Genomic DNA, 56,591 nt, shown 5'->3' with positions numbered 1-56,591 from the left:
GGTCCACGTCCGACGCCCGGATCGCGGATTCCACGTCGCTACGAAGGATCAGCCCGTCCCGGCCGGTCCCGACGACCTGTCCGAGGTCGAGACCGTGCTGACGGGCAAGTCTGCGGACGAGGGGCGAGATGACCGCGACAGGGCCCTGCACAGCCACCGCCACGCGCACCGGGGCGAGTGACGCCGGAGTCGCGGAGGGCTGGAGAGCGGGAGCAGCAGGGACGGGCGCCGACTCGGGCCGGAGCCTGCGCCTCCGCGCGGCCGGGGCTGCCGTGCCGTAGCCGACCAGCACATTGCCGGACGCCCCGTCCTCCTCGACAGCCGTGGAACTTCCGGAAGTCGCCCGGCCTGACGCAGGGTCCACCGATCCGACCGCTACCGTCAGCAAAGGCGCTCCGACCGGGAGTTCCGTGCCCTCCTCGCCGAACCGTGCGGTCACCACGCCCTTGTAGGGGCACGGAACCTCCACCATGGCCTTGGCCGTCTCGACCTCGACGACGGGCTGGTCGACAGCGACGACGTCGCCGACCTCCACCAGCCAGCGCACGATTTCCGCTTCGGTCAGTCCTTCGCCCAGGTCAGGCAGCTTGAATTCGAGCACCTGCGCCATCAGCTCTCGGCCTCCCACTGAAGACGGGCGACCGCGTCGAGCACCCGGTCCACGCCCGGCAGATGATGCCGCTCCTGCATGGGCGGCGGGTATGGGATGTCGAACCCGGCGACACGCAGGACCGGGGCCTCCAGATGGTGGAAACACCGCTCGGTCACCCGCGCCGCGATCTCGCCCCCCGGACCGCCGAAGCCGGACGACTCGTGGACGACCACCGCCCGTCCGGTGCGCCGGACCGACGCGGCGACCGTTTCGTCGTCGAACGGCACCAGCGAACGCAGGTCGACGACCTCCAGATCCCACCCCTCGGCAGTAGCGGCCTCCGCGGCCTCCATACACACCGGCAGAGAGGGCCCGTAAGTGATCAGGGTCGCGCTTCGCCCGGGTCTGCGGACCACGGCCCGCCCGATCGGTTCCACCGGCGCCGGCTCTTCCGGCGACCAGTCCGACTTGGACCAGTAGAGCCGCTTCGGCTCCAGGAAGACCACCGGGTCGTCGGAAGCGATCGACTCCCTCAGCAGCCCGTAGGCATCCTCCACCGTGGCCGGCATGACGACGTGCAGGCCGGGGGTCGCCATGTAGTACGCCTCCGAGGAGTCACTGTGGTGCTCGACCCCACCGATGCCTCCGCCGTAAGGCACCCTCACCGTGATCGGCAGCGGCATGGCGCCACCGGTTCGGTTCCTCATCTTGGCCACATGGCTGACCAGTTGCTCGAAAGCCGGATAGGCGAAGGCGTCGAACTGCATCTCGACCACAGGCCTCAGCCCGTACATCGCCATTCCCACCGCGGCTCCGAGGATTCCCGCCTCGGCCAGCGGCGTGTCCGTGCAGCGTGCGTCCCCGAACTCCTTCGCCAGCCCGTCGGTGACGCGGAAAACGCCGCCGAGGGTGCCGACGTCCTCGCCCAGGACGTGCACCGTCGGATCCTCCGCCATCGAGTCCCGCATGGCCCGTCCCAGGGCCTGCGCCATCGTCGACGGCTTCGCCCTGCCGGTCCGTTCACCGGCCGCCGCCGCAACGATGCTCATCGTCCTCCCTCCGCGCCGCTCTCGCCGTCCGTGCCGTGCTCCGCCTCGAGCTCGTCCCGAAGCCGGGCAGCCTGCTCCCGCAGCTGGCCGGTCTGCCTCCCGTAGACATGGTCGAAGAGGTCCATGGGATCGAGGACGGGGTCCGTGTTCATCCGCTCCCTCAGCGCTTCGGCCATCCGCTCCGCCTTGTCCCGGACTGTTCCGATGCCGTCCTCGTCCAGCAGACCCCGCGCGGTGAGCTCGCGCTCGATCAGACGGATCGGGTCGTGCGCGCGCCAGGCCTCGACCTCGCTCTCACCGCGGTAGCGGGTCGCGTCATCGGCGTTCGTATGGGCTTCCATCCGGTAGGTCACCGCTTCCACCAGCGTCGGCCCCTCCCCTCGCCTCGCCCGAGCCACGGCCTCGCTCAGCACCTGGTGCGTCGCGACCGCGTCGTTGCCGTCGACCAGCCGTCCCGGCATCCCGTAGCCCACGGCCTTGTGGGCCAGCGAGGGGGCCGCAGTCTGCTTGGCCAGTGGTACGGAGATGGCGAAGCCGTTGTTCTGCACCAGGAAGACGACCGGTGCCTGCCACACGGCCGCGAAGTTCAGTGCCTCGTGGAAATCGCCCTCGCTCGTCCCTCCGTCGCCCACCATGGCCAGGGCCACCACGTCGTCACCCTGAAGACGCGCGGCGTGCGCCAGGCCCACCGCGTGCGGGAGCTGGGTGGCCAAGGGAGTGCACAACGGGGCGATGCGGTGCTCACGCGGGTCGTACCCGGTGTGCCGGTCCCCCCGTAGAAGAGTCAGCGCCTCGACCGGATCCAGTCCGCGCGCCACGGCTGCCAGCGTGTCCCGGTAGCTGGGAAAGAGCCAGTCCCGGTCCTCCAGCACCAGCGCGGCCGAGATCTCGCAGGCTTCCTGGCCGGTGCTCGACGGATACACCGCGAGCCTGCCCTGCTTCGTCAGCGCGGTCGCCTGGGCGTTGTACCGGCGGCCACGCACCAACTCCTCGTAGAGCCTCAGCAGCAGCTCGGGATCGGCACCGGCTGCGGCTTCCGTACCGAGCACACGAAACGGCTCAGGGTCCGGGAGCAACGGCGCGGGGTCGGTGAGCGGCTTCCAGGCCGGGGGCGGGGTGGGCCTGTAGGCGGCTGCGCCGGGCAGCTCCTGGACCGTCATGACAAGCACCTCCTGGCATCGAGAGGGATCGAGGGGTGTCGAGATCCCCAGGAATGTGGAGCACGGTTGAGGCTCCGCTGTGGCGTGCCTCACCTACCGATTGTTCGGTCGCGGGCGCATTTTGGCTACAGGCACCTCCAGCCTGTGGACAAACGGTTCTCCACAGCCTGGGATAGGGGCAGGTCGTCCACAACAGGGAGGCGCGGGCAGATGGCAGCTGAACAAATGGCCGACGGACCCGGCGCGCCCGGCCGCACCCCTCCCGCACGGCCTCTGGACGCCATCGACCGGTCCATCCTGCGCATCCTCCAGACGGATGGCCGCGCCTCGATACGGGCCGTGGCGGAACGCGTCCACGTCTCACGCGCCAACGCGTACGCGCGGATCAACCGGCTCGTCGAGGACGGAGTCATACGGGGCTTCAGCGCGCGCGTGAACCACGAACGCGCCGGACAGACCGCCTCCGCCTACATCACCCTCAAGATCGTCCAGAACTCGTGGCGCACCGTGCGTGAACAGCTCCAGGCTCTCCCAGGCGCCACGCACATCGCACTGGTCAGCGGCGACTTCGACGTGCTGCTGCTGGTTCACACCCCGGACAACCAGGCGCTCCGTGAGCTTGTGCTGACCAGGATCCAGGCCATACCGGAGGTCCTGTCGACCCGCACCCTGCTGGTGTTCGAGGAGACCGACCTGGGCCCGCACCCGGACCGCCCGCCGGAGCTCGTCTGACCCGCGGCAGGCCCCACCGGTGGAGTCAGCCGGCGCGCATGCCGTCGAAAGCGAGCCCCACGACCGTGTCCGCGAGCTGCTCCGCGTCCGGAGCGCCCCCCGGCTGCGGGCGGTACCACTCGACCAGGGAGTTCACCATGCCGAAGAGCAGGCGGGTCACCAGGCGTATGTCGACGTCGGCACGCAGATCACCCTCCGCCACCGCCGCCTTGAGGAGATCCGACACCCTCTGATCGAACTCACGCCGTCGCTCGAGCGCCCAGCGCTCCGTCCCCGTGTTGCCACGCACCCGCAGCAGCAGAGTGACGTACGGCAACTCCGCGATGAGGACCTCGACCGTGCGGCGTGTGACGTACTCGACCCGGGCGATCGCCCGCCCCTGGGTCGCACCGGCCTCGTCGAGGATGCCGAACAGCCCGTCGAGGGCCCGGCTCACCGCCCGCCGCAGGAGCTCCTCCTTGCCCGCGACATGGTGGTAGATGGAGGACTTTGAGATGCCCGCCGCCTTGGAGAGATGCTCCATGGACGTGCCGTCGTAGCCGCGCTCGTTGAAGACGCGGACGGCGACGCCGAGGAGTGTCTCCGGGGTGTACGTGTCCCGCTTGGCCGTGGTCATGTCCGCGATCCTCCCCCATGAGTTGTCCACAGGAGCCTCGGGGCCCCTTGTCCCGACCGATCGTTCGGTTACTCTAACTCCGTCCGCGCATTCCTGCCCGGCTCGACGAGGAGTTGGTGCCCATGACCGCCGCGCTTTCCCCCGAGAAGCTGTCCGAGACCCACCGCCCGACGCTCGACCGGGCTCTCGAAACGATCCGCTCCCGCGCCTACTGGTCCCCCCACCCCGAACACCCGAAGGCCTACGGTGCCGAGGGCCTCCCCGGCAGCCTCGGTGCGGCGGAGGGCAAGGCCGCGTTCGACGCCGTCCTCGGCACTCGGCTGGAGCTCGGCCAGCCCGGCACCGACGGCTGGGCCGGAGGCGAGATCTCGCCCTACGGTCCTGAGCTCGGCGTCGAGTACCCCCACGCCGACCCCGACGTCCTGCTCCCCGCCATGAAGGCCGCGATGGGCTCCTGGCGAGCGGCGGGCCCCGAGACCAGGGCCATGGTCTGCCTGGAGGTCCTCTCCCGGATCAGCGCGCGGACGCACGAACTGGCCCACGCCGTGATGCACACCAGCGGCCAGGCGTTCGTCATGGCCTTCCAGGCCGGAGGCCCGCATGCCCAGGACCGCGGGCTGGAGGCCGTCGCCTACGCCTACGAGGAGCAGGTACGCACCCCGCAGGGCGCGGACTGGTCGAAACCGCAGGGGAAGCGCGACCCGCTGCGGCTCCACAAGTCGTACACGGCGGTGGGGCGCGGCATCTCGCTGCTCATCGGGTGCAACACCTTCCCCACGTGGAACGGCTACCCGGGGCTCTTCGCCTCGCTGGCGACCGGCAACCCCGTCCTGGTCAAGCCGCACCCTCGGGCCGTCCTCCCGCTGGCGCTCACGGTCCAGCTGGCCAGGGAGGTGCTCGCCGAGGCGGGCTTCGACCCGAATCTCGTCGCGTTGGCGACCGAGCGGCCGGGGGAGGCCATCGCCAAGACCCTGGCCCTCCGACCCGAGATCAAGATCATCGATTACACGGGCTCCAGCGTGTTCGGCGAATGGCTGGAGACCAACGCCCGGCAGGCCCAGGTCTACACGGAGAAGGCCGGCGTGAACACCGTCGTGCTCGACTCCACCGACGACTACCGGGGCATGCTCGGCAATCTGGCCTTCTCGCTCTCCCTCTACAGCGGCCAGATGTGCACCACCCCGCAGAACCTGCTCATCCCACGTGACGGCATCACGACCGACGCGGGCGCGAAGTCCTACGAGGAGGTGGTCGGCGACATCGCCGGGGCGGTGTCCGGACTGCTCGACGACGACGCCCGGGCCAACGGTCTGCTCGGCGCCCTGGTGAACGAGGACGTGAAGAACAGGCTGGAGGGGGCCGCGGCGCTCGGCGACGTCGCGCTCCGGTCACGCACGGTGGTCAACCCCGAATTCCCCGAGGCCGTCGTGCGGACACCTGCCCTGGTGAAGGTCGACGGCGCCAGCCGCGACGACGGGGCGGCCTTCCTCTCGGAGTGCTTCGGCCCGGTCTCCTTCGCGGTCGCCGTCGACTCGACCGAGGACGCGCTCGCGCTGCTGCGCCGGACGATCCGCGAGCAGGGAGCCATGACCGTCGGCGCCTACACCACCTCCCCGGAGGTGGAACGAGCGGTCGAGGAGGTCTGCTTCGACGAATCGGCGCAGCTCTCGCTGAATCTCACCGGCGGCGTGTACGTCAACCAGACGGCGGCCTTCTCCGACTTCCACGGTTCGGGTGGCAACCCGGCCGCCAACGCGGCCCTCTGCGACGGAGCGTTCGTCTCCAACCGGTTCCGGATGGTAGAGGTTCGCCGCCAGGCCTGAGCGGGAGCCTGCCGACGGCTCCCGCCCGACCGGTGGAGCGGCGCCGCTCCACCGGTCACGCCTCGCCCGGGTCCGGGATGTCCGCGTAACGCTGGACCCAGGCGTGCATGGCGATGGCCGCCGCCGCACCCGCGTTGATCGACCGCGTCGAGCCGAACTGCGCGATCGAGCACACCATCGATGCGTGCTTTCGGGCCTCCTCCGTCAGGCCGGGGCCCTCCTGACCGAAGAGCAGTACGCACCGGCGCGGGAGCTCCGTCCGTTCGATGGGCACGGCCCCGGGCAGATTGTCGATCCCGATGATCGGCAGGTCCTCGCTCTCGGCCCACGCGGTCAGATCAGCGGTGTCGGGGTGATGGCGGACGTGCTGGTAGCGGTCGGTGACCATCGCTCCCCTGCGGTTCCAGCGGCGCCGACCGACGATGTGGATCTCCTTGGCGAGGAACGCGTTGGCGGTGCGCACCACCGAGCCGATGTTGAAGTCGTGGCCCCAGTTCTCCACGGCCACATGGAAGTCGTGGCGCCGTAGATCCAGGTCGGCGACGATCGCCTCCCTCGTCCAGTACCGGTAGCCGTCGCCCACGTTGCGCCGGTCCCCACCAGCGAGGAGCTCGGGGTCGTATCGCTCGTCCTCCGGCCAGGGCAGCGGGTGCGGCCCGACGCCGATCTCCACCCCGTATCCGTCGTCGTACTGGACGGGTTCGGCCGACGGGTCGGGTACCGCATCCGCCGTGGGCTCTTCTGCACTGCCGGTCTCGCTGGTCACCGCACGAGCGTATGGCCATCGCCGCCGGCAGCGCGCGCGGCCTCCGCTCCGACCGTCTCCGACCTGCGCTGACCGGGCAGGGAGAGCTTCCCCTCGGTCCGGGAGAAGAGCCGCCGACGGGCCCGCGTCACACGGTTCCCCAGCCAGACGAGGAAGACCGTCGGGAGAAAGACGGCATCTGCCGCGATCATCGCCATGGAGAAGAAGGGAAGCCCGAGCAGTACAGCGATCCCCGCGTGCTCACCGATCATGAGGACCAGGAGGACGTTCTTCACCCGCCTGTTGAAGAGCGTGAAGGGGAAGGCGACCTGCACGATCACAGTCACGTACGTCAGCGCCATGACGATGAGCGCGCTGGAGGCCATGATGTCCGAGAGCCCGGGCCACGGGGCGAAGTACTCCAGCTTGAGCGGGTAGTAGAGCGCGGTGCCGTCCTGCCAGCGGGAGCCCTGGATCTTGTACCAGCCGGCCGTGGCGTAGATCAGACACACCTCGGCCATGATCACGAAGAGTGCCGCGTTGTGGGCGAGGTTGGCCACGACGTCCAGGAGGGTGCGGAGCTCATGGCCCCGCGCATACCGGTCAAGTGCCCACCGGACACCACCGCCCAGCCAGAGCATCCACAGCAGCGAGGGAAGCCACCATGTACCGCCTAGTCCGCCCATGACGGTGGCAGGCAGGAGGAAGCCGCCGAGCACGGCCCACAGGACCGGCCCCACGGCGTCAACCGCCGGCCGCTCCCCGCTCGCGGCCCGTGTGGCGTCCCGGGCGGTCCGGCGTGCGTCCAGCGACCAGACACGGGCGCAGCGGGTCAGGACCAGGTACAGCGCCATCAGGTGGATGACGTTGTCGCCACCGTCCCCCATGAAGATGCTGCGGTTCTGAAGGGAGAGCACACCCACCATGAACAGCACCGAGGTGCACCGGGTGCGCCAACCGACCATCAGCAGCGCGGCCGAGACCAGCGTCAGTGCGTACACGGCCTCGAACCAGGTCGCGCTGTCCGACCACATCAGGACGGTGAAGGCGCCGTTGTTCGCGATGAGCCGGTCCGCCATGTCCCAGCTCCACGGCCCGTCGGGGCCGTACAGCTCATGACGGTGGGGCAGCTCGCGCAGCAGGAACAACAGGAAGGTGGCGGCGACACCGATCCGGACGACCGCGCTCTGGTAGGCGCCGAGGGGAGAGGCGGTGACTCGCTGTACGGCGCGGGCGAGCCCGGAGGCGGCGGCCGTGAAACCGTCAGGGCCCCGAGCCGGTGGAGTGACCGCGGGCCGGACCGGGGCGCTCATCGCTCCGCCTTCCGGACGGCGGATGCCTGATCCAGGCCCGTCCCGGACAGGTCGGACTCGGTGACCGTCCACCACGGGAGCACCCGGTACTCCGCCGTGGTGCTGATCTTCTCGTCGCTCCACGGCGGCGCTCCGACGGAACGCGATGCCGACCTCACCTGGAAGCGCTCGACCATGCCGCCGTATCCGTGCCCGTCGAGTCGGAGCATCACGATGCGGCGGATGTAGCGCTCCGACAGTTCGCCCCGCAGGCCGTTGGCGCGGTTCTCGCTGTCGTGGGACCCGTTGAAGAAGTCCCAGGCACGGCGCAGCTCGTTCTGCTCGACATGACTGGGAAGCGGGTTCCCGCGTATCGCCTCGCCGTCGTCACGCGAGAGATCGATCCAACGGGTGATCCGGCTCCCGTCGGCACCGTTGCCGGCCAGTTCCGCACGCACCTGAACGGAGATGTTCTGCTGGAGGGGATTGGGGGCGAAGAGCTTCCAGTTCTGCTCGAACTCCGGGTAGACCCAGCGGTCGACGGCCTGTCCGTGTTGTTTCGTCAGCGTGTTGGACGGCGCGACGTGCAGGAAGACCATGGCTATGTGCGCGCAGGACCACAGCCCCACGACGGAGAGGGCCAGCGCGGCGACGATCTGGTACGGCAAGGAGAGCGAGGCGATCCCGCCCGCCGGACGGCGCCCGTCGGACATCTGCGCGGGCGCGGTGACGGTGTCCGTCGGCAGTGCCGCGGTGGCGGGGCCATGCGCCGGATCCGCCGCCGCCGATTCCGGACGGAGGGCCGCGCCGTCGGTCCGGCCTTCAGGCGGAGGGCTCGTCACACCGGGCCAGGAAGGCTTCTTCTCGTCTTCGGTTGGCCCACCGTGGTCCGCGTCCATGCCGCCCCGATCACCGCTCCGTCATCCACAGGGTTGACACCCTACGGGCCTCAGACTCACCATTGAAGCCAAGGAACCGAACGATCGGTCGGTAGGGAGCCTGGGATGACGGCAGTGACTGCGGACCACACCGCGCAGGGGAAGGCAGGCGCTGGGGACGTGCCGCCTGCCGAGCGTCTGGCGGAGTTCGACCGCACGCTCGCGGCCGACGAGCGGATCGAGCCCCGCGACTGGATGCCCGACGCCTACCGCGCCTCCTTGATCCGCCAGATGGCTCAGCACGCCCACTCCGAAATCATCGGGATGCAGCCGGAGGCGAACTGGATCTCCCGCGCACCGTCCCTGCGGCGCAAGGCGATCCTCATGGCGAAGGTGCAGGACGAGGCGGGCCACGGCCTCTACCTGTACAGCGCCGCGGAGACGCTGGGCATGAGCCGCGAGGAGATGCTCGACAAGCTGCACGCCGGTCGCCAGCGATACTCATCGATCTTCAACTACCCCACCCTGACCTGGGCCGACGTCGGAGCGATCGGGTGGCTGGTGGACGGCGCAGCGATCACCAACCAGGTGCCGCTCTGCCGCTGCTCATACGGACCCTACGCACGCGCGATGGTCCGTATCTGCAAGGAGGAGTCCTTCCACCAGCGCCAGGGTTACGAACTGCTCCTCGCGCTCAGCCGGGGCACACCCGCCCAGCACGAGATGGCCCAGGACGCGGTGAACCGCTGGTGGTGGCCCTCCCTGATGATGTTCGGTCCCCCCGACGATTCCTCGGCCCACTCGGAACAGTCGATGGCGTGGAAGATCAAGCGGCACTCCAACGACGAACTGCGTCGGCGGTTCGTGGACATCTGCGTCCCCCAGGCAGAGGCGCTCGGGCTGGAACTGCCCGATCCCGACATCCGGTGGAACGAAGAGCTGGGCCGCCACGAGTTCGGAGCGATCGACTGGACGGAGTTCCAGGAGGTCCTCAGAGGAAACGGCCCTTGCAACGAACAACGGCTGGCCCAACGGCGCACGGCTCACGAAGAGGGCGCCTGGGTCCGCGCCGCCGCGGCGGCCTACGCAGACAAGCAAGCCGCCCGGCCCGAAGAAGCCGGAGCGGCCGCCCAGCCCATGGAGGCGACCGCATGAGCAGTTCGACCGAATGGCCTCTGTGGGAGGTGTTCGTGCGTTCCCGGCGCGGACTCTCGCACACCCACGCGGGCAGCCTGCACGCGCCGGACGCCGAAATGGCACTGCGCAACGCCCGCGATCTGTACACCCGCCGCTCGGAAGGCGTCTCCCTCTGGGTGGTGCCCTCCGCGTCGATCACCGCCTCCTCACCCGACGAGAAGGACTCCTTCTTCGAGCCCGCCGGGGACAAGCCCTACCGGCACCCCACGTTCTACGAGATCCCTGAAGGGGTGAAGCACCTGTGACCGCGGCCCTCGCCCTCGGCGACGACGCGCTGGTGCTCTCGCACCGCCTGGGGGAGTGGGCCGGCCACGCCCCTGTCCTCGAGGAGGAGGTCGCTCTCGCCAATATCGCGCTGGACCTCCTCGGCCAGGCTCGGATACTGCTCTCGTTCGTGGGGGACGAGGACCAGCTGGCGTACCTCCGCGAGGAGCGTGCCTTCCGCAACCTCCAGCTCGTGGAACAGCCGAACGGCGACTTCGCCCACACCATCGCCCGCCAGCTGTACTTCTCGGTGCACCAGCACCTGCTGTACGAGCAACTGGCCGCCGGCGAGTCCGAATTCGCCGATCTCGCGGCCAAGGCCGTCAAAGAGGTGGCGTACCACCGTGACCACGCGGAGCAGTGGGTTCTGCGGCTCGGGGACGGCACCCCGGAGAGCCACGAGCGCATGCAGCGCGCGCTGGACGCGCTGTGGCGGTTCACCGGCGAGCTGTTCGAGCCCGTCGAAGGCATCGAAGTCGACGTACAGAAACGGCGGGACCACTGGCTGGAAGCCGTCGGGGACGTCGTCGCACGCGCCACTCTGAACCTCCCCTCGGGCCCGCAGTCCGGCGCGTGGTCCGCCGGGGCCGGACGCCAGGGCGTACATACGGAACCCTTCGGAAGGATGCTCGCGGAGATACAGCATCTGCACCGCAGCCACCCGGGGGCGTCATGGTGACCACCGAGACGCCTCTGGAGGCGGAGCTCCACCGGCTGGCGGGGGCTGTGCCCGACCCCGAACTCCCGGTGCTCACCCTCGACGAGCTCGGTGTGCTCCGCGGAGTGCGGGCAGAAGGGCCGGGCAGGGTGACCGTGAGTCTCACGCCCACGTACACGGGCTGCCCCGCCATCAAGACCATGTCCGACGACATCGAACGCGTGCTGCGCGGCCACGGGGTCGCGGAGGTGTCGGTCGTCACGGTCCTCTCGCCTGCCTGGTCGACCGACGACATCAGTGACGAAGGACGCCGCAAGCTGGCTGAGTTCGGAATAGCGCCGCCACGCCCCACGAGCGGACCGGGAGAACCGGTGCCCCTGACACTGTCCGTGCGCTGCCCGCACTGCGGTTCCACGGATACCGAACTGCTGAGCAGGTTCTCGTCGACCGCGTGCAAGGCATTGCGCCGCTGTGTGGCATGCCGTGAACCGTTCGACCACTTCAAGGAGTTGTAGATGTTCCATCCGCTCCGGGTCCGCACGATCGAACGGATCACGGACGACGCGGTAGCCATCACCTTCGCCGTGCCGCCGGAGCTGCGTGAGACCTTCCGCCACTCTCCGGGCCAGCACCTGAACGTCCGCTACCAGCTCGACGGCGAGGAGATCCGGCGCTCGTACTCGATCTGCGCACCTGCCACCGAACCGCCGGACGTGCCCACGCTCCGGGTCGGCATCCGCATGGTCGACGGAGGGGCGTTCTCGACGTACGCCCTGAAGGAACTGGCCGTCGGCGACCAGGTGGAGGCGATGGCGCCGGCGGGCCGGTTCGTCCTGGCTCCACGCCCTGGCCGCTTCGCGGCGATCGTCGGGGGGAGCGGCATCACACCGGTGCTCTCCATGGCTGCCACCCTGCTGGCGAGGGAGCCACTCGCACGCTTCTGCCTGGTCCGAAGCGACCGGACGGCGGCCTCGACGATGTTCCTCGACGAGGTGGCTGACCTCAAGGACCGCTACCCCGACCGGTTCCAGCTGGTGACCGCTCTTTCACGGGAGGAACAGGCAGCCGGACTCCCTTCGGGCCGACTGGACCGCGAGCGGCTCATCGGCCTGCTGCCCACACTCCTTCCGGTCCCGGACGTCGACGGCTGGTTCCTCTGCGGTCCGCTCGGCCTGGTCCGTGAGGCGGAGGGCGCCCTGCGCGAGCTCGGCGCCGACCGTTCGCGCATCCACCAGGAGATCTTCCACGTCGCCGAGGAGACGGGGAGACCGGCGACCACGGCCCGGACCACCGCTCCGTCCAGCAGCACCCTCACCGCGACGCTTGACGGACGATCGGGCAGCTGGCCGGTGCAGGGCGACGAATCGCTGCTGGAAACAGTGCTGCGAAGCCGGTCCGACGCCCCGTACGCCTGCAAGGGCGGGGTGTGCGGGACCTGCCGGGCGTTCCTGGTCTCGGGCGACGTCCGGATGGACCGCAACTTCGCTCTCGAGCCGGACGAGACGGACGCCGGGTTCGTGCTGGCGTGCCAGTCGCATCCCGTCACTCCGGAGGTCGAGCTCGACTTCGACCGCTGAAGTCCCCCAGGCCCGGCGGCTCCCCCGGGCCGGCGGTCCTGGGCGCTCGGGTCCCGCCGCACCGCGGCGGCAGCCGAGGCCCCACACCCGGACGCCGGGGTCATGCCGAGAGACCGAGCCCGTACCCGGACAGCGGTACCGGCAAGGACATCGGGTCCGTCAGAGCCGTCAGAGCCGTCAGAGCCGTCAGAGCCGTCAGAGCCGTCAGAGCCGTCAGAGCCGTCAGAGCCGTCAGAGCCGTCAGAGGACGAACGCCGAGGTCCCGTCCTCGGTCACCATGGGACGGCCCGCGCCGTCCCATGCCAGCATGCCGCCCTCGATGTTCACAGCGTCCAGACCCTGCTGCACCAGATACTGGGTGACCTGGGCGGACCGTCCCCCGACACGGCACATCACATGTACACGCCGCCCGTCCTCAGCGGCCTCGGTCAGTTCACCGAAGCGGCCGACGAAGTCACTCATGGGAATGTGCAGCGCACCCTCGACGTGCCCGGCCGCCCATTCGTCGTCCTCCCGTACGTCCAGAACGAAACCGTCCGACGGAACCGCCGCGACGTCCACCGAGGGCAGCGGAGCGAAATTCATGAAAGGGCCTTCTCTCGTACGTACGCGCCAGAGTCATCCGGAACGCTACTGCACCAGTGCTGCCAGCTCGCCCTCACGCTGGGCCACCTCGGCGAGAAGCTTCTCCCCGATGTCGTCCAGCAGCCGGTCCGGGTCATCCGGCGCCATGCGCAGCATCGAGCCGATCGCACTCTCCTCCAGCTCTTGGGCCAGGACCGTCAGCAGCTCCTTGCGGCGGCTGAGCCAGTCCAGCCGCGCGTAGAGCTCCTCGCTCTCGCTCAGACGCAGCTCCGGCGCCACGGGACCGGCAGCCCACTCCGCGGCCAGCTCCTTGAGCTGTGCGACGTCACCTCGTCCATAGGCTGCGTTGACGCGGGCGATGAACTCGTCCCGGCGTGCCCGCTCCGCCTCGTCCGGCGCCAGATCCGGGTGGGCCTGCCGGGCAAGCTCCCTGTAGAGCTTCCGCGCCTCATCGCTGGGCCTGACCCGCTTCGGCGGCCTGACCGGCTGCTCGGTGAGCATCGCCGAAGCCTCGGGAGAGAGGCCGTCCGAGTCCATCCAGTCATGGAAAAGCTCGTCCACCCCGGGCATCGGCATGACGATCGCCCGTGCCTCCTGCGCCTTGCGCAGATCCTCGGGATCGCCGGTCCTGGCAGCCCGTGCCTCCGCGATCTGCGCGTCGAGCTCGTCCAGCCGGGCGTACATCGGACCGAGCTTCTGATGATGCAGCCGGGAGAAGTTCTCCACCTCGACCCTGAAGGTCTCCACGGCGATCTCGAACTCGATCAGCGCCTGCTCGGCCACCCTGACCGCCTTCGCGAGCCGCTCCTCGGGCCGGGGGGCATCGGCTCCGCCCCCGTCGCCGTCCGACCGCACGCCCGTCGAGGAAGCGGCCGGGTCACCGTCCGGGGCATCGTTTTGCCCGCGGCCCGGGTCGTTTTCCCCGCTGCCCGGCTCCGACGGGGCGTCCGGGCCCGCGCGCAGGTCGTCCTGCGGCACGCCCGGGGCCTCCTCCGGCGCGTCCCGGGCGTCCCTCGACGGATCCTGGGCGTGCTGCGGCGCGTCCTGCCGGTCCTGGTCCTGCCGGTCCTGGTCCTGCCGGTCTTCGTCGTTCCGGGTGGTCGGCACCCCGGCGGCTTCGTGGGTCACCCGTCCAGCGTATGGCCATGACCCCCGCCGTGAGGACACGTGTCAGGCGCGAAGCCCGCGCGGGTCTCGCCGGGCCGGGCCGTTCAGACGCCCAGTTCGGCGGCTATGCGCCCGGACCGGACACACCGGACCAACTCGGCGTGATCGGCCTCCGTCCGGTCCGCGTACGTCACGGCGAAGCCGGCCACCGCGTCGTCGAGCTCGGCACTCTTTCCGCAGTAGCCCGCCAGGAGCCTGGGGTCGGCGCTGTGCGCATGGGCCCGCGCCAGCAGCGCTCCCGTCATCCGGCCGTAGTCGTCGACCTGATCCGCGGCGAGGGCGGCGGGGTCCACACTGCCCTTCCGGTTCCGGAACTGGCGTACCTGGTACGGCCTGCCGTCCACATCGGCCCAGCCGAGCAGTATGTCGCTGACGACCTGCATCCGCTTCTGCCCGAGCACCACCCGGCGCCCTTCGTGCACCTCCACGGGCACCTCGAAACCGACCTGCGGGAGATACGGGGAGAGCGCCGAAGGCCGGGCCTCCTTCACCTGCAGGACCAAGGGCTCACCGCGGTGGTCGAGCAACAGCACGACATACGAACGGGTCCCGACACTGCCCGTACCGACGACACGGAACGCCACGTCGTGGATCGCATAGCGAGCCAGCAGCGGAAGCCTGTCCTCCGAGACGGTACGGAGGTAACCCTCGAGCCCCGCAGCGACAGCCGCGGCCTCGGCGTCCGGCACCCGGCGCAGAACCGGCGGCGCATCGACGAAACGGCGACCGTCCTCGCACTCCTCGGTGGACCGGGCGGCGAAGCGGGCGCTCGTGTTGTTGCGCGCCTTCTCCGAGACCCTCTCCAGCGTCCCCAACAGGTCACGTGCGTCGGTGTGGGAGACCAGTTCCTCGTCCGCGATGGCGTTCCAAGCGTCGAGGGCGGGCAGCCTGGCCAGCAGCCGCATGGTCCTCCGGTAGGCACCCACCGTGTCGTACGCGCCCTGCCGGCAGGTGTCCTCGTCCGCGCCCGCGAGCCGACCGGCGAGCACGAGCGAGGTGGCCAGTCGTTTGAGGTCCCACTCCCACGGTCCGAAGGCGGTCTCGTCGAAGTCGTTCAGATCGATGACCAGGCTGCCGCGAGCGTCGCCGTACAGACCGAAGTTGGCCGCATGGGCGTCACCACAGAGCTGGGCGCCCACACCGGTGACCGGCGTACCGACCAGGTCATGTGCCATCAGGCCGGCCGAGCCTCGGAGGAAAGCGAAAGGTGTCGCCGCCATCCGGCCGACCCGTATGGGCGTCAGACCAGGTACCCGGCCCCGGTTCGACTCCTCGACCGCCTGTACCGCGTCCGGCCTGCCAGCAGGAAGCGAGAGGGAACTGTGCGCGGAACGAGGCACCTTGAGCCTGAGGGACTTGCCCGCGGCCTTCGGGGAGAGCGCCCCGCCACCCGACGGCCGTACATCTCCGGGCAGGCGCCGCGCGAAACCGGGGACGACCGGAATCCGCCCGCCTCCCGCTGTCCGCTGTACCGGCACCGTCGCCTCGACTTCGCCCATGGAGCGCCGCCTCCCCCGCCCTTGATCAGCCATTGCGCACGAGCAACATCAACTGCCGACGACGGTACAGCCGCCTCATCACAGGCGTCTTCCCCTGTGGACAACTCACGATCCGGTGAAATCCGTTGGGATGCGGTGGGATTGGGCCTGTGGAAAGCCGCGGCCGCCGGGCCGAACCTCGTCACCGGCTACATCGGATCGCGTCACGCAACGGTCCGGATCACGTAAGCCCACGGTCCGGAGCGCAACGCCTCGACCCCGGCGAGGGTCGGTGTCCGCCGCGCCGCCCACCGCACCTCCCGAAGCGCAGGCCTTGGCCGTGCCACGCGATGTCAGCAGCGCCCCGGCCCGGCCAGGTAGGTGTCCGCCCAGCGCCCGAGTTCCTTCAGAGCGGGCTCCATGGCGGCTCCGGCCTCCGTCAGCCGGTAAGCGACCCGCAGCGGTGGGCCTTCATCCACCTCGCGCACGACCAGACCGGCGGCCCCCAGCTCCGACAGCCGGTCGGAGAGCATCCGCTCGCTGATGCCCGGGATCGCGCGTCTCAGATCTGCGAAGTGCACCGGCTGCGTCATCAGCACGGAAACGATCGGACCCGTCCAGCGCTTCCCGAACAGCTCGAAGACACGCGTGATGCCCACGTCCACCCGCCGACATGCCTGCTCGCTGTGTTCCGCCACCCCTCCAGCGTACTGCTCCTCCGTGAGGTACTTATTTTTAGTAAGTGACTGTGTTATCAATAGGAGCATACGGAAAATCACCAGCTCTTCCTGCGGCCCGCGCGCCGCAGGATCGAGCCGATCGACATTCTTTGGAGAACCCCATGGCCACGCTCCTCCACCTCGACTCAGCCGTCTTCTCCGAGGGCTCCATGTCCCGCGAGGTCACCGCCGCGTTCGTCACGACGTGGCGCGAACAGCACCCGGACGGCGAGGTCGTCTACCGCGATCTCGCCGCGGAGCCGCTGCCACACCTGGACGCCACGGCGGTGGCAGCCGGCGCCACCGACACCCTTCGCGGTGAGTTGGCGGCTGAGCTCGCCGCGGCGGACGCCGTACTCATCGGCGCACCCATGTACAACTTCTCGATCCCCTCCACCCTGAAGGCGTGGCTGGACCAGGTGATCATCGTGGGCCACAACGCAGGCATCGAAGGCCCCGTAGCGGGCACGCCCGTCACCGTCGTGGCCAGCCGGGGAGGTTCGTACGCCCCGGGTACGCCGCGCGAGGACTTCGAGTTCGTCCAGAACTACCTGGAGAAGGTCCTCAGCGGCATGCTGGGCCTCGAAGTCGACTTCATCGTTCCTGAGCTGACCCTGGCCCGCTCGAAGCCCGAGATGGCAGAGCTCATTCCGCTCGCAGACGCCTCCAGGACCCAGGCGTTCGCCGAAGCAGCGGAGAAGGCAAAGGCCTTGGCCGCACGCCTGGCGGCCTGACGGCCCACCGGCGGTCGGCTCGGCGTGAACTCAGGTGTGGCGTGGGACTCACCTCATGTCGACCGCTCGAAACCCGTCGGCCGACCGCTCGGCCCGCCGAGCCAGAACCACCGACCGAAGCGCGGGGCCGAACCGGACGGTTCCGACGTTTCACGTGAAACAGCCGCTACAGAGAGTGCCGCCCGCACCCCTCACCGGCCACATCACACGTGAAAGAGAACACGGACCACCCGCAGCACCTCACGCGGTACGCGGACAGGCGCCGGGAACGCCGTGCAGGCACTCCACACAACGAAGAACCCCCGCACCCAGAAATCGGTGCGGGGGTTCTGTCGAACCTGCCCAGCAGCTGCAAGCAACTGCCGTTGTGCGCGAGGGGGGATTTGAACCCCCACGTCCCTAAGGACACTGGCACCTGAAGCCAGCGCGTCTGCCGTTCCGCCACTCGCGCATGAGTGGTGCTTTCAGACTCTCTCACCGTGTGGTGCGAGCGCCTGGCGACAACGGAAGATTAGCACGCTGGACAGGGTGGATTCACATCCGTTGTTTCGCGGGACCGACGAGGGGAAGCCGGGAACGCGGAGCGCCTGCCCCCACTCCTTCTGAGTGCACCCGGAGTGCGGGACACTGTCAGGAGGCCACCTCTACGATCCGTGTGAGAGGTGACACTCATCCACTGTGCAGACAAGGGGAACCAGCCGATTTCCCGACGCGTGGATACGATCAGTAAGCAGTACAGGGATGACGACACCGGAGGAGGTGCCCCATGGGAGTCATGAAGCGTTTCGAGCAGCGTCTCGAAGGTCTGGTCAACGGCACCTTCGCCAAAGTCTTCAAGTCCGAGGTGCAGCCGGTCGAGATCGCGGGCGCCCTCCAGCGTGAGTGCGACAACAACGCAACCATCTGGAACCGCGAGCGGACCGTCGTGCCCAACGACTTCATCGTCGAGCTCAGCACGCCGGACTACGAGCGCCTGAGCCCGTACTCCGGGCAGCTCGGTGACGAACTGTCCGGCCTCGTACGCGACTACGCCAAGCAGCAGCGGTACACCTTCATGGGACCGATCAAGGTCCACCTGGAGAAGGCGGACGACCTGGACACGGGTCTCTACCGAGTACGCAGCAGGACCCTGGCGTCGAGTTCGTCACAGCAGCAGGGCCAGCAGAGCGGGCCCGCCCCGCACGCACAGCCGAACCGGCCCGGCCCTCAGGGACAGGGTGGCTACGGCTACCCGCCGCCCTCCGCCCCGCCCATGCCTCAGGCTCCGCCGGGCTCCGGGCGACCGGGAGGCCCCTCCAGCGACTGGCGCCCGCCGTCCGCGTCCGGCTCCGCGCCGAACGCACAGGTGCGGCGCTGGATCGAGATCAACGGCACACGCCATCAGATCTCCCGCCCGACGTTGGTGATGGGACGAAGCACCGACGCCGACGTGCGGATCGACGACCCCGGCGTATCGCGCCGGCACTGTGAGATCCGGACCGGAACGCCCTCGACGATCCAGGATCTCGGGTCCACCAACGGCATCGTGGTGGACGGGCAGCACACCACCCGCGCTACGCTCCGCGACGGCTCGCGGATCGTCGTGGGCAGCACCACCATCGTTTACCGGCAAGCCGAAGGGTGAAGCGGGGGCAATGTCAGAGCTGACCCTGACGGTCATGCGGCTAGGTTTCCTGGCTGTTCTGTGGCTATTCGTAATCGTGGCCGTCCAGGTCATTCGCAGCGACCTGTTCGGTACGCGTGTCACACAGCGCGGTTCACGCCGCACTGCGAGTGACACCCGCCCGCAGCAGGGACGCCAGCAGCAGGCGGCGCCGCCTCAGCAGCGCCAGCAGTCCGGACGCCAGCGCCGTGGGGCACCCACGAAGCTGGTCGTCTCCGAAGGCACTCTCACCGGCACCACGGTCGCCCTCCAGGGGCAGACCATCACTCTGGGCCGGGCGCACGATTCAACGATCGTGCTGGACGACGACTACGCGTCCAGTCGGCATGCCAGGATCTACCCGGACCGTGACGGCCAGTGGATCGTCGAGGATCTCGGGTCCACCAACGGCACCTATCTCGACCGGACCCGGCTCACCACCCCGACACCTGTTCCGCTGGGCGCGCCGATCCGCATCGGCAAGACCGTCATCGAGCTGCGGAAGTAGTACGACAATGAGCGAGCGGAGCGAGCGAGCCGCGGCGGGCCTGACGAAGGCCCCCGCCCGGCTCCCGACCGGAGGGTGGGCAGTGTGGCTCGAGACCGGCTGTACCCCGAACCGACGGGCGAGGTGCGTATGAGCTTGTCCCTGCGCTTCGCCGCCGGATCGCACAAGGGCATGATCCGGGAAGGCAACGAGGACTCCGGCTACGCCGGCCCCCGCCTTCTGGCCATCGCCGACGGCATGGGCGGCCAGGCGGCCGGAGAGGTCGCCAGCTCCGAGGTGATCTCCACGCTCGTCCAGCTCGACGACGACGTGCCGGGATCGGACATCCTCACCTCGCTCGGCACGGCGGTTCAGCGGGCCAACGACCAGCTGCGCGTCATGGTCGAGGAGGACCCCCAGCTGGAGGGCATGGGCACGACGCTCACAGCCCTGCTCTGGACCGGTCAGCGCCTCGGCCTCGTCCACGTCGGTGACTCCCGTGCGTACCTGCTCCGCGACGGCGTGCTGACGCAGATCACCCAGGACCACACATGGGTCCAGCGTCTCGTCGACGAGGGCAGGATCACCGAGGAGGAGGCCACCACCCACCCGCAGCGCTCCCTGCTGATGCGGGCCCTGGGCAGTGGCGACCACGTCGAACCCGACCTCTCCGTCCGGGAGGTCCGCGCCGGTGACCGCTACCTGATCTGCTCCGACGGCCTTTCCGGCGTCGTCTCCCACCAGACGATGGAAGAGACCCTGGCCAGCTACCAGGGTCCGCAGGAGACGATCCAGGACCTCATCCAGCTCGCCCTGCGCGGCGGTGGCCCCGACAACATCACCTGCATCGTCGCCGACGTCCTGGACGTCGACAGCAACGACACCCTGGCCGGGCAGTTGAACGACACCCCGGTCGTCGTGGGTGCGGTTGCGGAGAACCAGGCCGCTCAGGCGAACGACGGCCGCGCCATGGAGACGCCGGCCGGACGCGCCGCCGGCCTCGGCCGACCCGTGCCCCCGCCGGCGGGAGGCTTCGGCCCTCCCGGCAGCGGCGACGACATGGGCTACGGGGCGGCGCCGCACGGCTCCTTCGACGCCTACACCGACGACGACTTCGTCAAGCCGCGTAAGAGCCGCCGTTGGATGAAGAGGTCCTTCTACATCGTGCTGGCCCTGGCGGTCATCGGCGGTGGCGCCTACGGCGGCTACCGCTGGACCCAGACCCAGTTCTACGTGGGCGCGAAGGACGACAACGTCGCGCTGTACCGCGGAATCAGTCAGGACCTCGGCTGGGTGTCCCTCTCGAAGGTCGAGGAGGACACCAAGATCGAACTCAAGTACCTCCCGCCCTACTGGCGCAATCGCGTCGAGGCCACCATCTCCCAGGGCAACCTGGCCGAAGCCCGGGAGAAGATCAGCGAGCTGGACGCGCAGGCGTCGGCCTGCAAGAAGGCCGCGCAGCGCCGCGCCGCCGAGGCGGAAGCCGCCAAGAACCAGAACGAGGCCGCCGACAGCAATTCCGCCACGTCCCCCGAAAAGGGGACCAAGACCGCGACTCCCACTCCCGGCCCCAGCCTCTCGGAGGAAGAGAAGAAGCTGGCCCTGCAGTGCGGTAAGCAGTAAGCCGTAGGGGGCCTTCAGCACATGAGCGTTGTCACCAACACCACGACCATCGGCGCGATCGACGCGCCCAGTCGCCGTAACACCGAGCTGGTGCTCGTCGTATTCGCCGTCCTGATCTCGGTGTTCGCCTACGCCAACGTGGGCCTCGCCCTCAACGGCGAGCTGCCCGCGGGCATGCTCGGCTACGGCCTGGGCCTCGCGCTGCTCGGCGGAGTGGCACACCTGGCCGTGCGGAGATTCGCCCCGTACGCCGACCCGCTGCTGCTGCCGCTGGCCACGTTGCTCAACGGGCTGGGGCTCGCGATCATCTGGCGCCTGGACCAGTCGGAGCGGTTCCAAGCCCTGAAGACCTTCGCACCGGCAGCATCCAAGCAGCTCATGTTCTCCGCCGCCGGCGTTGCCCTCATGGTCTGTGTACTGCTCGTCCTCAAGGACCACCGGATCTTGCAGCGCTACACCTACATCTCGATGCTTGTAGCGCTGTTCCTTCTGATCCTTCCGATGTTCTTCCCCGCGGTGAACGGCGCCAAGATCTGGATCCGGATCCCCGGTATCGGCACGATCCAGCCCGGTGAGTTCGCCAAGATCATCATTGCGGTCTTCTTCGCCGGCTATCTGATGGTCAAGCGTGATGCCCTGGCCCTGGCGAGCCGTCGGTTCATGGGCCTGTACCTGCCCCGCGGCCGTGACCTCGGGCCGATCCTCATGGTCTGGGCGTTCTCAATCCTCATCCTGGTCTTCGAGACCGACCTCGGTTCCTCCCTGCTGTTCTTCGGCATGTTCGTCGTCATGCTGTACGTCGCCACCGAACGCACCAGCTGGATCGTCTTCGGTCTGCTGATGTCCGGCGCGGGTGCCGTGGGTGTGGCCACCTTCGAGCCTCACGTACAGGACCGTGTCACCGCCTGGCTCGACCCCTTCGCCGGGTGGGGCAAGGAGGCAGCAAGCGAGCAGATGGCCAAGTCCCTGATGGCCTTCGGCTCCGGCGGCACCCTCGGCACCGGCCTCGGCCAGGGCAACTCCGACCTGATCGGCTTCGCCGCCAACTCCGACTTCATCCTCGCCACCGTCGGCGAGGAGCTCGGCCTCGCCGGGATGATGGCGGTCCTGCTCGTCTACGGCCTCGTCGTCGAGCGCGGTGTCCGCACCGCCCTCGCCGCTCGCGACCCGTTCGGCAAGCTCCTCGCGATCGGTCTCTCCGGCGCCTTCGCCATCCAGGTCTTCGTCGTCGCCGGCGGTGTCATGGGGCTCATCCCGCTGACCGGTATGACCATGCCGTTCCTCGCGGCCGGTGGTTCATCCGTCATCGCCAACTGGGCCCTCATCGGAATCCTGATCAGGATCAGCGACACGGCCCGGCGTCCCGCCCCTGCACCCGCACCGTCCCCGGACGCCGAAATGACCCAGGTGGTCCGACCGTGAACAAGCCACTCCGCAGGATCGCCATCTTCTGTGGCGTCCTCGTCCTGGCCCTGCTCATCCGCACCAACTACCTCCAGTACGTCCGTGCCGACGAGCTCAACTCGAACGAGCACAACCGACGCGTCGAGATCGAGCGCTACGCCCACGAGCGCGGCAACATCATCGTCGACGGCGAACCGGTGACCGGCTCGGTCGAGACCGAGGACAGCGACTTCAAGTACAAGCGCGTCTGGAAGAACGGGCCCATGTGGGCCCCCGTCACCGGCTACTCCTCGCAGGCCTTCGACTCCTCGCAGCTGGAGAACCTCGAGGACGGCATCCTCACCGGCAACAGCGACCAGCTGTTCTTCGACCGCACCCTGTCGATGTTCACCGGCGAGAAGAAGACCGGCGGAAACGTCGTCACCACCCTGAACGGCGCCGCCCAGAAGGCCGCCTTCGAGGGGCTCGGCAACAAAAAGGGCGCCGTCGCCGCGCTCGACCCGCAGACCGGCGCGATCCTGGCGCTCGCGAGCACCCCCTCGTACGACCCCTCGGTCTTCGCGGGCAACTCCATGAAGGACTCCGACGCCCGGCAGAAGCTCCTGGACGACAAGGACAAGCCGATGCTGAACCGGGCCCTGCGGGAGACCTACCCGCCCGGCTCGACGTTCAAGGTCGTCACGGCGGCCGCGGCGCTGGAGAACGGCCTCTACACCGACATCGACGCGAAGACCGACTCCCCGCTGCCCTGGCGGCTCCCGCAGTCGACGAACCTCCTGCAGAACGAGGGCAACATCCCCTGCAAGGACGCCTCGCTCCGGGTGGCCCTGCGCTACTCCTGCAACACCGTCTTCGGCAAGATGAGCGACGACCTCGGCAACGAGAAGATGATCGAGCAGGCCGACAAGTTCGGCTTCAACAAGGAAGTCTTCACGCCGGTCCGGGCGGACGCCAGCGTCTACCCCGAGGACAACAAGCCGCAGAACGCCATGGCCGGCATCGGCCAGGCCTCCAACCGTGCGACTCCGCTCCAGATGGCCATGGTCGCCTCGGCCATCGCCAACGACGGCAAGCTCATGGAGCCGTACATGGTCGCCCAGCGCCAGGCGCCCAACCTCGACGTCATCTACACCCACGAGAAGAAGCAGCTCAGCGAGCCGCTCTCGGCGGAGAACGCCCAGAAGGTGCAGCAGATGATGGAGACCGTGGTCAAGGAGGGCACGGGAACCAACGCCCAGATCGACGGCGTCACTGTCGGTGGCAAGACGGGCACCGCCCAGCACGGCCTCAACAACAGTGAGAAGCCGTACGCCTGGTTCATCTCGTACGCCAAGACCGACAGCGGCTCACCCGTCGCCGTCGCCGTCGTGGTCGAGGACGGCAACGCCAACCGGGACGACATCTCCGGTGGCGGCCTGGCAGCACCGATCGCCAAGAACGTGATGAAGGCGGTACTCGACGGAAAGTAGTGACACCCGTCACAACTTCTGTCCGCACCAGCACATTGGGATACCGGTCGGATATCAGCTGACGGGTGCGGGCCGATCACGCCGGGAGTGCCCGGTAGCGTATGCGCGAGCAGCGCACCGCCGGACCACACACGGGTGCGGTCGGGACTGACGGAGAGGGCTGGATCAGTTATGGAAGAGCCGCGTCGCCTCGGCGGCCGGTACGAGCTGGGCTCGGTGCTCGGCCGTGGTGGCATGGCCGAGGTCTACCTCGCGCACGACACCAGGCTCGGCCGCACCGTCGCTGTGAAGACGCTGCGGGCCGACCTCGCCCGCGACCCGTCCTTCCAGGCACGGTTCCGCCGTGAGGCCCAGTCCGCCGCATCGCTCAACCACCCCGCGATCGTCGCCGTCTACGACACCGGCGAGGACTACGTGGACGGGGTCTCCATCCCGTACATCGTGATGGAGTACGTCGACGGATCGACGCTCAGGGAGCTCCTGCACTCCGGCCGCAAGCTGCTGCCGGAGCGGACCCTGGAGATGACGGTCGGCATCCTGCAGGCGCTCGAGTACTCGCACCGCGCCCAGATCGTCCACCGCGACATCAAGCCGGCCAACGTCATGCTGACGCGGACCGGTCAGGTCAAGGTGATGGACTTCGGTATCGCCCGCGCCATGGGCGACTCCGGCATGACGATGACCCAGACCGCCGCGGTCATCGGCACCGCCCAGTACCTCTCCCCGGAACAGGCGAAGGGCGAGCAGGTCGACGCCCGGTCCGACCTGTACTCCACCGGCTGCCTCCTCTACGAGCTGCTCGCGGTCCGGCCCCCGTTCGTCGGGGACTCGCCCGTGGCGGTCGCGTACCAGCACGTGCGCGAGGAGCCGCAGCCCCCGAGCAACTTCGACCCCGAGATCACGCCCGAGATGGACGCCATCGTCCTCAAGGCGCTGACCAAGGACCCCGACTACCGCTACCAGTCGGCCGACGAGATGCGCGCCGACATCGAGGCCTGCCTCGACGGCCGTCCGGTCGCCGCGACGGCGGCCATGGGGTCCGTCGGCTACGGCGGCGGGTACGACGGCTACAACAACGACCAGCCGACCACCGCCCTGCGCGCGGCCGACTCGGGTGGCGCCCAGACCTCGATGCTGCCCCCGGTCAACCCGGACGACGGTGGCTACGGCGGCTACGACGACCGGCCCGACCGCCGGCGCCAGAAGAAGAGCAACACCTCGACGATCCTCCTGGTGGTCGCCGGTGTCCTGGTCCTCATCGGCGCGATCCTCATCGGCCGTGCGGTCTTCAGCTCGAACGACGGCGGGGATGGCAAGACCGACACCCCGAACGTGGTCGGTTCGACGGTCGCCGAGGCCCAGCGACTCGCGGAGAACGCCGAGGTCACCCTCTCCGTCGGTTCGAAGGAACCGTGTGAGAACCAGGCGAAGGGCGAGATCTGCAGCCAGCAGCCCTCCCCGGACTCCCGGATGGACATCGGCGGAACCGTGACGGTCGTCGTCTCCACCGGTGCCCCCAAGATCGAGGTTCCGGACGTCCTGGAGAAGTCCGAGGACAACGCCCGCAAGGCGCTCGAGGACAAGGGCTTCACGGTCAACGTGAAGACCGAGGAGTCCGAGAGCACCGCAGGCACGGTCATCAAGCAGGACCCTGAAGGTGGTTCGAAGGCGGAGAAGGACACCGAGGTCACCATCACGGTGGCCAAGGAGGCCACCCAGAACGTCCCCGGTGTCGTCGGCAGGTCGTTCGAGGACGCCGAGGCGCAGCTGAAGGGCGTCGGCTTCACCAACGTCTCCAGGACTGATGTGGACTCGCAGGAGCCCGCCGGCACGGTGATCGAGCAGACTCCGGAGCCGAACAGCAAGCAGGCCAAGGACACGCAGATCGTCCTGAAGGTCTCCAAGGGTCCCGCACAGCCCGAACAGGTCACCATCCCCGGTGACATCGTGGGCAAGCGGTATCAGGATGTGAAGGGTCAGCTCGAGGGCCTGGGTCTGGTGGTAGCACTCGCCCCCAACTCGCCGGACAAGCCGAACGCTCTGGTCGTCCAGGCCAACCCGGGTGCCAACAGCCCTGTTGCCAAGGGCAGTACGGTCACCCTCACCACCCTCCCTGGTGGAGACGGCGGCGGCCTCTTCGGCGGGCAGCAAGGCTGAGCACAGCAGAGCGCGTCAACGACTTGGGCCCCGGTCACCTGGAAGAGGTGGCCGGGGCCCGGTCGTTGTGCGGGAGGACCGGTGTCACCGGAGCTCGGCCGGCTCCGTACGGTCCCGATCCACCTTCTCCGTCCGCACCAGCTCGCCCCAGACGATGTAGCGGTACTTCGACGTGTAGACGGGCGTGCAGGTGGTCAGCGTGATGTAGCGGCCGGCCTTCTTCTTCCCCGACTCCTTGGGCACCGGAGCGATGGCGTCCACATTGAACTTCGAGGTCTCGGGAAGCTCCGCGAAGACCTTGTAGACGTACCAGGTGTCCTTGGTCTCGAAGACGATCGCGTCGCCCTTCTTCACCTTGTCGATGTTGTGGAACTTCGCGCCGTGCCCGTCCCGGTGCGCGGCGAGGGTGAAGTTGCCCTGCTTGTCGGAGGGCAGGGCGGACTTGACGGGGTCCGTGTAGTAGCCCGCGATGCCGTTGTTGAGCGTCTCGGTGTCGGTGCCCTTCTTGACCAGCACCTCGCCGTTCTTCATCGCGGGGACGTGGAGGAAGCCGATGCCGTCCCTGGTGTCCAGGGCACCCGGGCCGTCCGCCCAGTGGTCGCGGACGGTGTCCCCCTGCTTGCCCGCCTCGCGGTCGGCGAGCACGTTCGTCCACCACAGCGAGTAGGCGACGAACAGGCCCAGCACCACCCCTGCCGTGATCAGCAGCTCACCGAAGACGCTCACCGCCGACGCGATGGGATGGCGGGTCCTTCGACGTACCGGAGCCACCGGCTCGTCGGTGCGCTCTTCCTGCTGGGTCCTCGCTGCCACCGCACCCGCCCCTGTCGTGTTGTCGTACAGCCCGCTTCAGTCGACGAGCGCGTCGGGCTTCCCCTTGCTGCGCGGCCGTTCGTCGACCATTTTGCCCCACACGATCATTCGGTACGTACTCGTGAATTCCGGGGTGCAGGTCGTCAACGTGATGTATCTGCCCGGGCCCTTGAAGCCTGATCCCACCGGTACCTCGTCGATCACGGAGACGTTCGACGGCGAGGTCTGCGGGAGGATGCTGGTCATCTCGTACGTGTAGTAGGCGTCCTGGGTCTCGACCACGATCGGATCGCCGGGCTTCAGCTTGTTGATGTAGCGGAACGGCTCGCCATGGGTGTTGCGGTGGCCGGCCACCGCGAAGTTGCCCTTCTCCGCCGAGGGCATCGCGGTCTTCAGCTTGCCCTCGCCGTAGTGACCGATCATGCCGCGGTCGAGGACCTTCTCCTTGCTGATGCCCTCGGCGATCGGCGCGACGACGTCCAGCTTGGGGATGTGCATGATGGCGAAGCCCTGGCCGGGCTCGAAGGCCCCCGGGCTGCGTTCGCCGCTGGCCCAGTCGTCCTGGATCTTGTGTGTCTCCTGGCCGGCGATCTGGTCGGCGCGCACGTTCGTCCACCACAGCTGGTAGGTGACGAAGAGGAGCATGAGAACGCCGAAGGTGATGAACACCTCGCCCACGACCCTGCTGGCCACGACCGCGGGGCTGTCCTTGGCCGCACGCGCGGCCCGCCTGGCCTCCAGGCGTGTCATCGGCACCGCGGGCGCGTCTGTCTCCGGTCCCGCCTTGGCCGCCGGTGCCTCTCCCCGCCGTCTGCCACGTCCCTTGGCCGCCCTGCGACGCTCGGCCCGCCCGCCCGTGGGCAGCGGATCCGTACCGCCGTCCCGTCCATCGGCCGGGTCGGGAACCGTAGCTCCGCGGGTGTTGGCGGTGCGGAGTGCGACCGTCTCGTCGTGCCGGAGAGGGGCGGTGACGCCGACCGGCTCGGGATCCGGGAGGAACACGGCCTCCTGGGCCGGGACGCCCGTCACGGGGGCATGCACATCCGGCGTTCGCGCCGACGACCCGGCCATCGCGTCGGACGGCCCCGTCATCGGATCGGGTATCACCGCCGTCCCCCGGACCGTTCCCGCCGAAGGAACGCCGTCAGCCCGCTGCTGGCCGTACCAGTCCCTCTGGTACCCCTCCGGGTCGTACCACTCGCCCGGCGGCTCCACAGGCCCGTAGGACGCCTCCTGTGGCATCTGGGACGCCTGGGGGGCCTGGGGTGGACCACCGCCGGGTGACGCGGGCCCGGATCCGGCCCAGGGCGATCCATGCCCGCCCGGGAGCGGGTCGTTCAGCGGATCCGCGAGCTGCTCCACCGCCGCCGCGAACGAGCCGTCCGGCTCGTACGCTCCCTGCGCGTACGGGCCGTCCTGCCCGGCGCCTGGGTGGGGTGAGGTCACGCGACGGCCTTGCCCACCACCGGAGCGAGCCCCGCCGATCTCGCGACGGCGCCCGTGTCACCGCACTGCTCAAGCCAGTTGGCGAGCATCAGGTGGCCGTACTCCGTCAGCACCGACTCGGGGTGGAACTGCACTCCCTCCACCGCGTGTTCACGGTGGCGGAGCCCCATGATGATGCCGTCGGCGGTACGTGCGGTGACCTCCAGCTCCGGTGGGACCGTCGCGGGCTCGGCCGCGAGGGAGTGGTAGCGGGTCGCGGTGAACGGTGACGGCAGCCCGGCGAACACGCCCTTGCTCTCGTGCAGGACGGGCGAGGTCTTGCCGTGCAGCAACTCAGGCGCCCGGTCGACCACACCGCCGTAGGCCACGGCCATCGACTGCATTCCCAGACAGACGCCGAAGACGGGCACCCCGCTGCGCGCGCAGTGGTGCACCATCTCGATGCAGACACCGGCCTGCTCGGGCGTCCCAGGACCGGGCGACAGCAGTACGCCGTCGAACCCGTCGTCCGCGTGCGCCGTGGTCACCTCGTCGTTGCGCACCACCTCGCACTCGGCACCGAGCTGGTAGAGGTACTGGACGATGTTGAAGACGAAGCTGTCGTAGTTGTCCACGACGAGGATGCGCGCGCTCACTGGCCGGCCCCCGCTCCGCCGGCGCTCTCGCCGTCCACCGTCGCGTCACCGAACGAGAGCAGTGGCTCCGCCCAGGGGAAGACGTACTGGAAGAGCGCATAGACAACGGCCAGGACGAGCACGAGCGAGATGAAGCCCCGTACCCATGCGTTGCCCGGCAGATGCCGCCAGATCCAGCCGTACATGCTGTTGCCTCCATTCGGTACGGGACCAGACTAATCGGCCGGGACGCGGGCGTGGGTCAGCTGTGGAAAGCCGTCCGTGGCGCGTCCGCCGCACTCCTCCGGGGATCCGGCGACTCCCCGTTCCCCGGGCTACTCGACCGGCTGTGCGTAATGGAGATCGACCGTGCCCGAATAGCCGGGAAGCGTCAGCTTGTCATCCTCTTCGACCTTCCACCCCAGCCCGTACGCCTTTACATACAGTTGGTAGTTCTGGATGGCCGTGGAGTTGTCGAGGGCCCGCCGGAGTTCGTCCCGGTCACCGACCGCGGTGACCTTGTAGGGAGGCGAGTAGACGCGACCCTGAAGGATCAGGGTGTTCCCGACGCAGCGCACCGCGCTGGTGGAGATCAGCCGCTGGTCCATCACCCGGATTCCTTTGGCGCCGCCCTCCCACAGTGCGTTGACCACGGCCTGCAGGTCCTGCTGGTGGATGACCAGGTCGTTGGGCTGAGGGTCCGGATAACCGGGATTGGCGGTCGCGTTCGGAGGTGCGTCGTTCAGGGTGACGGACAACGCCTCACCGGTGATCGCAGTGGTGCCCGCCGCCTTCTCGAGTGCGTCCAGCTTGGCGTCCTCGGCACTTGTACTCCCGTCGTCACGGCGGGCGAGGGTGTCGATGTCGGCGCGCACGGCAGCGGTCGATTCATCCAGTTCGGCGTTCTTCTCACTGCGCTGCTGGATGAGGTCCGAGAGCTTCAGCAGAGAGGAATCGGTCCGGATATCGGTCCCTTTGGCCGTGTTGGCGCTGGTGACGAAGATCAGTCCGGCGAGCGCGAAAACGGCGGCCGTCAGGACCTGCACAGGCCGTCGGGACAGGCGCCGGGCAGGGCCGCGAGGAGATTCGGCAGAATTGCTCAACGTACCCTTATCTCCTTAGGCGCCACGGAAGCACTACGCTAACGGACGCCCCGGGGAGGCAGCATTCCCCCTCGCGCCCCCGGCGCCAGCCACAGATCCCTGCGCGGTCACGCAGCGCATCGACAGGAGAGTCCCTCGTGCCGAAGTCACGTATCCGCAAGAAGGCAGACTTCACGCCTCCGCCGGCCAAGCAGTCGACGAACATAAAGCTGGGCAACCGCGGTTGGGTGGCGCCGGTCATGCTGGCGCTCTTCCTGATCGGTCTCGCCTGGATCGTGGTCTTCTACGTCACCGAGGGCGACCTTCCGGTCGACGCTCTCGGCAACTGGAACATCGTGGTCGGCTTCGGCTTCATCGCCGGCGGCTTCGGAGTCTCCACGCAGTGGAAGTAGCTCTGCCCTGAGTTACCCACAGAGTTATCCACAGGCAGGGGAAAAGGTCGGAAGATCTGTGGATAACCCTCCTCGAGGTTGACGCCGGTGTGACTACACACTCACGTACGGCCGGAGGATGTGCCCCTTGTCCTGACTGGGAAAACCCAGTTCAGCGACGAGGGGCACACGTGTTCCCCACGTCATGCACAAGATCCGGCACACTCTGTGGACAACTCTGCCCTGACCTCGCAGGAACAGGCAGGAAGGCAGCCGACAGCGCGCGTCCCTGCGCTTTGAAGCCTCGCCCGGTCACTCAGGTGAGCACGGCCGTCCGGCCCACGACGATGGCCACGACGGCGAGGAACACCAGCGCGCAGGCGCCGTACTGCACGAGGTTCCGGCGCTCTCGCGGGCCGTGGACCATGGCGATCGCGATCAGGGCGCCGGCGACCAGCCCTCCGACGTGAGCCTGCCAGGCGATGCCACCCCAGGTGAAGGTGAAGATCAGGTTCACGACGAGCAGTGCGATCACCGGTCGCATGTCATAGTTCATCCGGCGCATCAGCACGGCCGTGGCACCCAGGAGACCGAAGACAGCGCCCGAAGCCCCGAGCGTGCCCTGCCCGGGATCGGTGATCCAGTAGGTGAGCGCACTGCCCGCCAGCCCGGACAGCAGGTAGAGCGAGAGATAGCGGACCCTCCCGAGCGCGGCTTCCAGAGGTCCGCCCAGCCACCACAGCCCCAGCATGTTGAACGCGATGTGCAGCACCTCCTCATGGAGGAACATCGATGTCACCAGCCGGTACCACTGCCCCTCGGCCACGCCTTCGAGGCCGGCCGCCTGATCATCCGTGTAGGCCCGGCCGAACAGCAGCAGGTCCTCGAGGAGGTCCCGCCCGGCGACCGAGACGGCGAGGAAGACCGCGAGGTTGATCCCGATGAGGATCTTGGTGATCAGCCTGGGGTCGGAGGCGATGCGCCCACCCGCGAGCGTCCGGGGCCGCGTCGCAGCGGGATGGTGGCCGGTGCCCGAGCCCTTCCGCACGCACTCAGGGCAGTGGAACCCCACCGAGGCCTCGATCATGCAGTCCGTACAGATCGGCCGCTCGCACCGGGTGCAGCGGACGCCCGTCTCACGGCCGGGGTGGCGGTAACACGAGGGCGGGCCGTCCGCAGCCGCGGACCTGCCCTGATCTTCCGGCGGCTGCTGGTCCATCGGTCGTGCCCCCTTCGGTCGTCGTCCGTGCAAGCGGCATACACACGACCGCCCCGCTCGCCCTTTATGTAGCAGTACGGACGAACAGGGCGGTTGGTTCCCGCGCGGGATCGAAGGCCCGGGTCAGCGGGTCTCGATGACGACCGATTCGATCACCACGTCCTGGAGAGGACGGTCGGTCCGCGGATTGGTGGCAGCGGAGGCGATCGCGTCCACGACCTTCTTGCCCGCCTCGTTCGAGACCTCACCGAAGATCGTGTGCTTATTGGTCAGCCAAGCGGTGGGCGACACCGTCACGAAGAACTGCGACCCGTTCGTCCCCGGACCGGCGTTGGCCATGGCCAGCAGATACGGCTTGGTGAATGCGAGGTCGGGGTGGAACTCGTCCGCGAACTCGTAACCGGGGCCGCCCGTACCGTTGCCCAGCGGATCACCGCCCTGGATCATGAAACCGCTGATGACGCGGTGGAAGACAGTGCCGTCGTACAGCTTGTCGGTGGACTGCTTACCGGTCACCGGGTGGGTCCACTCACGCTCACCCTTGGCGAGCTCGACGAAGTTCTTGACCGTCTTGGGCGCGTGGTTCGGCAGGAGCCGGATCTCGATGTCGCCCTGGCTGGTCTTCAAAGTGGCGTAAAGCTGCTCGGCCACGATCTGCCTTCCGTAAGTCTCCGCTGATGACCACCGATCCTCGCACGGAGAGTTCTCTCCACGGCACGGTCAAGGACGCAGTCCGCCCGCAGTCACCTTGTTGCTCGCTTTCCTGCACCTTTTCCACACTCCGTGCGGGCCGACTCGGCCGCACACGGTCGAATGGCGACCACCTGATCGACCCTGCGAAGCGCGCCGACACGAATCGTGGCATCGTCGGCGACACGCTCCCCTTGCACCGAATTGCTCGAAGATGGCGTCTATGACCCGGATGCCCGTCCCGCATGGCGCTCAAGGCCTCAGCGGGCATGATTTCGAATTGGGTGGATAGGCGGAGTACCTACCCGCCACCAAGGAGGAGGATCCCGTGACCCGCATCGACAGCGTGCGCGCCGCAACCTACTCGGCGAAGGACAGCGCGCAGCACGCCGCGGAAGTGGTGGCGCCTTACGCCGACACGGCCAAGGAACAGGCCACGCACTACGCGCAGGAGGCTCGCGCACGACTCGCGCCCAAGGTGTCGAAGGCAGCCGCGCAGGCCCGCGTCCAGTACGGCGCACATCTCGCACCCCGAATCGAGCAAGCGCTGACCCACGTCCCGCCGAAGGTCGACGAGGCAGCACACAAGGCCGCCACGAAGACCCGTAGCGCAGCCCGCTGCGCGGCGGACTACACCGTCCCGCGCGTCGAGTACGCGGTGGCAGCGAGCCGGCCCATGGCCGAGCAGGCGACCGCCCGTAGCGCGGCGGCCCTGGCCGCCCTGCGTGGCCAGGTGACTGCCAAGGAGATCCAGAAGATCGTGCGGAAGCACGAGCGCCGGGCCAAGGCGGGACGGTTCGCCAAGGGCATCCTCGTGCTCGGCGCCCTGGCCGGCGGAGCGTTCGCCGCGTGGAAGTGGTGGGACAAGCAGGCCAACCCTGACTGGCTGGTCGAGCCCCCCGCCCCTACCGAGGTGGCCGACGATCGCGCGCCGCTGACCTCGGTCGACGGCAGTGGCAGCACGGTGCTCGACCCGGAGGTCCGAGCCAAGCAGGACGAGGCCGAAAGCGGGTCAGGTCCGGCGGACACCACCGATCGCGACGACAAGCGCTGACACGTTCCTGGGCCCCTGGCCCGAGGGAGGGCGCCGGATGACCTACGGTCTCCGGCGCCCTCCGTCCGTTTCACGACAACCCCGCGCCTGTTTCACGTGAAACAGATGCGTGGCCCAGTTTCACGTGGAACAGGCACGGCGTCTGGATTCACGTGAACTTAGGTCGGTCCCGGGAACCCCGACGGCTCATCGTGCAGCGGGCACTTCCCCGGACTTCAGGGAGACCGGTGGCAGCCGGTACGAGCGCAGAACCGCCGTGAAGGACAGAACCGAAGCGGACCCTGCGAGAAGCAGACACCGAACGAGGGTCCACATGGGCCCGCGATCCTCCACCCCCCGGGGCGGCACACGCCCTTCGGGGTCGAGGACCATGCCGATACGGTCACCGGGCACGACGGCCGACCCGCACCCCCTCCAGAGCCGCACAGGCACCGGGGTGCCGTCGGCCCTCCGGACCGAGCAGAGGTAACGATCATGAACGTTGCCGGCCGCGACCGCGGTCACGACCACCTCCTGGCGCTGCCCCCGCTCGGCCATGATGGAGTCAGCGGTCGCTCGAGGAACGCTGAGGGCCAGCAGCAGGCCCAGTACACAGACCCCACCGATCAGCAGCCTCCCCGCACGCGCGACCAGGAGGAAGAGAACGAGCCCTCCCACAACGGCCATGCCCGCGGCCTGAGCCTGCTCCAGCGCGATCCCCAGCAGTACGGAAACCGTCCCGGCGCCACCGACAGCCAGTACCCCGCCGCAGGCGACCACCATCGCCTCCACGACGAGTGACGTGGGCGGAGCTCCGCGGTAGTCCGCCGGGCCGAAAAGCACGTGCCCGAGCGGAGAGGGCGGCGAGGACCTGCGGGACACGCTCATCTCCTCGGATCAGTGACGGTCTCCCGCCCGTTGCTTCTCTGCGCGATGGCGCCGGCAACAGCCCCCTGGCGATCCGTCCCCGTCGCGGTGCGGGAGGCGAACCAGTCGATTCTGTACGGCTGCTCGGCCGACAGGAGCGAACCCGTGCTCGTCCGATGTCCTGACGACCGGTTCCCGGCGATTCGGGCCGCGGCACACGGCCGCCGAGCCGCGGGGCAGCCCTTGGCCAGGTCCTTACGATGCCATGCATGAAGATTCGATCCGGTCCGGGTGACTGGGAACGACGCACACGCGGCCCTCTTCTGGGCATGGCCGTCGTCTTCGCCGTGGCCTATGCGGTGCCGGTCGTCTCGCCGGGTGCCCCCGCATGGGCGCACACCGTGTGCCAGACGGCCGAATGGACCGTGTGGGCGGCCTTCGCCGCCGACTACGTCGTGCGGCTGGCACTGGCGCCCGCCAAATGGCTGTTCGTGCGCCGTCATCCGCTGGACCTGCTGGCTGTCATCCTCCCGCTCGTGCAGCCGCTGCGGCTGCTGCGGCTGGTCTCCACGCTCCTCCTCGTCGGCCGACGGGCCGGGAGAGCTCCGCAGATCACCATGACCGTCTACGTCGGCGGCTCCGTGATCGGGCTGATGATGTTCGGCTCGCTGGCAGTGCTCCAGGTGGAAAGGAACGCGCCGGACGGCAACATCCGCACCCTGGGTGACGCGGTGTGGTGGTCCTTCACCACCATGACCACGGTCGGATACGGAGACCTCGCACCCACCACGGGTCTCGGCCGGCTGCTCGCGGTGGGCCTGATGCTCTCCGGAATCGCGCTGCTCGGTGTGGTGACCGCCAACATCGCGGCCTGGTTCATCTCCCGCTTCGAAAGGGACGATGCGCAGGAGCGCCGGCAGACAGCTCTGCTGGAGGCTCTGACCGCCGAGGTCGCGGCATTGCGCGGCGAGGTGGCCAGGCTCTCGGGCACGCCGATGCCGGGACAGTCCAAGGAGCCGGACCCCGCTTCGGCCCCGTTGTGAACGCGCGTGAGGTGCGCACCGACACCGGGGCGGCGCACCTGAGTACCTGACCGCTACGCGTGCTCTTTCGCGTCGGGACGGAGCCCGGCAGGCCAAGCGTGAGCCCCCTCCCAGGCTGCCGAAGTCGATGCCGGTCCTGATGGAACGCCAGTTGCGGGGGCTGGCAGGTCTCGATTTCGTCGCACAGCTGTCTCGACGAGGCACTCCGGGAGACCCGCGCTTCGTCGCGTGCGCACCCGGCGCGGGCCGGATCACTACGGGTTCCGACGCCCTCCGACAGGCAGTACGAACACACCCGCCGCAGACACGAAAATGCCCTCCGAAACCGCGTTTTCGCAGTTCAGAGGGCATTTCATCTGTGGAGCCTAGGAGATTCGAACTCCTGACATCTGCCTTGCAAAGGCAGCGCTCTACCAACTGAGCTAAGGCCCCGAAAACAGACATCGCGAGACATGGTCCGCATCGCGTCGTCCGTCGCAGAACAGAGTACCGGGTGACCCCCCGAAACCTGCAAAAGGATTGGGACTCCCGGCCCGCCACCCCCCTCCGTAAGATGCACGGCAAGGTTCGCAGCAGCGAAGCCGCAGCGATGGGGAGACGCAATGGACGCAGCGCAGCAAGAGGCGACGGCTAGAGCCCGGGAGCTCCAGCGCAGCTGGTACGGAGAGCCGCTGGGGGCGCTCTTCCGCAGGCTGATCGATGACCTCGGCCTCAACCAGGCACGTCTCGCGGCCGTGCTCGGACTGTCCGCGCCCATGCTGTCCCAGCTGATGAGCGGGCAGCGCGCCAAGATCGGCAACCCGGCGGTCGTCCAGCGGGTGCAGGCACTCCAGGAACTGGCCGGCCAGGTGGCGGACGGCAGCGTCAGCGCCGGCGAGGCCACCGATCGCATGGAGGAGATCAAGAAGTCACAGGGCGGCTCCGTCCTGACCAGCACCGGCCAGACCTCCTCCACCGGCGGTGCCCCCACCGTGCGCCGTGTGGTCCGGGAGATCCAGTCGCTGCTCCGGTCGGTCGCCGCCGCCGGCGACATCATCGATGCGGCGGACTCCCTCGCCCCCGTACACCCTGAACTGGCAGAGTTCCTCCGGGTGTACGGAGCGGGCCGCACGGCTGACGCGGTGGCGCACTACGAGGGCCACCAGAGCTAGGGCCTTTCGTCTGGATCATGCCGGGCTCGCTGTCGCTGCCTTGGAGGCCCGAGGCAGGGACAGCCGTGGCGGTACCCGACAGCACAACCGAAAACGGAAACGGGAGCGGGCGCAGCGCAATGGGTGAGGTCTTCGCTGGTCGGTACGAGCTGATCGATCCGATCGGACGCGGTGGGGTCGGCGCTGTGTGGCGCGCGTGGGACCACCGGCGGCGCCGGTACGTCGCGGCCAAGGTCCTGCAGCAGAGCGACGCACACACCCTGCTGCGCTTCGTCCGCGAACAGGCTCTGCGGATCGAGCACCCCCATGTGCTCGCGCCCGCCAGCTGGGCGGCCGACGACGACAAGGTCCTGTTCACGATGGACCTGGTCAGCGGCGGCTCTCTGGCCCATGTCATCGGTGACTACGGGCCGTTGCCGCCGCGCTTCGTCTGTCTCCTGCTCGACCAGCTGCTGTCCGGGCTGTCGACAGTCCACGCCGAGGGGGTGGTCCATCGAGACATCAAGCCGGCCAACATCCTCATGGAGGCCACCGGAACGGGCCGCCCGCATCTGCGGCTCTCCGATTTCGGGATCTCGATGCGCAAGGGGGAACCCCGGCTCACCGAGACCAACTACGTGGTGGGTACGCCGGGTTACTTCGCCCCTGAGCAGATGATGGGAGCGGAGCCGGACTTTCCGGCAGATCTGTTCGCCGTCGGACTCGTCGCGCTCTATCTGCTCCAGGGCAGGAAGCCGGACAGCAAGGCGCTGATCGAGTACTTCGCCGCCCATGGCACCCCGAGCGCTCCTCAAGGGGTACCCGAGCCCCTCTGGCAGGTCCTCGCCGGCCTGCTCCAGCCGGACCCGCATGCCCGGTTCCGTACCGCCACCGGCGCCCGCAAGGCACTGACCGCGGCGGTCGAGATGCTGCCCGAGGCCGGGCCCGGCGAAGAGCCGGTGGAAGTGTTCGACCAGATCGGACCACTGCCGTCCGGGTTCGGCCCCGACGGACCCGAAACACCGGCCCGCGGTGCGCAGATGCCCGCGGAAGCCCTCGGTGTGGTCTCTCAGGCACCTGAGCAACTGCCCCACGCAACCCAGCCGTCGGCCCAGCGGGCCGACGGCTCGCAGCCGGTCACGGGGCGACAGCCCTACGCCCCGCCGTCATCGATGTCGGAGACGGGCAGCTTTCACATCGCACCGCCCCCGCAACACCCCGTCTCACCGCCTCACGCGGCGCCACAGCCGGTCTCGACGACCCCGCCTCTTCCCGGCCAGGGCGCGTCCCCCTACGACGCCCAGGAGCTCTCACAGGCGGCCACTGCCGCTGTGCCGTACGGCGCCTCTCCCACCCGCGCCTACACCGCCCAGCACCCGCAGGCGCCCCAGGGGGCTCCTGCGCCGGCCGGAAAGCGTCAGGGACCGCCCGTGAAGGTGGCGGTCCCTGTACTGGTCGTGGCGTTGCTCTGCTTCGCCGTCGGCATCTGGGCCCTCACCCAGGGCTGACGCGCGCCCGCGGTCGGGCAACGTCCTACCAGGCGGGAGGCGGCCCTCCGAGCGGCGGCCGGCCTCCCGGTGCGCCGGGCGGGGTCGCGACGGACGCGGGCCGGCGCCTGGCCAGCAGTGTCCAGGCGCCCAGCCCGAGGACCAGCAGCGAACCCGTACCGATGCCCGCGAAACCCACCGCCGTCATCATGGCGCTCCGGCCGGCCTCGGACTCCTTCTGTCCGCTCCTGGCCATGTCCCTGTCGTCGTCGGAGACTCCGAAGATTCCCGCATCGCCCTGGTAAGGCGAAGGCTTGCTGTCGTTGACCACCTTCACCTTGAGCGTCAGCCCGATGGGATCGTCTCCGTAATGCTCGGCGACCTCCGGGGAGAGCGTCACCGAGAGGTAGTACCAGCCCGCGAAGCGCATGGCGCTGACGTCCGCCGCCGAGGCGTACCGGTTCTCGTACGCAACCGGAGGCAGAGGGTCAAGAGCCACCGAGTTGGGGCCTCCCGAATACGACAGGGTCGCGTCGTCCACATGGCCGTGGGCAGGATTGTCCAAAGCCAGGGCCAGGGCGTTGCCGAGGAACTCGGTCGACTTGCCGCTGTTGCTCAGCGCGGCTGTGGCGAACAGCTGCTGGCCCCAGTCCACGGGCACCCGGTAGAAGCGCGTCCGGCCGGGCGTGATGGAGTCCACCCACTCACCGGACTCCAGGCTGGTGGCATCGTGGAACCCGCTGCCCCCCGACCGCTTCTGCGGCCCTGTCGGCGGTACCGGTGAAGCGGACGGCCACTCCTCCGGCGCCTCCGTCGGCAGCGCAGCGCCCTCCTTGAGGGATGGCTCGGCCTCGTAGCGCAGCTCCAGGTCCCAGTCTTCCGGGGACGACGTCACCTTGCTCTCCCGCTCGATCAGCACGTTGTACGTGCCGCCCGCCTTGCAGGTGGTGCTGTCCTTCTCCACGTTCCGGTAGGCGTACGCGGCGATCGGACGTGGGAACTCCGCGGATTCGAAGGCGGCGTCCTCGGAGCTGCACTGTGTGTCGTCGAGATCCCGGATGCTGACAGTGATCCCGTCGCCGTAGGCGACCTTCCCACCCGACTTCGGGATCGCCACGGCGGAGACATACGCGTCGGTGGTGTCGTCCAACTCCAGCCGGTAGTAGAGCTTCTGGCCGTTCCCGATGGAACTCCGGTACACGGAACCGGGCTTCAGCTCCGGCGCCTCGGCATTCGTCTCGGTGCCCTCGACCGAAGCCGCCGCGGGATCGAAGGTGTAGGCCGCCGGCCCCACCTCGGCATGCGCCTGCCCGGGCAGAGCCCCCATCGCGCACACCGCCGCGATCGTCGCGAGCGTCACCCTGCCCCTGCTGCGCTGCCTGTTCACGCGCTTCCCCTCGTTGTCTCCATGCGTGCCCCGCACCGGCTGCGAGAACCCGGTGGGCGAAACGGCCCCTCCGGCAGCGACCGCGGTGCCGGTCCATCCTGCCCCGCCCGCACCACAGCTGTCTGCGGCAGCGATGGATGCAGCCCTGATTACCCGTGTGGCTCGCGCGACAGCCGCGCATAATTTCGCATACGTGAAGAAATAATTCGCTCAGGCGAATTCATCGAACCGGCGCCCGTACCCGTGCGAGAGATCGAACCGGACGCAGCAGAACACCCCGGGCAGCACAAAGCCCCGGCCGATCGACGGCCGGGGCTTTAGCAGACTGTTGCGTCTCACACACCTGTACCTGCGGGCACGGAGTCGGTCGCCTCCGTCCACAGATCCTGCTCGGCGCGATCCGCCTGGATCTGGCGGTACACGAGGAGCCCACCGATGGCGGCCAGTGCGACCAGGAGAAGCTTCTTCACCGCGCGACCTCGTCTTTCCTTGACGTAAGGGACTTCTGCCGCCCGACTATACACACCGGCCGATACCGATCGGTGACCTCCCCGGGGCCCCGCGGCCACCCGTTCCGGGGTCGTTCCGGAGCCTCTCGAAGCGCCTTCGCCAGCTCGTCGGGGCCCACTGGACCAGAAGAGTGGTGTTCATCAGAAGATCGGCGCACCACGGGCGTCGGTACCGGATTCCAGGGGTCCGATCCACATCATCGGAAAGGTAAGCAAAACGGACCACCTGAAAGCGAGGGGCCATGAGCACCTTCAGGGTCAAGAGCATCTGGACCGCCTTCGTCACCGCCTTCTTCGCGCTTCTCGCGACGATGGGCCTCGCGACCGCCCAGGCCACGGCCGCGGAGCCGACGGTCACGCACCAGGAGCACACGGGCGTGACACCGGCAACCTCGACGACCCCGTCGGTGCGGTGGACCCTTCCGCGTGACAGGGCGCTGCCACCCACGATGAAGCAGCGCATCCGCGCCGAGGCGCACGGCTCCTCCCCGTCCACCCGCCAGCTGTCCGCCGACACAACCGAGGCGGCCCGCACCACGACCGGCAACCACTCGGTCCACGGATCGACACCCGCCGGGGACTCCACCCCGCTGCCACCCTGAGCGTGCACCACGCATCCCCAGGCCCCTTGTCCGGCACACGCCGGCGGGGGCCTTCGTCATGCCCGGGCGGTCCGCGGCCATGAAGGATGCCGGGACAGTCCGCGGCCACGAAGGCTGAAGAGCTCTTGGTCCCCCGTCCGCCCCCGGCGGCCGGCCGGCCGGACCGGGACCTACCTTGCCGCTCAGAACCTCGCCGCTCAGGACCTCGATACGTGCCGAAGCGCAGAGGCGGCCACGGACCGCCCGTCCGCCGGTCGGCACCTCCCACACCTGTGGGTACGGGCCGGGTACGCCGAAGGCCCCTCACCGTCACCGGTGAGGGGCCTTCGTGCTGGTGGGGCTAACAGGATTTGAACCTGTGGCCTCATCCTTATCAGGGATGCGCTCTAACCAACTGAGCTATAGCCCCGCCGCGCTGCTCTGTGCCGCGCTGACTTCTGAAGATTAGCGCACGTCGGGGCCAGTCCCAAAATCGATACCCGGCGGCCTACTCGTCCTCGGCGAGAGTGAGCTCCACACCGCCCACGAAACCGGCCGACAGGTTGTAGATGAAGGCGCCCAGCGTCGCCAGCGCGGTGGCCAGCACCACGTCGATCACGGCAATGACCGAGGTGAAGATGAGGACGCGCGGCAGCGACAGGAACGACTGAAGATCGAAGCCGTTGCTCTCGTTCGAGCCGGTGGCCTCACTGATCGTGCCGCCCACGGTGGAGAAGACACCCATGGCGTCCATCACCATCCACAGGACGGCGGCCGCCACCACCGTGCAGATGCCCAGTGCGATGGACAGCAGGAAGCTGACCTTCATCACCGACCACGGATCCGCCTTCGCCACCCGCAGACGCGCCTTGCGCGTGCGCGGTGTGGTCCGTGCCCCCGTACGCGGCAGCCGGGTCGCCTGCGCGCCCACACCGCCCCGCACGCCGCCGCCCTGCGTACCGCCGGCGGGCGGCTGATACGCCTGAGGCGGCTGATAGGGCCCCGTCTGGCCCGGTGCGGGCTCCCGCTCGCCGGGCAGCGGCCCGGTCGCGTACCCCTCGTACTGCGGCTGAGGTCCCCGAGTGTCCGTCACAGTGCCCCCTTGGGAGTCCGTGGCAGAGCCACGGGCACCGTTCCCGCCGGCTTCGGAAGCGGCCGAACCGGCGCCCGTGGCTCCACTCACGCTCTACTCCTCGTGCTCCCCGGCCGAAGGCGCCGTGCCCTCGACTGTGCCCTCGACCACGTTCTCGGCATGGGCCTCGACCGTGGCGCCTTCGGCCTCATCCGTCCCGTCGACCTCTTCGGCCTCGCGACCGGCCTCGGCGTTGCGCGCGATCCCGACGACGGCATCGCGCTTGCCCAGATTGATCAGTTGGACGCCCATGGTGTCACGGCCCGTCTCCCTGACTTCATTGACTCGCGTACGAATCACACCACCACCGAGGGTGATGGCGAGGATCTCGTCCGTCTCCTCCACCACCAGCGCGCCGACGAGCGAACCCCGGTCCTCGACGATCTTGGCAGCCTTGATGCCCAGACCGCCGCGGCCCTGGACGCGGTACTCGTCGACGGCGGTGCGCTTCGCGTACCCGCCGTCGGTGGCGGTGAACACGAACGTACCGGGCCGGACGACATTCATCGAGAGCAGCTCGTCGCCCTCGCGGAAACTCATGCCCTTCACGCCCGAGGTCGCCCGGCCCATGGGCCGCAGGGCGTCGTCCGTCGCCGTGAACCGGATCGACTGGGCCTTCCGGCTGATGAGCAGCAGGTCGTCCTCGGACGACACCAGCTCGGCGCCGATCAGCTCGTCGTCGCTGCCGTCCTGCGTCTCCCGCAGGTTGATGGCGATGACACCGCCGGAACGGGGGGAGTCGTAGTCCTTGAGCGCGGTCTTCTTCACCAGGCCGCCCTTGGTGGCCAGGATCAGGTAGGGCGCCGCCTCGTAGTCGCGGATCGCCAGGATCTGGGCGATCTGCTCGTCCGGCTGGAACGCCAGGAGGTTCGCGACGTGCTGGCCGCGGGCGTCCCGGCCGGCGTCCGGCAACTCGTACGCCTTGGCCCGGTAGACCCGGCCCTTGTTCGTGAAGAACAGCAGCCAGTGGTGCGTCGTCGACACGAAGAAGTGGTCGACGATGTCGTCTTCCCTGAGCTTCGTACCGCGGACGCCCTTGCCGCCGCGCTTCTGCGAGCGGTAGTCGTCCGTCTTGGTCCGCTTGACGTAGCCGCCGCGCGAGATGGTGACGACGATGTCTTCCTCGGCGATGAGGTCCTCGACCGACATGTCGCCCTCGAACGGCACCAGCTTGGAGCGCCGGTCGTCGCCGAACTTGTCGACGATCGCCGCCAGTTCCTCGCTGACGATCACGCGCTGCTTGGCCGGCGAGGCGAGGATCTCGTTGTACTCGTTGATCTTCGCCTGGAGTTCGTCGTGCTCCGCGGTGATCTTCTGGTGCTCCAGCGCGGCCAGGCGGCGCAGCTGCATCTCCAGGATGGCGTTCGCCTGGATCTCGTCGATCTCCAGGAGGCCCATCAGGCCCTCGCGCGCGATCTCCACCGTGTTGCTGCGGCGGATGAGCGCGATGACCTCCTCGATGGCGTTCAGGGCCTTGAGCAGCCCGCGCAGGATGTGCGCCCGCTCCTCGGCCTTGCGCAGCCGGAACCGCGTGCGCCGGACGATGACCTCGATCTGGTGCGTCACCCAGTGCCTGATGAACGCGTCGATCGACAGTGTGCGCGGCACCCCGTCCACGAGCGCCAGCATGTTCGCGCCGAAGTTCGTCTGCAGGTCGGTGTGCTTGTAGAGGTTGTTCAGCACGACCTTGGCGACCGCGTCACGCTTCAGCACGACGACCAGACGCTGGCCGGTGCGCGAGGACGTCTCGTCACGGACGTCCGCGATGCCGCCGATCTTGCCGTCCTTCACCAGGTCGGCGATCTTCTGCGCGAGGTTGTCGGGGTTGGTCTGGTACGGGAGCTCCGTGACGACCAGGCACTGCCTGTTCTGGACCTCCTCGACCGCGACGACCGCCCGCATGGTGATCGAGCCACGGCCCGTGCGGTAGGCCTCCTCGATGCCCTTGCGGCCCACCACGAGTGCTCCCGTGGGGAAGTCCGGGCCCTTGATCCGCTCGATCAGAGCGTCCAGCAGCTCCTCGTGCGAGGCTTCCGGATTCTCCAGGTACCACTGCGCGCCGGCGGCCACCTCCCGCAGGTTGTGCGGCGGGATGTTGGTCGCCATACCGACCGCGATGCCCGCGGAACCGTTCACCAGGAGGTTCGGGAAGCGGGCCGGCAGGACCGTCGGCTCCTGGTTGCGGCCGTCGTAGTTGTCCTGGAAGTCGACGGTCTCCTCGTCGATGTCCCGGACCATCTCCATGGACAGCGGCATCATCTTGCACTCGGTGTACCGCATGGCGGCGGCCGGGTCGTTGCCCGGGGAACCGAAGTTGCCGTTGGAGTCCACCAGCGGCATGCGCATCGACCAGTGCTGAGCCAGTCGTACGAGCGCGTCGTAGATCGAGGAGTCGCCGTGCGGGTGGTACGTACCCATGACGTCACCGACGACGCGGGCGCACTTGTAGAAGCCCTTCTCGGGCCGGTAGCCACCGTCGTACATCGCGTACAGCACACGCCGGTGGACGGGCTTCAGTCCGTCCCGTACGTCGGGCAGCGCACGCGACACGATGACGGACATCGCGTAGTCGAGGTAGGAGCGCTGCATCTCCGTCTCGAGCCCCACGGGCTCGACACGCATGCCCACGCCCGGGACGGCGGGCTCCTCTTCGGGCATCACAGGGGTGTTCTCGTCGGCCATTGCTGGTCAAAGTCCTTTCGGGCTGCGGCTTGGAGGGTCCGGCCCCGGACCCTCCTCCTTGTACGGCCGACTCAGATGTCGAGGAAGCGGACATCCTTGGCGTTGCGCTGGATGAACGAGCGCCGCGCCTCGACGTCCTCGCCCATGAGCACGGAGAACAGGTCGTCGGCCTGCGCCGCGTCGTCCAGCGTGACCTGGCCCAGCACCCGGTGGTCGACGTCCATGGTGGTGACGCGCAGCTCCTCGGCGTTCATCTCACCGAGGCCCTTGAAGCGCTGGATCGAGTCTTCCTTGATCCGCTTGCCGTTCTGCTTCCCGAGCTCCACCAGGGCGTCGCGCTCGCGGTCCGAGTACGCGTACTCGAAGTCGTCCCGGCCCCACTTGATCTTGTAGAGCGGCGGGCGCGAGAGATACACGTGCCCGGACTCGACCAGCGGCCGCATGAAGCGGAAGAGGAAGGTCAGCAGCAGCGTGTTGATGTGCTGGCCGTCGACGTCGGCGTCCGCCATCAGAATGATCTTGTGGTAGCGGAGCTTCTCGATGTCGAAGTCCTCGTGGACCCCGGTACCGAAGGCCGAGATCAGCGCCTGGACCTCGGTGTTCTGCAGGATCTTGTCGATCCGGGCCTTCTCGACGTTCAGGATCTTGCCTCGGATCGGCAGGATGGCCTGGTACATCGGGTTGCGGCCGGACTTCGCCGAACCACCGGCGGAGTCACCCTCGACGATGAAGATCTCGCACTTCGTCGGGTCGTTCGACTGGCAGTCGCTCAGCTTCCCGGGCAGTGAGGCGCTCTCCAGGAGCCCCTTGCGCCGGGTCAGGTCGCGCGCCTTGCGGGCCGCGACCCTGGCGGTGGACGCCGCGATGCCCTTGCGGATGATGTCGGCGGCCTCGTTGGGGTTCCGGTCGAACCAGTCCGTCAGCTGCTCGTGGACCACCTTCTGCACGAAGGTCTTGGCCTCGGTGTTGCCGAGCTTGGTCTTCGTCTGACCCTCGAACTGCGGCTCGCCCAGCTTGACCGAGATGATCGCCGTCAGACCCTCGCGGACGTCCTCACCCGTGAGGTTGTCGTCCTTCTCCCGAAGCAGCTTCTTGTCGCGCGCGTACCGGTTGACCAGCGAGGTCAGCGCGGCGCGGAAGCCCTCCTCGTGCGTACCGCCCTCATGCGTGTGGATCGCGTTGGCGAAGGAGTACACACCCTCGGTGTACTGCGTGTTCCACTGCATGGCGATCTCGACGGACAGCAGCCGGTCCTTGTCCTCGGCCTCGATGTCGATCACCGACTGGTGAATGAGGTCGCCCTTGCGGGAGTTGAGGTACTTGACGAAGTCGACGATGCCGTTCTCGTAGTGGTACGTGACCGACCTGGTCGACTCCGCCTCGGGCGCGTCGACCGCCTCGGCGCTGTCCGCACCGGCCGTGGCCTTCGCCGACTCCCGCTCGTCGGTGAGCTTGAGGGTGAGCCCCTTGTTGAGGAACGCCATCTCCTGGAAGCGGCGCGACAAGGTCTCGAAGGAGTAGTCGGTGGTCTCGAAGACATCGCCGTCGGCCCAGAAGGTGACGCTCGTCCCGGTCTCCTCGGTGGCCTCGTGCTGGGCCAGAGGGGCGGTCGGGACACCGAGCTTGTAGTCCTGGGTCCAGCGGTACCCGTCCGTCCTGACCTCGACGGAGACCCTCGTGGAAAGGGCGTTGACGACGGACACGCCGACGCCGTGCAGACCGCCGGAGACGGCGTAGCCGCCACCGCCGAACTTGCCGCCGGCGTGCAGCACCGTCAGCACGACCTCGACGGCCGGCTTGCCCTCGGACGGCACGATGCCGACCGGGATACCGCGGCCGTTGTCGACCACACGAACCCCGCCGTCGGCGAGGATCGTGACGTCGATGGTGTCCGCGTGGCCGGCCATGGCCTCGTCGACCGAGTTGTCGACAACCTCTTGCACGAGGTGGTGGAGGCCGCGCTCACCGGTGGACCCGATGTACATACCGGGTCGCTTGCGGACCGCGTCCAGGCCTTCGAGCACGGTGATCGCGCTGGCGTCGTACGAGGCGGTGGTCTCGCCTTGCCCACCGGCCGTGGACGGGATGTTCTCGTTGGGGTTGCCGGAATCGGCCACGAAGCGCCCTTTCTGGCACAGCACAGGCCGTTCTCCGGCAGGCGGGAGCGGCTGCGTCGTTCGGCGTGTATCGACGACTCCCGCGAGGAAGCGGGATTGTCCACCAGTCTACCGGTAGCGCTGACATGAATGGGGGTTTGCCGGTGCCTGAGTACGCATGTGCCGCCCTGAATGAGCGGCTGCCGACTCCCCATATTCAGACAGGGGCTCCGAGAGGCTCACGAGGGCTTTGCGCGCTTCGGCCTGTCAACCTCCCGCTACGGTGAGGGACGTCTCTCGACTGCTGCGCAACCCAAACCTGGACATAGGTGCACATACAAGAAAGGTGGGCACTGCAGCAAAACGGGACAGAAGCGCAGGGAGTGCCTCCGGCCCGCAACCGGCGCGCGAAGTCCCGTACGACGAAACCCACTGCTCAGCCGTAGGTGTCGCCCGGGCCCCTGCTCCCAGGCGTACGCAGCGAACCGAATCGGCGCTGTGGGCCACCGGGGCCCAGAACCTTGATCATCCGCACGGTGCCGTGGCCCAGATCCGTGTTCAGCCTCGCCACCAGCTGAGGCGCCAGCAGTCTCAGCTGGGTCGCCCATGCCGTCGAGTCGCACTGCACGGTCAGAACCCGCTCCGCGGGATCGTCGTCGTAACGCACCGGCACGCAGTGATTGGCCAGGTCCTCACCGACGATCTGGGGCCAGCGGCCCATGACACCGCCGACGGCCGCCGGAGTCTCCCAGCCGCGCTCGGTGATCAGCCGGTTGATCGCGGATCCCAGTGCCAGCGGATCCCGGCCGTCGGAGCGTGCGCCCGACCTCAGACCGCCGCCGCGCCTGGCCTGGTTCCTCTGCTGGTTCGCGGCGCCCCGGGCACGGGCCTGCTCCTTCGCCGCGCGCAGGGCGACCCGCGCCAGGTCGACTCCGGACACCTCGGGCGGCTTGGCTCGGGCCGCCCGCCCCGCCGGCTCGGGCGTGGGGCCTGCCTGCTCGTCGGGGCCGTTCACAGCCGCTCCACCTCTCCGGCCGACACCGCGTAGCGCGCACCCGCCAGCGCACCCGGAACGTCGTCGTCCACGGCGGCCGTCACCAGCACCTGCTCGCCCGGAGCCACGAGCTCCGCCAGGCGCTCACGCCGACGGGCGTCCAGCTCGGCGAACACGTCGTCGAGCACCAGCACCGGCTCGTTCCCCTCGGTGCGGAGCAGGTCGTAGGAGGCCAGCCGCAGTGCCAGGGCGTAGGACCAGGACTCACCATGGCTCGCATAGCCCTTCGCGGGCATGCCCCGCAGGCCCAGCACGAGGTCGTCACGGTGCGGACCGACCAGCGTCACTCCGCGCTCGATCTCCTGCTTGCGCGCCTGGACCAGCGCCGCCATCACCTGCTCGTAAAGCTCCTCGCGGGTACGCGCGGGCTCGACGTCGGCGCCGACGGAGCTCCGGTACTCCAGCGTGACCGGGCCACCCCCCGGGGCGACATCGGCGTAGGCCTTGTCCGTCAAGGGCTGCAGTGTCGCGATCAGATCCAGCCGCTGCGCCAGCAGTTCGGCTCCGACCCGCCCCAGATGCTGGTCCCACACGTCGAGGGTGGACAGATCCACCCCCCGGCCGCCGTGCCTGCGCGCCATGGCGGCCGACTTCAGCAGGGTGTTGCGCTGCTTCAGCACGCGTTCGTAGTCGGAGCGGACTCCGGCCATCCGGGGGGAGCGCGCCGTGATCAGCTCGTCCAGGAAGCGCCGGCGCTCGCCCGGGTCGCCCTTCACCAGTGCGAGGTCCTCCGGGGCGAAGAGCACGGTCCGCACGATGCCCAGGACGTCACGCGGCCTGACCTGGGAAGACCTGTTGATACGGGCTCGATTGGCACGGCCCGGATTGAGCTCGAGCTCGACGAGCTGCGAGCGCTCCCCCTGAGTCACCGCGGCCCGCACGACGGCGCGCTCCGCGCCCATCCGCACCAGGGGGGCATCGGACGACACCCGGTGGCTTCCCAGCGTGGCGAGATAGCCGACGGCCTCCACCAGATTCGTCTTGCCCTGGCCGTTGGCCCCCACGAACGCGGTGACGCCCGGGCCGAGTGGGACCTCGACCCGGGCGTACGAGCGGAAGTCGGCCAGCGAGAGATGCGTGACGTGCATGGCCGCCGACCCTTCCGACTACGTGCTTCGCTGTGTGCCGCTGTCCGCGAGCCCTTCCAGGCCCGCGGATCCGGTGCGGCTACTTCTTGTTCTCGACCGCGTGGCCACCGAACTGGTTGCGCAGCGCGGCGATCATCTTCATCTGCGGCGAGTCGTCCTGCCGCGAGCCGAAGCGCGCGAACAGGGACGCGGTGATCGCGGGCAGCGGTACCGCGTTGTCGATGGCGGCCTCGACCGTCCACCGGCCCTCGCCCGAGTCCGCGGCGTAGCCACGGAGCTGCTCCAGGTGCTCGTCGTCGTCCAGCGCGTTGACGGCGAGGTCCAGCAGCCAGGAGCGGATGACCGTGCCCTCCTGCCAGGAGCGGAAGACCTCGCGCACATCGGTGACGGAGTCGACCTTCTCCAGGAGCTCCCAGCCCTCGGCGTAGGCCTGCATCATGGCGTACTCGATGCCGTTGTGGACCATCTTGGCGAAGTGGCCGGCGCCGACCTTGCCCGCGTGGACGGAGCCGAAGTCGCCCTCGGGCTTCAGTGCGTCGAAGATCGGCTGGACCTTGGCGACGTTCTCCTCGGTGCCGCCGTACATCAGGGCGTAGCCGTTCTCCAGGCCCCAGACACCACCGGAGACACCGCAGTCGACGAAGCCGATGTCCTTGATGCCCAGCTCGACGGCGTGCTTCTCGTCGTCGGTCCATCGGGAGTTGCCGCCGTCCACGACGATGTCGCCGGGAGACAGCAGATCGGCCAGCTCGTCGATGGTCGACTGGGTCGCGGCACCGGCCGGGACCATCACCCACACGACGCGCGGGCCCTTGAGCTTGCCCACAAGCTCTTCGAGGCTGTGGACATCGGCGACGTCCGGGTTGCGGTCGTAACCGATGACGGTGTGGCCTGCGCGGCGGATGCGCTCGCGCATGTTGCCGCCCATCTTGCCGAGGCCGACGAGACCGAGCTCCATCAGAGATTCCTTAAGCGTTGTGCCGATTCGTACCCAGGACCGAGCCTACGCCCGGCCGGGGTGACACGGCGGGGTGCAGCACGGTGGGCCGGCTCCGCGCTGAACCGGCCCGCCCGACTGCCATGACTGGGACGACTTCCGGATCAGCCGGAGAGGCGGACCGGCATGATCAGGTACTTGTACGCGTCGTTCGCCTCGGCGTCGACGGCCGGGCGCCCGCTGAGCAGGGCGGGCTTCGTCGACGTCGTGAAGGAGAGCTGGGCGACGGGGGAGTCGATCGCGCTGAGCCCGTCCAGCAGGAAGGTCGGGTTGAAGGCGATCGAGATGTCGTCACCCTCGAGCACCGCGTCGACACGCTCCACAGCCTGTGCGTCGTCGCTCGAACCCGCTTCGAGGATCAGCACACCCTGCTCGAAGCTGAGCCGGACCGGGGTGTTGCGCTCGGCGACCAGAGCGACGCGCTTCACGGCCTCGACGAACGGTGCGGTCTCGATCACGGCGACCGAGTTGAACTCCGTCGGGAAGAGCGTCCGGTACTTGGGGAGGTCGCCTTCGAGCAGACGCGTGGTCGTGCGCCGGCCGGCGCCCTCGAAGCCGATGAGGCCCTCGCCCGCACCGGAGCCGGACAGCGCCAGGGTGACCGTGTCACCGCTGGTCAGCGCCTTGGCGGTGTCCAGCAGCGTCTTCGCGGGCACCAGAGCCACGGCCGAGGCGTCCGGGTTCTCCGGCTTCCACAGGAACTCGCGGACGGCGAAGCGGTAGCGGTCGGTCGACGCGAGGGTGACGGTGTCGCCCTCGATCTCGATACGGACGCCGGTAAGGACGGGAAGGGTGTCGTCCCGGCCGGCGGCGATGGCGACCTGCGCGGCCGCGGACGCGAAGACCTCACCGGGGACGGTGCCCGTGGCCGTGGGCATCTGCGGCAGTGCCGGGTACTCCTCCACAGGCAGTGTGTGGAGTGTGAACCGCGAGGAGCCGCAGACCACCGTGGCCCGTACACCGTCTGTGGAAATCTCCACCGGGCGGTTCGGCAGGGCGCGGCAGATGTCGGCCAGCAGCCGGCCGGAGACCAGCACCGTGCCGTCCTCGTCCACCTCGGCGTCCACCGAGACCTTCGCCGACACCTCGTAGTCGAAGCTCGAGAAGCTGAGAGCGCCGTCCTCGGCCTTCAGCAGAAGGCCCGCGAGAACGGGCGCCGGCGGACGGGCCGGGAGGCTGCGGGCCACCCAGGCCACCGCCTCCGCGAGTACATCGCGCTCCACCCGGATCTTCACCGGAACCGCCTCCTGCTGTTGCTCGCTCGCCCTGCTGGCCTTCGTCATCGGACGGCTCCCTCACCGAGGGGCTGGGGACACCGCCGGGGTCCAGTCTGACGTACGGCACCGACACTCGTTGCTGCTCGGGGTCAAGTCGCACCAAGGGGTTCGCCGAGCTCGCCACTCGAGTTGTACACAGGCCCTGCTTCGAAGCTGATTCCTGGCTAACTCTGAGTGGTAGTAGTAGTAGGCCTTGTGGAAACCGTGGATAACGCCATCTGCGCAGGTCAGCAGCGGTTTTTTGTCCACCGTCCCTGTGGGCGGAACCAGTGGACAACCGGGCGCTTCTGTGGACACACGGAAGTTCTGCACACCCGATGCACAGGGCGCGGTGACTTCTCCCCAAGGCTGTCCCCAGCTTTACCCACCTTCCCCACAGCCCAACCGAGGTCTTTGGTGTGACGCCTTTCACTCAGGGCGGTGATAGGCGGTGTCGGGTTGCCGAACAGTGGACAGGGGTGTGGAGAAGCTGGGGACAACCGCACCCTGCCTGTGGGCCGTCGGTGGACAACCTTGTCGCTCCCCTGTGGACGAGATTTCTGTCCACAGGGTGTGGATGACTGTCGACCACAAATCCCCAAGCGGGTGACCTGGACTGATGGAGTATCGACAGCTGTCCCTGTGGACGCAATCTGGACAACTTCGCAGTCCCCAGGCTGTGGACGTCAGATTCTCCAATTCTCTGTGGAGAAGGGCTCCGGCGTGGTGGGTATTCGAACACTCCACCCGGACGAACCCTCGGCGCCGGCCTTCTCCGCGCATGGATCGGGGCTGGGCACGCCCCTCCGAACGGCCCTCCGAAGCCTTCTGCCGCTCTGTCGCAGCTCCTCCACGGCCTTCTTCTGCGCCCCTCCGGCGCTGCCTCTCGCCGGCTGCCATGTCGCCGCCCGCCGCCGTCGCCGCAGCGGCAGCCACGACGACGAAAAGCGCCCTACGAGGCCGTCCTACGGACCTCGTGGGGCGCTCTCGGGGCTTTCTCGGTGCTGTCAGCCGTTCTTGATGCGGTTGGTGAGCTCGGTGACCTGGTTGTAGATGGAGCGGCGCTCCGCCATCAGTGCCCGGATCTTCCGGTCGGCGTGCATCACGGTGGTGTGGTCACGGCCGCCGAACTGCGCGCCGATCTTGGGCAGGGAGAGATCCGTCAGCTCACGGCACAGATACATGGCGATCTGGCGCGCGGTCACCAGGACACGGCTGCGCGAGGATCCGCAGAGGTCCTCGACGGTCAGCCCGAAGTAGTCCGCGGTCGCCGCCATGATCGCCGGTGCCGTGATCTCCGGTGCGGAGTCCTCACCGCCGGGGATCAGGTCCTTGAGCACGATCTCGGTAAGCCCGAGGTCCACGGGCTGGCGGTTCAGGCTCGCGAACGCCGTCACCCGGATCAGCGCGCCCTCCAGCTCACGGATGTTGCGTGAGATACGGGAAGCGATGAACTCCAGGACCTCCGGCGGGGCGTTGAGCTGCTCCTGCACGGCCTTCTTGCGGAGGATCGCGATGCGCGTCTCCAGCTCCGGGGGCTGCACATCCGTGGTGAGGCCCCACTCGAACCTGTTGCGCAGCCGGTCCTCGAGGGTCACCAACTGCTTGGGGGGACGGTCCGAGGACAGCACGATCTGCTTGTTGGCGTTGTGGAGCGTGTTGAAGGTGTGGAAGAACTCCTCCTGCGTCGACTCCTTGCTCGCGAGGAACTGGATGTCGTCGACCAGGAGGATGTCCACGTCGCGGTAGCGCTTGCGGAACGTGTCGCCCTTGCCGTCACGGATCGAGTTGATGAACTCGTTGGTGAACTCCTCGGAGCTCACGTACCGCACCCGGGTGCCCGGGTAGAGGCTCCGTGCGTAGTGACCGATGGCGTGCAGGAGATGGGTCTTCCCGAGCCCCGACTCCCCATAGATGAAAAGGGGGTTGTACGCCTTCGCGGGTGCCTCGGCGACGGCGACCGCGGCCGCGTGGGCGAAGCGGTTGGAAGCGCCGATGACGAAGGTGTCGAAGAGGTACTTCGGGTTCAGCCGGGCGTGCGGCTCGTTCGTGCCGGGAGGCGGAGCGGACTGTCCCATGGGGCCGACGCCGGCCCGCCCCGGCCCGCCGGGACCGCCCGGACGGTGCTGCGGCTGCTGGTCCTGCGGCTCGTGGAGGTCGCGGCCGTCCCGCTGCGGCTCGTAACCCTGGTGCTCGGGCGGCTGCGGACGGTAGTCGTGCTGCGGTTGCTGCGACCGCGGGCCGGCGTAGGGGGCACGGTCCTGATATCCGCCGTGCCGCGGCTGCCAGGAGAGGTCCTCCTGCGCACGGGGCCAGGCGCCCGGCTCGGGCCGGTGCTGCTGGTAGTCCGGGTAGGCGGGACGCGCTGTGGGCATGCCGTCGTCCGAGGGGCGGGCGCCGTAGCCGTCGTACCCGTCACTGTGGGGCGGCTCGTCGTGCTGAGGCCCCTGGTACCGGTGGGACTGCTGCCCCGGGTGCGGCTGGTGCTGCTGGCGCATCGGGGGCGCGGGAGGAGTCGGGGGTTCGCCCGCGGAGTCGTCGACGGTGATCGCGATCCGGATCGGACGCCCGCACTCACGGGTGAGCGACTCGCTGATGAGCGGGGCGAGCCGGCCCTCGAGGACGCGTTTGCCCCACTCGTTGGGTACGGCCAGCAGCGCGGTGTCGGCGACGAGCGCCAAGGGCTGACAGCGCTCGATCCACTGTTTGTCCTTCGGCTCGATGCCCTGCTGGCCTTCTCCGAGGAGTTGTTCCAGCACTCGCGGCCACACTGCGGCAAGATCGGCAGGTACGTCAGCCACAAGGCACGCTCTCTCGCATGTCCCACGAATGTGTGCTTCTCGGGACGGGATGGGTCGGGTCGGGTGAGGCCCGGCAGGGGGGAAGGAAAAGAACCGGAGTTCAGCCACGGTAGTCAGCCCGACCCGCGTGGTTCAAGTTGTTGTCCACAGGCTGTGTACAGCACGGGGTGTCCTGGACCGGGTTTGACCGAATGGCGCAGCCGCGCGTACCGTGACCAGGTCGAGTTGTCGATGGCTGCTGCCGCCTGCCTCCGATGGGCAAAGATCACGATCTGTGATTGTGAAGCGGTGCACTAAGGCGTTTACGCGAGTTCCTCGTGGGCGCACGGTGACAGCCAGGCGATGTCCCGCCAACACACGAATCATTTCTGGAGCCCCCGAGTGAGCAAGCGCACCTTCCAGCCGAACAATCGTCGTCGCGCCAAGACCCACGGCTTCCGACTGCGTATGCGTACCCGTGCCGGCCGCGCGATTCTCGCGAACCGCCGTGGCAAGGGTCGCGCCAACCTGTCCGCCTGATCGCGGTCAGGTCATGACGTGCTGCCTACCGAGAATCGGCTGAGGCGGCGCGAAGACTTCGCGGCCGCTGTACGCCGGGGACGTCGGGCCGGACGCCCGCTACTCGTCGTACATCTACGCAGCGGTGTTACGGACCCGCACGTGCCAGGGGAGAGTGCTCCCCCGCCACGTGCGGGTTTCGTTGTCAGCAAAGCAGTGGGTGGAGCGGTCGTGCGTACCGCGGTGAAGCGCAAGCTTCGTCATCTGGTCCGCGATCGTCTTCCACAGCTGCCCCCCGGTAGCCTTGTTGTCGTACGTGCGTTGCCCGGATCGGGTGACGCCGACCATGCACAGCTGGCCCGAGACCTGGATGCCGCCCTTCAGCGGCTGCTGGGAGGGGGCGCGCGATGAAGTACCCGCTGCTGGCGCTCATCAAGCTGTACCAGTGGACGATCAGCCCGCTCCTGGGCCCCGTCTGCCGGTACTACCCGTCGTGTTCCCACTACGGATATACGGCGATCGACCGGCACGGTGCGATCAAGGGAACCGCGCTCACCGCATGGCGCATCCTGCGATGCAATCCGTGGTCACCCGGCGGCGTGGACTACGTACCTCCGCGCAAACGTCCGCGTTGGCACGAAATGCTGCGCAGCTGTGTGCGCGGCGGCAAGGGCGGGGACTCCGCCGCCGATGTGCCTTCCGGGGGGTCGGTCTCCGAACCCCTGAGCCCGGCCACAGAGACCTCGCCCAATGCTCAAGGAGCCTGATTAGTGGACACGATTGCCAGTCTGTTCAGCTTTATCACCACACCCGTCTCGTGGGTCATCGTCCAGTTCCACAAGCTGTACGGAGCGCTCTTCGGCGATGACACGGGGTGGGCCTGGGGCCTGTCCATCGTGTCCTTGGTGGTCCTGATCCGGATCTGCCTGATCCCGCTGTTCGTCAAGCAGATCAAGTCGACCCGCAACATGCAGGTGCTCCAGCCGAAGATGAAGGCGATCCAGGAGCGCTACAAGAACGACAAGCAGCGTCAGTCCGAAGAGATGATGAAGCTGTACAAGGAGACGGGTACCAACCCGTTGTCCTCGTGCCTTCCCATCCTGGCGCAGTCCCCGTTCTTCTTCGCCCTGTATCACGTGCTCTCGGCCATCGCCTCGGGCAAGACCATCGGTGTCATCGACCAGCCGCTGCTGGACAGCGCCCGTCAGGCGCACATCTTCGGTGCTCCGCTGGCCGCGAAGTTCATGGACAGCGAGGAGAAGGTGTCGGCGCTCGGCGCCTCGCTGACCGACGTCCGGGTCGTCACCGCGATCATGATCGTGATGATGTCCGCCTCCCAGTTCTTCACCCAGCGCCAGCTGATGACGAAGAACGTGGACCTCACCGTGAAGACCCCGTACATGCAGCAGCAGAAGATGCTGATGTACATCTTCCCTGTGATCTTCGCCGTCATGGGTATCAACTTCCCCGTCGGTGTCCTCGTGTACTGGCTGACCACCAACGTCTGGACCATGGGTCAGCAGATGTACGTGATCAACCAGAACCCCACCCCGGGCAGCAAGGCGCAGGACCAGTACCTCGGCCGGCTTCTGAAGAGCGTGACCGCGCATGGCGAGGTCCGCGGCAGGACGCGGCGTAACACCGTGAAGCGGATCGTCGCCAAGGGAACCGACCGCAACGACATCGAGCGCAAGTTCATCACCGGTCTGGGCAAGCTGGGCCTCGCCGCCCAGGAGGACGGCACGGTGACGAAGAGCGAAGCCGCTGTCCTCGAGGCGGAGGGCGGCACGGCCCCCAAGCGCCAGCAGCCCAAGCGCCAGACGAAGGCGAAGCGTCACACCACTGCCGCACACCAGGGCGGGGTGAAGGACTCGGCCGAGCCCAAGACCTCGTTGGAGAAGCAGGACGCAACGCAGGACGACAAGCCGAGGACCGCAGCCAAGCCCGCGGCGTCCGGCTCCTCACGCCAAGCCAAGTCCGGACAGCGCAAGGGCCCGCAGCGGCCCAAGCACCCGTCCAAGAAGTAAGAAGGAGTCCATCCGTGACGGAAGGCACCACCACCACGGCCGCTGAGGGCAGCGACACTCTTACCCGCCTCGAACAGGAGGGTGAGATCGCGGCTGACTACCTCGAAGGCCTGCTCGACATCGCCGATCTCGACGGCGACATCGACATGGACGTGGAGGCGGACCGGGCCGCGGTCTCGATCATCAGCGACTCGGGGCGCGACCTGCAGAAGCTTGTGGGCCGCGACGGTGAGGTGCTCGAGGCCCTTCAGGAGCTCACGCGCCTCGCCGTTCACCGTGAGACCGGCGACCGGAGTCGGCTGATGCTGGACATCGCCGGCTTCCGCGCCAAGAAGCGTGAAGTCCTGGCGGCCCTGGGTGCCAAGGCCGCGGATGAGGTCAAGAGCTCCGGTGAGCCGGTGAAGCTGGAGCCGATGACCCCGTTCGAGCGCAAGGTCGTGCACGACGCGATCGCGGCAGCAGGTCTGCGCAGCGAGTCCGAGGGCGAGGAGCCGCAGCGCTTCGTCGTCGTCCTGCCGGCCTGACCGGACCTTGTACTGTCGGCCCCGTCTGTTCGCAGGCGGGGCCGATCTTTGTCAGCCTGAATGTCAGCGTGCTAGTGCGGTACGGAAGGACGGTC

At 68.4% G+C, this 56,591-nt stretch carries 54 protein-coding genes and 3 tRNA genes (1 of these 57 cut by a window edge); 26 read left to right on the top strand and 31 right to left on the bottom strand.

Features of this window, described 5'->3' with window-relative positions; translation table 11 throughout:
* The 3 genes in view from ACGFNN_RS19250 to pdhA are tightly spaced (each overlapping or abutting the next) and all read right to left on the bottom strand, a layout consistent with a single transcriptional unit that may run on beyond the window.
* On the bottom strand, window positions 1–610 hold the beginning of the coding sequence (locus ACGFNN_RS19250; protein WP_393557299.1) for a dihydrolipoamide acetyltransferase family protein. Its footprint begins 743 nt before the window's first position; only the first 610 of its 1,353 coding nucleotides appear in the window; it begins with the start codon at window positions 608–610; its stop codon lies beyond the left edge, outside the window.
* Complete coding sequence (locus tag ACGFNN_RS19245; RefSeq protein WP_393557297.1) at window positions 610–1,641, bottom strand: alpha-ketoacid dehydrogenase subunit beta; 1,032 nt, start codon at window positions 1,639–1,641, stop codon at window positions 610–612. The genes ACGFNN_RS19250 and ACGFNN_RS19245 overlap by 1 nt, the downstream gene beginning before the upstream one ends.
* Window positions 1,638–2,801: a pyruvate dehydrogenase (acetyl-transferring) E1 component subunit alpha gene (gene pdhA, locus ACGFNN_RS19240; protein WP_393557295.1), complete on the bottom strand. Its 1,164-nt coding sequence runs from the start codon at window positions 2,799–2,801 to the stop codon at window positions 1,638–1,640. Before pdhA ends, ACGFNN_RS19245 begins: the two co-directional genes overlap by 4 nt.
* A 210-nt stretch (window positions 2,802–3,011) precedes the next feature.
* Between pdhA and ACGFNN_RS19235 the strand changes: the two genes are divergently transcribed.
* Window positions 3,012–3,533 (top strand): Lrp/AsnC family transcriptional regulator, encoded by a 522-nt coding sequence (locus tag ACGFNN_RS19235; protein ID WP_393557294.1) that lies wholly within the window; start codon window positions 3,012–3,014, stop codon window positions 3,531–3,533.
* A gap of 25 nt (window positions 3,534–3,558) precedes the next feature.
* Here ACGFNN_RS19235 and ACGFNN_RS19230 read toward each other — a convergent pair whose 3' ends face one another.
* The gene (locus ACGFNN_RS19230; protein WP_393557292.1) at window positions 3,559–4,149 is read right to left on the bottom strand and encodes a TetR/AcrR family transcriptional regulator; all 591 of its coding nucleotides are present in this window, start codon (window positions 4,147–4,149) and stop codon (window positions 3,559–3,561) included.
* A 122-nt stretch (window positions 4,150–4,271) separates the two neighbouring features.
* On the opposite strand from ACGFNN_RS19230, the gene paaN reads away from it, so the two are divergent.
* Window positions 4,272–5,972, top strand: coding sequence for a phenylacetic acid degradation protein PaaN (gene paaN, locus ACGFNN_RS19225; protein ID WP_393557290.1), 1,701 nt, complete (start codon window positions 4,272–4,274; stop codon window positions 5,970–5,972).
* A 55-nt stretch (window positions 5,973–6,027) separates the two neighbouring features.
* On the opposite strand, the gene ACGFNN_RS19220 is transcribed toward paaN, so the two are convergent.
* The 3 genes from ACGFNN_RS19220 to ACGFNN_RS19210 are packed head-to-tail and all read right to left on the bottom strand — an operon-like array spanning window position 6,028 to window position 8,908.
* Window positions 6,028–6,738, bottom strand: a complete 711-nt coding sequence (locus tag ACGFNN_RS19220; RefSeq protein ID WP_393557288.1) for a TrmH family RNA methyltransferase — start codon at window positions 6,736–6,738, stop codon at window positions 6,028–6,030.
* Window positions 6,735–8,030, bottom strand: coding sequence for an HTTM domain-containing protein (locus ACGFNN_RS19215; RefSeq protein ID WP_393557286.1), 1,296 nt, complete (start codon window positions 8,028–8,030; stop codon window positions 6,735–6,737). Before ACGFNN_RS19215 ends, ACGFNN_RS19220 begins: the two co-directional genes overlap by 4 nt.
* Window positions 8,027–8,908: a DUF5819 family protein gene (locus ACGFNN_RS19210; RefSeq protein WP_393557284.1), complete on the bottom strand. Its 882-nt coding sequence runs from the start codon at window positions 8,906–8,908 to the stop codon at window positions 8,027–8,029. The genes ACGFNN_RS19215 and ACGFNN_RS19210 overlap by 4 nt, the downstream gene beginning before the upstream one ends.
* Before the next feature lie 105 nt (window positions 8,909–9,013).
* Between ACGFNN_RS19210 and paaA the strand changes: the two genes are divergently transcribed.
* The 5 genes from paaA to ACGFNN_RS19185 are packed head-to-tail and all read left to right on the top strand — an operon-like array spanning window position 9,014 to window position 12,583.
* A complete protein-coding gene (gene paaA, locus ACGFNN_RS19205; RefSeq protein ID WP_362545198.1) occupies window positions 9,014–10,042 on the top strand; it encodes a 1,2-phenylacetyl-CoA epoxidase subunit PaaA in 1,029 nt (342 codons plus the stop codon).
* Window positions 10,039–10,329, top strand: a complete 291-nt coding sequence (paaB, locus tag ACGFNN_RS19200; protein WP_393557282.1) for a 1,2-phenylacetyl-CoA epoxidase subunit PaaB — start codon at window positions 10,039–10,041, stop codon at window positions 10,327–10,329. Before paaA ends, paaB begins: the two co-directional genes overlap by 4 nt.
* Complete coding sequence (gene paaC, locus ACGFNN_RS19195) at window positions 10,326–11,027, top strand: 1,2-phenylacetyl-CoA epoxidase subunit PaaC (RefSeq protein ID WP_393557280.1); 702 nt, start codon at window positions 10,326–10,328, stop codon at window positions 11,025–11,027. Before paaB ends, paaC begins: the two co-directional genes overlap by 4 nt.
* Window positions 11,024–11,521 (top strand): 1,2-phenylacetyl-CoA epoxidase subunit PaaD, encoded by a 498-nt coding sequence (paaD, locus tag ACGFNN_RS19190; protein ID WP_393557742.1) that lies wholly within the window; start codon window positions 11,024–11,026, stop codon window positions 11,519–11,521. Before paaC ends, paaD begins: the two co-directional genes overlap by 4 nt.
* Window positions 11,522–12,583, top strand: a complete 1,062-nt coding sequence (locus ACGFNN_RS19185; RefSeq protein ID WP_393557278.1) for a 2Fe-2S iron-sulfur cluster-binding protein — start codon at window positions 11,522–11,524, stop codon at window positions 12,581–12,583.
* Window positions 12,584–12,823: 240 nt separating this feature from the next.
* On the opposite strand, the gene ACGFNN_RS19180 is transcribed toward ACGFNN_RS19185, so the two are convergent.
* The 4 genes from ACGFNN_RS19180 to ACGFNN_RS19165 form a co-directional block, all read right to left on the bottom strand.
* Window positions 12,824–13,168, bottom strand: a complete 345-nt coding sequence (locus ACGFNN_RS19180; RefSeq protein ID WP_362545214.1) for a rhodanese-like domain-containing protein — start codon at window positions 13,166–13,168, stop codon at window positions 12,824–12,826.
* A 45-nt stretch (window positions 13,169–13,213) separates the two neighbouring features.
* Window positions 13,214–14,296: a J domain-containing protein gene (locus ACGFNN_RS19175; protein WP_393557276.1), complete on the bottom strand. Its 1,083-nt coding sequence runs from the start codon at window positions 14,294–14,296 to the stop codon at window positions 13,214–13,216.
* Window positions 14,297–14,379: 83 nt separating this feature from the next.
* Window positions 14,380–15,834 (bottom strand): DUF2252 domain-containing protein, encoded by a 1,455-nt coding sequence (locus tag ACGFNN_RS19170; RefSeq protein ID WP_393557274.1) that lies wholly within the window; start codon window positions 15,832–15,834, stop codon window positions 14,380–14,382.
* 332 nt (window positions 15,835–16,166) lie between these two features.
* On the bottom strand, window positions 16,167–16,511 hold the full coding sequence (locus ACGFNN_RS19165) for a helix-turn-helix domain-containing protein (RefSeq protein WP_362663305.1): 345 nt from the start codon (window positions 16,509–16,511) through the stop codon (window positions 16,167–16,169).
* 143 nt (window positions 16,512–16,654) lie between these two features.
* On the opposite strand from ACGFNN_RS19165, the gene ACGFNN_RS19160 reads away from it, so the two are divergent.
* Window positions 16,655–17,266, top strand: a complete 612-nt coding sequence (locus ACGFNN_RS19160; protein ID WP_393557272.1) for an FMN-dependent NADH-azoreductase — start codon at window positions 16,655–16,657, stop codon at window positions 17,264–17,266.
* Window positions 17,267–17,634: 368 nt separating this feature from the next.
* Here ACGFNN_RS19160 and ACGFNN_RS19155 read toward each other — a convergent pair.
* Window positions 17,635–17,717 (bottom strand) — tRNA-Leu (locus ACGFNN_RS19155).
* Between the two features lie 315 nt (window positions 17,718–18,032).
* Here ACGFNN_RS19155 and ACGFNN_RS19150 point away from each other — a divergent pair.
* The 6 genes from ACGFNN_RS19150 (at window position 18,033) to pknB (ending at window position 26,048) form a co-directional block, all read left to right on the top strand.
* Window positions 18,033–18,890, top strand: a complete 858-nt coding sequence (locus ACGFNN_RS19150) for an FhaA domain-containing protein (protein WP_393557270.1) — start codon at window positions 18,033–18,035, stop codon at window positions 18,888–18,890.
* Window positions 18,891–18,900: 10 nt separating this feature from the next.
* The gene (locus ACGFNN_RS19145) at window positions 18,901–19,416 is read left to right on the top strand and encodes an FHA domain-containing protein (RefSeq protein ID WP_362545232.1); all 516 of its coding nucleotides are present in this window, start codon (window positions 18,901–18,903) and stop codon (window positions 19,414–19,416) included.
* A gap of 129 nt (window positions 19,417–19,545) precedes the next feature.
* Window positions 19,546–21,018, top strand: coding sequence for a Stp1/IreP family PP2C-type Ser/Thr phosphatase (locus ACGFNN_RS19140; RefSeq protein WP_393557268.1), 1,473 nt, complete (start codon window positions 19,546–19,548; stop codon window positions 21,016–21,018).
* 21 nt (window positions 21,019–21,039) lie between these two features.
* Window positions 21,040–22,440 (top strand): FtsW/RodA/SpoVE family cell cycle protein, encoded by a 1,401-nt coding sequence (locus ACGFNN_RS19135; RefSeq protein WP_362663297.1) that lies wholly within the window; start codon window positions 21,040–21,042, stop codon window positions 22,438–22,440.
* On the top strand, window positions 22,437–23,891 hold the full coding sequence (locus ACGFNN_RS19130; protein ID WP_393557266.1) for a peptidoglycan D,D-transpeptidase FtsI family protein: 1,455 nt from the start codon (window positions 22,437–22,439) through the stop codon (window positions 23,889–23,891). Before ACGFNN_RS19135 ends, ACGFNN_RS19130 begins: the two co-directional genes overlap by 4 nt.
* A gap of 171 nt (window positions 23,892–24,062) precedes the next feature.
* Window positions 24,063–26,048, top strand: a complete 1,986-nt coding sequence (gene pknB / locus ACGFNN_RS19125) for a Stk1 family PASTA domain-containing Ser/Thr kinase (RefSeq protein ID WP_393557264.1) — start codon at window positions 24,063–24,065, stop codon at window positions 26,046–26,048.
* Between the two features lie 84 nt (window positions 26,049–26,132).
* Here the strand turns inward: pknB and ACGFNN_RS19120 are convergent, their stop codons facing one another.
* The 5 genes from ACGFNN_RS19120 to ACGFNN_RS19100 form a co-directional block, all read right to left on the bottom strand.
* The gene (locus tag ACGFNN_RS19120) at window positions 26,133–26,861 is read right to left on the bottom strand and encodes a class E sortase (protein WP_393557262.1); all 729 of its coding nucleotides are present in this window, start codon (window positions 26,859–26,861) and stop codon (window positions 26,133–26,135) included.
* 36 nt (window positions 26,862–26,897) lie between these two features.
* Entirely contained in the window at window positions 26,898–28,307 is a 1,410-nt protein-coding gene (locus ACGFNN_RS19115) for a class E sortase (RefSeq protein ID WP_393557260.1), read from the bottom strand.
* Window positions 28,304–28,942, bottom strand: coding sequence for an aminodeoxychorismate/anthranilate synthase component II (locus ACGFNN_RS19110; protein ID WP_362545253.1), 639 nt, complete (start codon window positions 28,940–28,942; stop codon window positions 28,304–28,306). The genes ACGFNN_RS19115 and ACGFNN_RS19110 overlap by 4 nt, the downstream gene beginning before the upstream one ends.
* Complete coding sequence (locus ACGFNN_RS19105) at window positions 28,939–29,127, bottom strand: hypothetical protein (protein ID WP_393557258.1); 189 nt, start codon at window positions 29,125–29,127, stop codon at window positions 28,939–28,941. Before ACGFNN_RS19105 ends, ACGFNN_RS19110 begins: the two co-directional genes overlap by 4 nt.
* A 129-nt stretch (window positions 29,128–29,256) precedes the next feature.
* A complete protein-coding gene (locus ACGFNN_RS19100) occupies window positions 29,257–30,024 on the bottom strand; it encodes a DUF881 domain-containing protein (protein WP_393557256.1) in 768 nt (255 codons plus the stop codon).
* 137 nt (window positions 30,025–30,161) lie between these two features.
* Between ACGFNN_RS19100 and crgA the strand changes: the two genes are divergently transcribed.
* Entirely contained in the window at window positions 30,162–30,416 is a 255-nt protein-coding gene (gene crgA, locus ACGFNN_RS19095) for a cell division protein CrgA (RefSeq protein ID WP_362545262.1), read from the top strand.
* A 295-nt stretch (window positions 30,417–30,711) separates the two neighbouring features.
* Here the strand turns inward: crgA and ACGFNN_RS19090 are convergent, their stop codons facing one another.
* Both ACGFNN_RS19090 and ACGFNN_RS19085 read right to left on the bottom strand, forming a co-directional pair.
* Entirely contained in the window at window positions 30,712–31,614 is a 903-nt protein-coding gene (locus ACGFNN_RS19090) for a rhomboid family intramembrane serine protease (RefSeq protein ID WP_393557254.1), read from the bottom strand.
* A 123-nt stretch (window positions 31,615–31,737) separates the two neighbouring features.
* Window positions 31,738–32,265 carry a peptidylprolyl isomerase gene (locus ACGFNN_RS19085; protein ID WP_393557252.1) on the bottom strand — a complete coding sequence of 176 codons (528 nt, stop codon included), beginning with the start codon at window positions 32,263–32,265 and terminating at the stop codon, window positions 31,738–31,740.
* A 367-nt stretch (window positions 32,266–32,632) separates the two neighbouring features.
* On the opposite strand from ACGFNN_RS19085, the gene ACGFNN_RS19080 reads away from it, so the two are divergent.
* The 3 genes from ACGFNN_RS19080 (at window position 32,633) to ACGFNN_RS19070 (ending at window position 35,247) form a co-directional block, all read left to right on the top strand.
* Window positions 32,633–33,358: a DUF5324 family protein gene (locus tag ACGFNN_RS19080; RefSeq protein WP_393557251.1), complete on the top strand. Its 726-nt coding sequence runs from the start codon at window positions 32,633–32,635 to the stop codon at window positions 33,356–33,358.
* A 474-nt stretch (window positions 33,359–33,832) separates the two neighbouring features.
* Window positions 33,833–34,138 (top strand): hypothetical protein, encoded by a 306-nt coding sequence (locus ACGFNN_RS19075; RefSeq protein WP_393557249.1) that lies wholly within the window; start codon window positions 33,833–33,835, stop codon window positions 34,136–34,138.
* 335 nt (window positions 34,139–34,473) lie between these two features.
* On the top strand, window positions 34,474–35,247 hold the full coding sequence (locus tag ACGFNN_RS19070; protein ID WP_393557247.1) for a potassium channel family protein: 774 nt from the start codon (window positions 34,474–34,476) through the stop codon (window positions 35,245–35,247).
* A 359-nt stretch (window positions 35,248–35,606) separates the two neighbouring features.
* On the opposite strand, the gene ACGFNN_RS19065 is transcribed toward ACGFNN_RS19070, so the two are convergent.
* Window positions 35,607–35,679: transfer RNA gene (locus ACGFNN_RS19065), tRNA-Ala, on the bottom strand.
* Between the two features lie 170 nt (window positions 35,680–35,849).
* Between ACGFNN_RS19065 and ACGFNN_RS19060 the strand changes: the two genes are divergently transcribed.
* On the top strand, window positions 35,850–36,398 hold the full coding sequence (locus ACGFNN_RS19060; RefSeq protein ID WP_362545280.1) for a DNA-binding protein: 549 nt from the start codon (window positions 35,850–35,852) through the stop codon (window positions 36,396–36,398).
* 119 nt (window positions 36,399–36,517) lie between these two features.
* The gene (locus ACGFNN_RS19055) at window positions 36,518–37,885 is read left to right on the top strand and encodes a serine/threonine protein kinase (protein ID WP_393557245.1); all 1,368 of its coding nucleotides are present in this window, start codon (window positions 36,518–36,520) and stop codon (window positions 37,883–37,885) included.
* A gap of 25 nt (window positions 37,886–37,910) precedes the next feature.
* Here the strand turns inward: ACGFNN_RS19055 and ACGFNN_RS19050 are convergent, their stop codons facing one another.
* The gene (locus ACGFNN_RS19050; protein ID WP_393557243.1) at window positions 37,911–39,251 is read right to left on the bottom strand and encodes a hypothetical protein; all 1,341 of its coding nucleotides are present in this window, start codon (window positions 39,249–39,251) and stop codon (window positions 37,911–37,913) included.
* 335 nt (window positions 39,252–39,586) lie between these two features.
* A complete protein-coding gene (locus tag ACGFNN_RS19045) occupies window positions 39,587–39,721 on the bottom strand; it encodes a DLW-39 family protein (protein ID WP_219852833.1) in 135 nt (44 codons plus the stop codon).
* A 281-nt stretch (window positions 39,722–40,002) separates the two neighbouring features.
* Here ACGFNN_RS19045 and ACGFNN_RS19040 point away from each other — a divergent pair, with 281 nt between their 5' ends.
* The gene (locus ACGFNN_RS19040; RefSeq protein ID WP_393557241.1) at window positions 40,003–40,362 is read left to right on the top strand and encodes a DUF6344 domain-containing protein; all 360 of its coding nucleotides are present in this window, start codon (window positions 40,003–40,005) and stop codon (window positions 40,360–40,362) included.
* 332 nt (window positions 40,363–40,694) lie between these two features.
* Here the strand turns inward: ACGFNN_RS19040 and ACGFNN_RS19035 are convergent.
* From ACGFNN_RS19035 to dnaA, 9 genes are all read right to left on the bottom strand, one after another.
* Window positions 40,695–40,771 (bottom strand) — tRNA-Ile (locus tag ACGFNN_RS19035).
* 78 nt (window positions 40,772–40,849) lie between these two features.
* The gene (locus ACGFNN_RS19030) at window positions 40,850–41,434 is read right to left on the bottom strand and encodes a DUF3566 domain-containing protein (protein WP_365518513.1); all 585 of its coding nucleotides are present in this window, start codon (window positions 41,432–41,434) and stop codon (window positions 40,850–40,852) included.
* 93 nt (window positions 41,435–41,527) lie between these two features.
* The gene (gene gyrA / locus ACGFNN_RS19025; RefSeq protein ID WP_393557239.1) at window positions 41,528–44,155 is read right to left on the bottom strand and encodes a DNA gyrase subunit A; all 2,628 of its coding nucleotides are present in this window, start codon (window positions 44,153–44,155) and stop codon (window positions 41,528–41,530) included.
* A 71-nt stretch (window positions 44,156–44,226) separates the two neighbouring features.
* Window positions 44,227–46,296 (bottom strand): DNA topoisomerase (ATP-hydrolyzing) subunit B, encoded by a 2,070-nt coding sequence (gene gyrB, locus ACGFNN_RS19020; RefSeq protein ID WP_393557237.1) that lies wholly within the window; start codon window positions 46,294–46,296, stop codon window positions 44,227–44,229.
* A 391-nt stretch (window positions 46,297–46,687) separates the two neighbouring features.
* Window positions 46,688–47,266, bottom strand: a complete 579-nt coding sequence (locus ACGFNN_RS19015) for a DUF721 domain-containing protein (RefSeq protein ID WP_393557236.1) — start codon at window positions 47,264–47,266, stop codon at window positions 46,688–46,690.
* Complete coding sequence (recF, locus tag ACGFNN_RS19010; protein ID WP_393557234.1) at window positions 47,263–48,393, bottom strand: DNA replication/repair protein RecF; 1,131 nt, start codon at window positions 48,391–48,393, stop codon at window positions 47,263–47,265. Before recF ends, ACGFNN_RS19015 begins: the two co-directional genes overlap by 4 nt.
* A 79-nt stretch (window positions 48,394–48,472) precedes the next feature.
* A complete protein-coding gene (gene gnd, locus ACGFNN_RS19005; protein WP_362545306.1) occupies window positions 48,473–49,351 on the bottom strand; it encodes a phosphogluconate dehydrogenase (NAD(+)-dependent, decarboxylating) in 879 nt (292 codons plus the stop codon).
* Window positions 49,352–49,494: 143 nt separating this feature from the next.
* On the bottom strand, window positions 49,495–50,625 hold the full coding sequence (dnaN, locus tag ACGFNN_RS19000) for a DNA polymerase III subunit beta (protein WP_362545564.1): 1,131 nt from the start codon (window positions 50,623–50,625) through the stop codon (window positions 49,495–49,497).
* Between the two features lie 1,028 nt (window positions 50,626–51,653).
* Window positions 51,654–53,447, bottom strand: coding sequence for a chromosomal replication initiator protein DnaA (dnaA, locus tag ACGFNN_RS18995; RefSeq protein WP_393557232.1), 1,794 nt, complete (start codon window positions 53,445–53,447; stop codon window positions 51,654–51,656).
* A 381-nt stretch (window positions 53,448–53,828) separates the two neighbouring features.
* Between dnaA and rpmH the strand changes: the two genes are divergently transcribed.
* From rpmH to ACGFNN_RS18970, 5 genes are read left to right on the top strand one after another with little or no spacing between them, the layout of a single operon-like run.
* Complete coding sequence (gene rpmH, locus ACGFNN_RS18990) at window positions 53,829–53,966, top strand: 50S ribosomal protein L34 (RefSeq protein ID WP_014047156.1); 138 nt, start codon at window positions 53,829–53,831, stop codon at window positions 53,964–53,966.
* 18 nt (window positions 53,967–53,984) lie between these two features.
* Complete coding sequence (gene rnpA / locus ACGFNN_RS18985; RefSeq protein WP_362545312.1) at window positions 53,985–54,356, top strand: ribonuclease P protein component; 372 nt, start codon at window positions 53,985–53,987, stop codon at window positions 54,354–54,356.
* Complete coding sequence (gene yidD, locus ACGFNN_RS18980) at window positions 54,353–54,712, top strand: membrane protein insertion efficiency factor YidD (protein ID WP_362545316.1); 360 nt, start codon at window positions 54,353–54,355, stop codon at window positions 54,710–54,712. The genes rnpA and yidD overlap by 4 nt, the downstream gene beginning before the upstream one ends.
* A 3-nt stretch (window positions 54,713–54,715) precedes the next feature.
* A complete protein-coding gene (gene yidC, locus ACGFNN_RS18975; protein WP_362545319.1) occupies window positions 54,716–55,972 on the top strand; it encodes a membrane protein insertase YidC in 1,257 nt (418 codons plus the stop codon).
* Window positions 55,973–55,986: 14 nt separating this feature from the next.
* Complete coding sequence (locus tag ACGFNN_RS18970) at window positions 55,987–56,496, top strand: R3H domain-containing nucleic acid-binding protein (RefSeq protein ID WP_362545322.1); 510 nt, start codon at window positions 55,987–55,989, stop codon at window positions 56,494–56,496.
* Window positions 56,497–56,591: the final 95 nt, after the last annotated feature.

The organism is Streptomyces sp. NPDC048590, assembly GCF_043199535.1.
GTDB lineage: Bacteria > Actinomycetota > Actinomycetes > Streptomycetales > Streptomycetaceae > Streptomyces.
Note: the sequence above shows the minus strand (reverse complement) of the source record. Positions and strands in the feature narration are given on the sequence as shown.

Excerpts from the sequence above, each read along its gene's own strand:
- ACGFNN_RS19245 (WP_393557297.1), bottom strand. The coding sequence starts at position 1,641 with ATGAGCATCGTTGCGGCGGCGGCCGGTGAACGGACCGGCAGGGCGAAG.
- pdhA (WP_393557295.1), bottom strand. The coding sequence starts at position 2,801 with ATGACGGTCCAGGAGCTGCCCGGCGCAGCCGCCTACAGGCCCACCCCG.
- ACGFNN_RS19235 (WP_393557294.1), top strand. The coding sequence starts at position 3,012 with ATGGCAGCTGAACAAATGGCCGACGGACCCGGCGCGCCCGGCCGCACC.
- ACGFNN_RS19230 (WP_393557292.1), bottom strand. The coding sequence starts at position 4,149 with ATGACCACGGCCAAGCGGGACACGTACACCCCGGAGACACTCCTCGGC.
- paaN (WP_393557290.1), top strand. The coding sequence starts at position 4,272 with ATGACCGCCGCGCTTTCCCCCGAGAAGCTGTCCGAGACCCACCGCCCG.
- ACGFNN_RS19215 (WP_393557286.1), bottom strand. The coding sequence starts at position 8,030 with ATGAGCGCCCCGGTCCGGCCCGCGGTCACTCCACCGGCTCGGGGCCCT.
- ACGFNN_RS19210 (WP_393557284.1), bottom strand. The coding sequence starts at position 8,908 with ATGGACGCGGACCACGGTGGGCCAACCGAAGACGAGAAGAAGCCTTCC.
- paaA (WP_362545198.1), top strand. The coding sequence starts at position 9,014 with ATGACGGCAGTGACTGCGGACCACACCGCGCAGGGGAAGGCAGGCGCT.
- paaB (WP_393557282.1), top strand. The coding sequence starts at position 10,039 with ATGAGCAGTTCGACCGAATGGCCTCTGTGGGAGGTGTTCGTGCGTTCC.
- ACGFNN_RS19185 (WP_393557278.1), top strand. The coding sequence starts at position 11,522 with ATGTTCCATCCGCTCCGGGTCCGCACGATCGAACGGATCACGGACGAC.
- ACGFNN_RS19180 (WP_362545214.1), bottom strand. The coding sequence starts at position 13,168 with ATGAATTTCGCTCCGCTGCCCTCGGTGGACGTCGCGGCGGTTCCGTCG.
- ACGFNN_RS19170 (WP_393557274.1), bottom strand. The coding sequence starts at position 15,834 with ATGGGCGAAGTCGAGGCGACGGTGCCGGTACAGCGGACAGCGGGAGGC.
- ACGFNN_RS19160 (WP_393557272.1), top strand. The coding sequence starts at position 16,655 with ATGGCCACGCTCCTCCACCTCGACTCAGCCGTCTTCTCCGAGGGCTCC.
- ACGFNN_RS19150 (WP_393557270.1), top strand. The coding sequence starts at position 18,033 with ATGGGAGTCATGAAGCGTTTCGAGCAGCGTCTCGAAGGTCTGGTCAAC.
- ACGFNN_RS19145 (WP_362545232.1), top strand. The coding sequence starts at position 18,901 with ATGTCAGAGCTGACCCTGACGGTCATGCGGCTAGGTTTCCTGGCTGTT.
- ACGFNN_RS19140 (WP_393557268.1), top strand. The coding sequence starts at position 19,546 with ATGAGCTTGTCCCTGCGCTTCGCCGCCGGATCGCACAAGGGCATGATC.
- ACGFNN_RS19135 (WP_362663297.1), top strand. The coding sequence starts at position 21,040 with ATGAGCGTTGTCACCAACACCACGACCATCGGCGCGATCGACGCGCCC.
- pknB (WP_393557264.1), top strand. The coding sequence starts at position 24,063 with ATGGAAGAGCCGCGTCGCCTCGGCGGCCGGTACGAGCTGGGCTCGGTG.
- ACGFNN_RS19105 (WP_393557258.1), bottom strand. The coding sequence starts at position 29,127 with ATGTACGGCTGGATCTGGCGGCATCTGCCGGGCAACGCATGGGTACGG.
- ACGFNN_RS19090 (WP_393557254.1), bottom strand. The coding sequence starts at position 31,614 with ATGGACCAGCAGCCGCCGGAAGATCAGGGCAGGTCCGCGGCTGCGGAC.
- ACGFNN_RS19075 (WP_393557249.1), top strand. The coding sequence starts at position 33,833 with ATGAACGTTGCCGGCCGCGACCGCGGTCACGACCACCTCCTGGCGCTG.
- ACGFNN_RS19070 (WP_393557247.1), top strand. The coding sequence starts at position 34,474 with ATGAAGATTCGATCCGGTCCGGGTGACTGGGAACGACGCACACGCGGC.
- ACGFNN_RS19060 (WP_362545280.1), top strand. The coding sequence starts at position 35,850 with ATGGACGCAGCGCAGCAAGAGGCGACGGCTAGAGCCCGGGAGCTCCAG.
- ACGFNN_RS19055 (WP_393557245.1), top strand. The coding sequence starts at position 36,518 with ATGGGTGAGGTCTTCGCTGGTCGGTACGAGCTGATCGATCCGATCGGA.
- ACGFNN_RS19040 (WP_393557241.1), top strand. The coding sequence starts at position 40,003 with ATGAGCACCTTCAGGGTCAAGAGCATCTGGACCGCCTTCGTCACCGCC.
- gyrA (WP_393557239.1), bottom strand. The coding sequence starts at position 44,155 with ATGGCCGACGAGAACACCCCTGTGATGCCCGAAGAGGAGCCCGCCGTC.
- recF (WP_393557234.1), bottom strand. The coding sequence starts at position 48,393 with ATGCACGTCACGCATCTCTCGCTGGCCGACTTCCGCTCGTACGCCCGG.
- gnd (WP_362545306.1), bottom strand. The coding sequence starts at position 49,351 with ATGGAGCTCGGTCTCGTCGGCCTCGGCAAGATGGGCGGCAACATGCGC.
- yidD (WP_362545316.1), top strand. The coding sequence starts at position 54,353 with ATGAAGTACCCGCTGCTGGCGCTCATCAAGCTGTACCAGTGGACGATC.